This is a genomic window from Seohaeicola nanhaiensis, from assembly GCF_042654245.1.
In the GTDB taxonomy this organism is placed as follows: Bacteria; Pseudomonadota; Alphaproteobacteria; order Rhodobacterales; family Rhodobacteraceae; genus Seohaeicola_A; species Seohaeicola_A nanhaiensis.
In genome coordinates, this window is record NZ_JBHSGI010000024.1 from 161871 (window position 1) to 216381 (window position 54511).

Here is a 54511-nt window from a genome sequence, read left to right on the forward strand (position 1 = left end):
GTCCGCTATCGCCGATCCGCACCGCCTCCGGACGCAGCGAGGCAAAGCGCCGCGTGCCCGTCAGCCGCTCGGTCAGGGCCGGCGGCAAGACATTCGACGATCCGACAAAATCGGCCACGAAGGGCACTTCGGGGCGGTAATAGACCTCCTGCGGCGCGCCCACCTGAACGATCTGGCCCTGGTTGAACACGGCCACGCGGTCGGCCATCGACAGCGCCTCGCCCTGATCGTGGGTCACGAAGACAAAGGTGATCCCCAGCCGCCGCTGCAGCGCCTTCAGCTCTTCCTGCATCGCCTCGCGCAGCTTCAGATCCAGCGCGCCCAGCGGTTCGTCCAGCAACAAGACCTTCGGCCGCATCACCAGTGCCCGCGCCAGCGCGACCCGTTGCCGCTGCCCGCCGCTCAGCTGCGAAGGCTTGCGACCGCCATAGCCGGGCAGGGCGACCATTTCCAGCGCGGCCTCCGCCTCGCGGTGCCGCTCAGCCTTGCCGCGCCCGGCGATCATCAGCCCATAGGCGACGTTATCGACCACGTTCAGATGCGGAAACAGCGCATAGTCCTGAAATACCGTGTTCACCTGCCGCCGGTAGGGTGGCAGTCCCTGCGCGGGCTGGCCGAAGATCTCGACGCTGCCCGCTGTGGGCTGCTCGAACCCCGCGATCAGCCGCAGGCAGGTCGTCTTGCCTGACCCCGACGGCCCCAGCATCGCAAAGAACTCTCCCTCGGCGATGTCGAGGTGCACGTCGTCCACGGCGCGAACGGCCCCGTAATGGCGCGAGACGCCGGAAAAGCGGACAGCAGAGGTCATGAGATATCCATGGATTGCGTCCGCGCCCCGGCCGGGGCGCGGACCCGGAGGCGCCTCAGCGCCCGCCGATCACGCCGATATAGTCCGACACCCAGCGATAATAGGGCACGCATTCGCCCTGGCTCTCGCATTTGGAAACAGGGGTCTGCCAGAACCGGATCTTGTCGAAATCTTCCATGCCGTTCGTCTTGCATCCCGCCTCGTCCAGCATCCCGGACCCGTCCGTGCAGGCTGCCGGCACGCTCGGGTTGGCCCCGAACCAGACCGCCAGGTCCGACTGAAGGTTGGACGACAGCGTATGCTCCATCCACATGTAGGCGCAGTTCGGGTGCTCGGCCTCGGCATGCATCATGGTGGTATCCGCCCAGCCGGTCGCGCCTTCCTCGGGAATGGTCGAGGCCACCTTCACCCCGTCCGCCACAAGCAGGTTCACCTGAAACGGCCAGGACCCCGAGGCCGCCATGCCTTCGTTCTTGAAGTCGTCGATCTGGATGAAGGCATCGTGCCAGTAGCGGCTGACCAGGGTACGCTGCACCCGCAGCAGATCCAGCGCGGCCTTGTACTGGTCCTCGTTCAGCTCGTAGGGCGTCTTGATCCCCAGTTCGGGCTTGTGCGCCATCAGATACATCGCCGCGTCCGCGATGTGGATCGGGCCGTCATAGGCCTGCACCCGCCCCTTGTTGGTCTTGCCGTCGGGCAGGTTCATCTCTTCGAAAACGACATTCCACGAGGTCGGCGCCGTCCCGCCAAAGACCTCGGTGTTGTACATCAGAACGTTCGGCCCCCACATGTAGGGCACGCCGTAATGCACGCCATCCACTGTGTGCCAGGGCGCATCCTTCAGCCGGTCGTCCACCTTGTTCCACGACGGAATCAGATCGGTGTTGATCGGCTGCACCCGCTTGCCCGCCACCATCCGCAGCGAGGCGTCGCCCGAGGCGGTCACCAGGTCGAACCCTCCCTCGTTCATCAGCGCGACCATCTCGTCCGAGGTATTGGCGGTCTTGACGTTGACCTTGCAGCCCGAGGCCTCCTCGAACTTGGTCACCCAGTCAAAGGCCTTGTCGGTCTCGCCCCGCTCGATATAGCCGGGCCAGGCGACGATGTTCACCGCGCCTTCGCCGGCGCCAAGGGCCGTCGGCATCTCGGCAAGAACGGGCTGCGCGGCGATCAGCCCGGCGGCCACCAGAGCGGTGCAGAATTTCAGCGAGGATGTCATGGGTCGTCTCCCTATGTGAGCGATAGCCGGCCCTTTCCGGGCCTTGTTCTTGACGATCACTGTGCAGCCGGCCCGCAGGTTTCACAAATTCTATTGTCAGAAGAGTGATATCGGTTTTTCCGAATTTGCGCTCTGACAGCATCCCTCGGATATGCCGACCCCGATACCCTCGGTAGGATCGACTGCGCCGCGCCGCTCAGGGCGAAAAACGCGGTCCAAAACCGTCACTCTCATTTAGTTCCGGATTATCAATGGGATGCCCCCCCGTCCTAGCTGGGACACTCCAAAACGGTCCCTTTCCCAGCCCCCCGCCGCCGCCTCACGCTGCCCTGAAAGTGATCCACTTGATATTGAATTTGCCCCGCCAAAGACTCAGATTACCCTCAAACCGGTCCCGACCTCCGAAAGGCTCCAGACCATGAAACACATCACCGCTCTGACCGTCGCCTCAGCCCTTGCTCTCGCCCCCGGTTGGGCTGCCGCCTGGCGGGCGATGAACCGGCAAGAGGTGCTGCCCGTCTCCAACTCGGTGTTCGAGGTCGTCGCCCGCGCCGGATCCGGCCCCGCCGACTTCTGGTGTGCCGCCGGCGACTACGCCTACCGCGGCCTCGGCACCCCGGCGGTCCAGCGCGTCTATGTCTGGCGCGGCATCGGCCCCAGCGTGAACCGCCCCGGCTATAAGGCCATGCAGTTCTCCCTGACGCCGCCTCCGGGCGCAGACACAAGCCCTTCGCTCACCCTCTCGTTGCGCCGCATCGGCGACAACCTCAGGGCCGCCAGCGCGCAGCAGTATTGCTATAGCGAACTGGAAGACCGCGACTGGCTGAACTGATCCGGTCCGCCTGAGCCATCCCGGGATGCACACCGATTTCATGATCCCCACCCGCGGCGCGGGCTGCTACGAATTCACCCGCGACGTCGCCCGCTGGCTCACCGACCAGCGCGCCGGGGATGGGCTGCTCACACTCTTCGTGCGCCATACCTCCTGCTCCTTGCTGATCCAGGAAAACGCCGACCCCACCGTTCAGTCCGACCTGCTCGACTACCTCGACCGTCTCGCCCCGCCCGCAACCGACCCTTCGATGACCTGGCTGCGTCACACCAGCGAAGGGCCCGACGACATGCCCGCGCACATCAAGGCGGCACTGCTTCCGGTCTCGCTCTCCATACCGCTGCGCGCCGGCCGGATGGTCCTCGGCACCTGGCAGGGGATCTACCTGATCGAACATCGCGCAGCCCCGCACCGCCGCAACGTCGCGGCGCACGTCTCCTGAGGGCGCACAGCCTGCGCGATGGCGGAACCGCCACAGGATATGGTGGCGGAACAATTGCTCTACACAAAGAAAATCGCACCCCCTATAGTGAATGCGATCAAAGGGGCGAAAGACCCCAACAGACAGATAACACGAGGATCAGGCATGCGCTGTCCGTTTTGTGGCAATATCGATACCCAGGTAAAAGACAGCCGACCCGCCGAAGACCATGTCGCGATCCGGCGGCGGCGCTTCTGCCCGGCCTGCGGCGGACGTTTCACCACCTACGAACGGGTGCAGCTGCGCGATCTCGTTGTCATCAAGAACTCGGGCAAGCGTGAGGATTTCGACCGCGACAAGCTCGAGCGCTCGATCCGCATCTCGATGCAGAAACGCCCGATCGAACCCGAGCGCATCGACCAGATGATCTCTGGCATCGTCCGCCGCCTCGAAAGCATGGGGGAGACGGATATCCCGAGCCACAAGATCGGCGAGATCGTGATGGAAAGCCTGGCCCGCATCGACACCGTGGCCTATGTCCGCTTTGCCAGCGTCTACAAGAACTTCCAGGCCGCCGATGATTTCGAGGACTTCGTGAGCGAGCTGCGTCCACCGGCGCAACCGGAAGAGTGAAACAGACAGACGAACGGTTCATGGCGCTGGCCCTGTCGCTGGGTCGGCGCGGACAAGGCAACTGCTGGCCCAACCCGGCGGTCGGCTGCGTGATCGTCGCGGAGGGCCGGATCGTCGGCCGCGGCTGGACGCAACCGGGTGGCCGACCCCATGCCGAGACGATGGCCTTGGCACAGGCCGGTGCGGCGGCGCGCGGCGCAACGGCTTATGTCACCTTGGAACCCTGCTCTCATCACGGCCAGACGCCGCCCTGTACCGATGCGCTGATCGCGGCCGGCCTCGCGCGCGTGGTGGCCCCGCTCGCGGACAGCGATCCGCGTGTCTCAGGCCAGGGGTTCGCCCGGCTGGAAGCGGCCGGGATCGAGGTGACCACAGGCGTGCGTGCAGCCGAGGCGGCAGCGGATCACGAAGGCTTCTTCCTGAAGACGGAACACGGCCGCCCGCGGATCACGCTCAAGCTCGCGTCCAGTTTCGATGGCCGGATCGCCACCGCTACCAAGCAAAGCCAGTGGATCACCGGCCCTGAGGCCCGTCGCCAGGTCCACGCCCTTCGCGCGCGCCACGATGCGGTGATGGTGGGCGGCGGCACGGCGCGCACCGACGATCCCTCGCTCACCGTGCGCGATCTGGGTGTGACCCGGCAACCGGTGCGCGTTGTCGTCTCGCGACGGCTCGACCTGCCGCTGATCGGACAGCTGGCGCGCAGCGCCCGCAAGGTCCCGCTCTGGCTCTGCCACGGCTCCGACGCGGACGGCGACCGGATGCGGGCCTGGCGCGAAATCGGTGCGACGCTTCTCGCCTGCCGGGTCGAGGCCGGGCAGGTCGATCCGCGCGACATGCTGGGACAGCTCGGGCAGGCGGGCCTCACCCGCGTGTTCTGCGAAGGTGGTGGCGCGCTGGCGGCCTCCTTGCTCTCCGAGGACCTGGTGGATGAACTGGTGGGCTTCACGGCCGGGCTGGCCATCGGGGCCGAAGGACTTCCGTCGGTCGGGGCGCTGGGCCTCGCCCGGCTCGATCAGGCGCAGCGCTTCGTACTGGTGGAGGCCCGCGCCGTCGGTGGCGACGTCATGCATCGCTGGCGGCGCATGGTCGCCTGATCTCAGCGCCAGAGATGGGCGTAGGTCGCGAACATGCCCTGCAGCTTCGATAATGTGCGGTTCGTAAGGCCCGGATGCGCAATGCGGCCGGCGGCCAGATGCTCGGCGACCACCTCGGCGGGGCAGGGCCGCCCGGTGACCGGATCGCGATAGCGCGGGTAGTCGATCAACGCCGCGTGCACCAGCCCTTCCAGCGTGGGCCGCGCACTGCGGCGGTCGGGCTGCGGCGCCAGATCCCGGGTCAGTCCCCAGCCGGAGTAGAAGGGCGTCCCCAGAACGGTGACGGGCAAACCGCGCAACAGTGCCTCGAACCCCAGGAGCGAGGTCATGGTCCAGACCTCGTGCACCGCATCCAGAAGGACAGCCGGATCGGCGCCGAAGGCAACCACATCCGCGAGCCCGTCGTTATTGTCCAGCGCTCCCGCGCGCAGGCCGGCCTCGACATCGGGATGCGGCTTGTAGACGATCACCGCGTTCGGCCGCCCCTCGCGGGCCGCGCGCAGCAACTCGCGGTTGGTGCGAACGCCGCAGGCGCCGCGAAGGACCGAGGCATCGTCTTCTACCTGCCCGGGCACCAGCACCTTGTGGCCGGCGGGCAGGGGCGGAGGATCGCCGCCCATGTTGTATTTGCTCAGCCCCTTGCGGGTCATAAGCTGGATAAGCCGCTCGGCCCGCTGGCGCTGGCTCGCCGTCAGATCCGCCCGCTGGCCGATCAGCGACTCCAGCCGGCTGGGGCCGGTCGGATCGTAGTAGATGCCAAGGTCGTCCGTCACCAGCGACAGCGGCGGAACCAGCTCGGCACCCAGCCCGCGTGAGCGCAGGAAACCGTCCTCGACGCGGGTCCATCCAGCGTGCTCTGCCGTCGCCTTTCCCGCCCAGACCATGCAGGGGCGGCCCGTCGCGCGCGCCTTGGCGGCGTCATCGGTGAACACGACGCGCCGGGTCTGGCCGAAGAAGCCCTGCAATGGTTTGCGCTTCCACAGCCGCATCCCGCTGGCGGCCCAGCCGCGGCGGTCCTGCCGCCAGGCTCGGCTCTGCGCCTCAAGCGTGTCGAGCACACACTCCAGTTCGCACAGCCGGTCGCGGAAAGGATCGTACCACCACGGGTAAAGGATCATCGATGCCGCAAACAGCTGCGCCCGGGTCAGCCGCCGTTCGCGGCGCGGGACCGGGGCGTCGTCCTCGGTCAGGCCCCAGCCGGCATAGAACGGCTGTCCAAAGACGCGCGGGCGATGGCCCGCCAGGATCGCTTCGAACCCCAGCTGCGATGACACGGTATAAACGCCGACCGCACCTTCCAGCAAAGCCCAGGGGCTGACCGGATCGGCCAGCAGGCTGACCCGGTTCGACGTGTCATCGGTCGAGTAATACCCCGGCCGATATCCGGCCACGGTTTCAGGATGCACCTTGATCACGACCCGGGCGCCAGGATGCTCTTCCTGCGCAAAGACCAGCATCTCCCGAAAACGGGCCGCGTCCGCGCCCGAGGCGCGCACGGATGCATCGTCGCGAGTCTGATCCACGACCAGCACATAACCGGGCGCGGGCACCTCGGCGGCCGGATCAAAGCCGCTGTATTTGCTCAGATGGCCTTCCTTCAGCCGGGCGATGGCGTCGCGGGCGCGGTCCAGCAGCGCAGTGTCGTCGAGCGGCGCCTGTGTCAGCAGGCGTTCCAGATCGGAAGGAACCCCCGCATCGAAATGAACGCCGGACCAATCCAGCGACAGCCCGATCGGGGGTTCACCCGCGCGGCCTGGAAACAGCGAGCGCAGGAAGGCATCCTCGACCCGCACCACCGGAGCGCCCCTTTGCGCGGCCATTGCAAGGCCGCGATGGGCGGTCTGGCTTTGCCCCCAGACCGCGACCGCATCCTCCGGGCCGGGCAGGCCAAGCGCCAGGCGGTAGCCGGCGAGCGTCAGAATCCGTCGGACGCGACGCTGGGTCAGGAAGCCGCCGTTAAAGACGAAAAGCCGGAGACCTTCGCCCCCGGCTTGCGCATTCGGCGCCCTCGGCACCATGCTCAGCCGCCGGTCAGGGTCTTGGCACTGGCCACGGGGGTCAGCGAACCGGCAATCAGCGAGATGGTCTTGCTCCACTGCGTATACGGCGCTTCGGTGACATAGATGGTGTCGCTGTCGCGGATCACGAAGTCGCGCGCCTGGAACAGCCCGTTCGGCTGTTTCAGGTTCAGCACATAGACCATCCGCTGCGCGCCCTGCAGGTCGTTTCGGCCCAGAACCGCATTGGCGATCTCGGCCGGCTCGTTGCGGAAGATGAACACCCCGGTCGGGTCCGAGCTGTTGGCGACAAGGCCGCCCACCTGGGCCAAAGCCTCAAGCGCCGACAGGTTCTGCGAGGTGAACGGCACCCGAGCCTGCTGGCTGGTCGCGCCAAGCGCGGTGAACGAACGGCTGTCCTCCTCGACCAGAATGCGGTCGCCAGCCCGCAGCGCAATGTCGAGGCGGGGGTTGTTGTAGAGGTCCTGGAACCAGATCTTGCCGCGCTGGTCGCCGCGGATCACGGTGATCTGGGCGATATCCGGTTCGATGGTCACCCCGCCGGCCTTGGCCAGCATCGTCGAAAGCGTCCGCGTCGGACGCTCGATCGGATAGACGCCCTGACCGCCGACCTTGCCTGCCAGCGACACGGTCGATCCGTCGCCTGCAACCCGGCGCACCTCCACCTGAGGATCCGGCGTCTGGTCGCGCAGCTTTTCTGTGATCAGATCGCGCAACTGGTTGGGCGTATTGCCCGAGGCGCGCAGCCGTCCGGCGTAGGGAACAAAGATATACCCGTCGCTGTCGACCTGAACCTCCTGCAACGGCGTGGCATTGACGCCGGTGCTGGCCAGCAGTCCGTCATCGACGTTTTCCCAGATCGTCAGCCCCAGCACGTCGCCCGGGCGGATGATGTCCGAGATCAGCAGACCGGCCGAGATGAAATTGGAGGAAAACCCCAGCGCCGGCGCAACGGCGGTCGCGCGGGTCACCCGGTCGTTGACCTCCACCACAAAGGCATCGCCCTCACGCTGGACCGACCCGGCGAAGATCTGCTTCTTGTTCGGACCCAGCTGCGGCAGGCCGCAAGCGGCCAGGGCGCCCGCCAACGCCAAGGCCGCGATGGGCTTCGCCCATCGTTTCTGTAGGGGATTCACTGCCCGGTCTCCTCGACCTGTTCTTGTTCTGCCTCGGGTTTTTTCTTTATCCGTAACGGAATCCGGAACAAAAAACCAGCGACCGAACCCGCCGGCTCTATTGAACCAGACGCAACTGTTGCCGAGGCGCCGCGGTCCCGGATTTTAATGCGTCGTACGGATCGTCGGGCGACAGGATCATGTCCACCACCAGCCGCAGCAACTGCCGGCGCCCGCCGGACGAATAGAAGCCCCCCGGAACCTGACTGGTTTCCAGCAGGAAGCGGCGGTAATCCTTGTAGGCGCGGGCATCCGGCCGGGCGGCGGCGGCGAAGAATTCAACCAGCGGCTGCTCGGAGACGAACTCGGGCTTGTCATAGACCGCCCGCCCGAACACCTTGAGCGGTATGCCCCGCCACAGCACCTGCTGCCCGGCGGTCGAATTCACCGTCACCGCGCTGCGCGCCTCGTTCAGCAACTCGGCCAGCTTGCCCCCCCGCACGTAGTGGACCCGCCCGGTCAGGCCATGGGCGGCCGCCAGTCGGGCGACCTCGCGGCGCAGCGGCACTTGCCCGGATTCCAGCGGATGGGCCTTGATCACCAGATGATGATGCCCCGGCGCGCCTGCGGCGAACCCCTCGATGATCTCCGCCAGGAATTCGGTCATCGTCGAAAACGGCGAATGCGCCTGGAAGGCGCTGTCCTGCTCCAGTTGCAACAGCGCCAGATGATAGGGAAATCCCCCGGACCGGATTCGCCATGTGGCAATGCGCCGGTCGATGGTATGGACCGGCATCAGCAGCAGGCGCTTGAGATAGAGCTGGAATTCGCGGGCGACGGGCAGGGTGCGATGCGGCCGAAAGTGGCGATAGCCGCGATTGGCGAACATCACGAACCAGTGGTAGAGCGCGCCGTAGAACACATGCTGGCGCATGTCGCCCCAATGCGCAGGCGGCAGCGGCGCTTCCAGATCCGACCGGTCCAGCGCCTCCTGCATCTCGGCCACGCTCATGTCCATGAGGCGCGAATGCCCGTTGGATCCGCCGCGTTCGTAGGTGACCCAATAGGGCCGCATGTAGCCTTCTTCGAAGACATGCACCCGCAGGCCCAGCGCGCGGGCACGCTCGATTGCCGCCTGATGCACGGGCCGGGTGTCGCCATAGAGAAGGATATCCGTGACGCCACGCTCGGCGACGATCTGCGCGAATTGGTCCGACCAGTCCTCGATCCTTCCGCGATACGGCAGGTAACTCGCCTTCTCGCGCCAGAACACCGCGTCGCCCGCGTTGAAGCCAACCCGCCATGTGACACATCCCGCCGCGCGCAGCATCCGGCCCAGGGACCCGAAGAAGGGGCCATGCGGGCCTTGCAGGAACAGAAAGACCCTTGGCTCGGGCCGGGCGGAACGCATCGCAAAACCTTGCTGCTGACTTGACCGGGAAGAAATGCAGGCCGTTCAGGCAAATTTATGGCCCGGATATGATATCCGCGCAATATATTGCGGCCCGGTTTAAACTTGGCTTGCCCAGGTCGGGCGCCGGGTCTAGGTCGAAGGCAACTGGAAAGGAAAGGTCCTATGTTCACGGGCATCATCACCGACATCGGTAGCATCAGGGACATCCGGCAGGCCGGCGACATGACCGCGCGCATCGCCACCGCCTATGACACGGCGCGGATCGACATCGGTGCGTCGATCGCCTCGGATGGCGTCTGCCTGACGGTGACGGCGCTGGGCGAAGATTGGTACGAGGTGCAGATCAGCGCCGAAACCCTGTCCAAGACCAACCTTGGCGCCTGGACACCCGGCCGCCGCGTGAACCTGGAACGCGCCCTGAGGGTGGGAGACGAACTTGGCGGCCACATCGTCTCGGGCCATGTCGACGGCGTGGCCGAAGTGGTGGCGATGACCCGCGAAGGCGACAGCACCCGAGTCACGCTGCGCGCGCCCAAGGCTTTGTCGCGCTTCGTCGCGCCCAAGGGCTCGGTGGCGCTGAATGGCACGTCGCTGACCGTGAACGAGGTGGATGGCGATACCTTCGGGATCAACCTCATCCCCCATACGCAAGAGGTGACCACCTGGGGCGAGGTCAAACCGGGTGATCGGGTGAACATCGAGATTGACACTCTGGCGCGCTATGTCGCGCGCCTGGCGGAGACTGTGTGATGGCAGGAATCGGACACAACAACGGCCCGACGATGGAAAAGGGCCAGGCCATGCGCGCCTACCAGTGGCGCAAGGCGCAAGAGGCGCTGATGCCCAAGGCGCTGCCCCTGATGGTGGTCAAGATGCGAGTCAAGCGCGCCGCCGAACTCGGCATGGATTACAAGACCTACGCCAGCATCCGGCAGTATTCGGGCAGCGACATCCTTGGACTGCTCTTCTCGTCCAACGCTCTGCGCATCATCGGCAACGGCGCCCGGATGCCCGAGGCCGAACACCGCGTGCTGGCTCAGGTCAAGTCTGCCCGCAAGCTGTCGCTGGTCCATCTGCCCAACCGTCCCGAGGCGGTCGCGCTGATGAACCCGGTGCTCGACGCCACCGCCGCGGCCCCGCGCTTTACCGACAGCTGGAGCCAGACGCGCGACCGGCTGGAAGGCTTCATCCGTGCGCAGGCCCTCCCGGGAGGGCGCGTGGTCATCATCGGCGACGCCCCGCTCGAGGCCGAATGGGTCGCCGCCGCCCGCGCCGCCGGCTATCTGCCGTCCGAACGCTACTTCACCCACCAGTCCGCCTGAGCCCCCGGGGCGGCGAGGGGGCTCTGCCCCCGCCGCGCCTGCGGCGCGCCTCCCCGAGATATTTGAAAACCAGAGAAGCACAGACAGCGCGACGCGAGGTTGCCGGCGCTGCCCTCTGGCCTTTGGCGCGCGGCTGGTCTATCTGCCCGGAAGCCCGAGACAGAACACATAGGCCACCCCATGAGCTTTGAGACCCCCGGACCCGTCGAGGCCGGCTTGCGCGGCGCGATCAGCCCGATCGAGGAGATCATCGCCGAGGCGCGCAAGGGCCGGATGTATATTCTGGTCGATCACGAGGACCGCGAGAACGAGGGCGATCTCTGCATCGCTGCCGAATTCGCCGACGCTGCAGCGATCAATTTCATGGCCACCCACGGGCGCGGCCTGATCTGCCTGCCGATGACCGCCGAACGGATCGATCGGCTGGGTCTGCCGATGATGGCGGTCAACAACTCGTCCCGCCACGAAACCGCCTTCACCGTCTCGATCGAGGCGCGCGAGGGCGTGTCCACCGGCATTTCCGCCGCCGACCGCGCGCTGACCGTCAAGACCGCGATCAACGAGCAGAACACCATGGCCTCGCTCGCCACTCCCGGCCACGTCTTCCCGCTGCGGGCGAAGCGTGGTGGCGTGCTGGTCCGCGCCGGCCATACCGAGGCGGTGGTCGACATCTCGCGTCTGGCAGGTCTCAACCCCGCCGGTGTGATCTGCGAGATCATGAAGGACGACGGCACCATGGCCCGGCTCCCCGACCTGGTGGAGTTCGCGCAGGTGCACGGCCTCAAGATCGGCACCATCTCCGACCTGATCGCCTACCGCTCGCGCAATGACAACCTGGTCGACGAGACCGGACGCAGCATGGTCGAATCCGAATTCGGCGGCTCCTGGGAGATGCGAATCTTCACCGACCAGACCCACGGGATCGAACACGTCGTGCTGATCAAGGGCGACATCACCACGCCCGAACCCGTTCTGACCCGTACCCATGCGCTGCACGAAGCCTCGGACGTGCTGGGCCTCGGGCCGAAGTCGGCCCGCCAGCTGCCGCGCGCTATGGAGATCGTCGCGGCCGAGGGGCGCGGCATCGTCTGCCTGTTCCGCCAGCCGCGCAACGCGCTTTACGCGAGCGAGGATGAGGGGCCGCGCACCATCAAGCAGACGGGACTTGGCGCTCAGATCCTCTCGGGTCTCGGTCTGCGCGAACTGATCCTGCTGACCGACGCGCCGCAGGTGCGCTATCTTGGACTTGAGGCTTATGGGCTGACCATCGTCGGGACCCGGCCGATCCTGGGGGAGGGCTGATCATGGCCGCGAACGAAACCCACACCATCCTGGCCCGCCCGGTCTTCGATGCGCCGGTCAAGCTGCTGATCGTGGTTGCACCCTATTACAAGGATATCGCCGACCAGCTGGTCGCCGGAGCCAAGGCCGAGATCGAGGCTGCGGGCGGCACCTGGGATCTGGTCGAAGTACCCGGCGCACTCGAAGTGCCCACCGCCATCGCCATTTCGGACCGCCTGTCGAACTTCGACGGCTACGTCGCGCTCGGCTGCGTGATCCGGGGCGAGACCACGCATTACGACACCGTCTGCAACGACTCGAGCCGCGCGCTTCAACTGATGGGCCTTCAGGGCCTTTGCATCGGCAACGGCATCCTGACCGTCGAAAACCGCGATCAGGCCGTGGTGCGCGCCGATCACACCGGCCAGAACAAGGGCGGCGGCGCTGCGGCGGCCGCGCTGCACCTGATCGCGCTGACCCGCAAGTGGGGCGGCAAGCCGCGTGACATGGGCTTCCGTCCGTCGGAGGACTACCGCATCGCCGACGGAGGTCTGGCATGAGTGCGGCCGAACCTTCGGGCAACCAGAAGCGCAAGATGAAATCAGCGGCCCGGCTCTATGCCGTTCAGGCGCTGTTCCAGATGGAGCAGTCTGGCCAGTCCTCACGTCAGATCGTCGCCGAATTCCTGGATCACCGCTTCGGTGCGACTTACGATGGTGACGAGATGATCGAGGGCGACCCCGATCTGTTCAAGACTCTGATCGAGGATGCGGTCAACTATCAGGCCAAGATCGACCAGATGACCGACCGCGCGCTGGTCGCGAAATGGCCGATCGCCCGGATCGACCCCACCCTGCGCGGCCTTTTCCGCGCTGCCGGCGCCGAACTGGTGGGTAAGGAAACCCCGCCCAAGGTGGTGATCAACGAATATGTCGATGTGGCCCGCGCGTTTTTTCCCGAAGGCAACGAGGTTCGGTTCGTGAACGCCGTGCTCGACCACATGGCCCGGGAGGCCCGGCCGGCGTCATTCTGACACTTTCAGCACCACCATATGGCGACTTGTGTGTGACTTTTATACCCTTTAGGTTGTATTTCATCCTTGGATTTAAAAGATAAAGCCAGTAGTCATGCTGAAATCGGTAAATATATCGGAACCCCATATTTTGCGGGCACTGGACGCGGCTGACCCTGGCCTGGCGCAGGCTCGGCTTGATGCCATAGAGGAGCTGAACCCGCGCCGGCGTGCGGTGTTGCAGGCCCTCATTCTCGAACTGCAGGGAAAATCCGACGAGGCGGAAGCCCTGACAAGGCCACACGCCAAGGTCATGAAGACAAGTTTCTGGCACAACGCCCTTGCGCGGGTTCGTCTGGCAACCGGCGATCCTGACGCGGCCTTGGCCGAACTGGACAAGGCCGCCGACGAAGAGCCCAGGCCAGCTGATCTGCGCACCAGGATCTCTGCACATTCGGCAAAGGGTGATGTCGCGGCAACGCTTGCGGCGCTGGACAGGGCCAAGGCCGCCTTTCCGGACAAGGTGCCGCTTTCCTTTGGGGTTAACGTGCTGACGCGCGCAGGTGCGCTGGATCGGGCCGCCGCCCTCATAGAGACTGAAGCCACCGCCGGGGGCCGGCCATCAAAGGCTGTTCTAGAGACCTTTGTCCGGGCCTGCCTCCTTCAGGGTGAAGCAGAAATTCTGGCCAGGCATATCCCCATGCTGACGCGCGTGTTCGAGCGGGATTTCGTGCTGACGCCAACGGCGTTGCAGAGCGATACGCCGCAGGAATGGACAACAATCGTGACGACGCTATTGGTGGTCGTCGATCGCCGGAGGGATGGCTTGATGGCCTATCGCCTGGCAAACCACCTGCTGAAGCTGGGCGACGAAGAGGCCGGTGGGCGCATGATCGAGCGCTACCGCGCCTTCGAAGCGGAAAGGCCGGTACTCGACGGTCCGGCGCACGCAGAGCTGACGCCGGATCGGTCGTGCCTCGAGAAGATTGCCGCCTGGATCGGGATTCCTGACGCCGAACGCTCCGCCTGGATCGACCACGCGGGACGTATTGCGCCGTCTCTGGCGCTGCAGGATTATCTGACCCTGGCCGATCCCGCCGGTTTGGACAACCTGCAGGCTATGATGCAACCGGCCGAACTCGACCCGTTGCGCAATCTTGTCCAGGCGGGAAAGCCCGCGATTGTCGCGATGACACACGCCGGTCTGCTGACAGCCACGATTGGCTATTACGAGCGCGAAGGGATTCCAGTCTGGTTGCTGGGCGGCGTTCCGGTGATGCGCCATCTGATTCCTGGCGGCTACAATCTGAACCTGATTTCCGTTCGGGAGCCGCCGACGCGCTCCCTTCGGCGACTCCTGCAACAACTGAACGACGGTCGTCTCGTGGGCACGACAGCCGACGGGACGCGCGGTCGGATGTCGGCTCCCATCCACCATCACGGCGCTGTCTTCCAGTTGGCGAACGGCATTCCGCATATGGTCCACAGCCGCGACCTGCCGGTCTTCTGGATGGCCGCCCACTGGCGTGACGGTAAGGTGTTCTGCGATTTCAAACCCGCTCCGAGGCCAGAGACGGATGAAAGCCTGGCTTCGTACAGCGAACGATGGTTCGTCTTCGTGCTCGATCAGATCCGCGAACTGTGCCGAGCCGATCTGCGCAACATTCCGTTTAGCGGTTCCCTGTTTCGCCAAGCCTTCGGCTGAGCCGCGCCGCTCAGAGCGCCACGGCTTCGCCCAGGGCCAATACCTTGCCGGTCGGCGCGCCGGTCGTCGAGCCGCCTGGCGGCTCTTCGCTGATGGCCAGGATCAGGCCTGCCGGATCGCGGAACGCCTCGGGCAGGGGCACGGCGGTGGTTTCTGCGTCAGACAGAACGCCCAGTGAGGCCGGTGCCGCATCCCCACGGATCGCCCAAAGCTCCAGCACGCGGCCGGACGGCGCGCCACCGGCGGTCCGCGTCAGCTTGAGCTCCCCTCGGGTTGGATCATAGGCTGCGAGCAGGCGCAGGTTCTGGGTCTCGGAAACGATTTCAGACACATAGACCGCACTGCCGGGCGGTGCCGCGGGACCGGTCAGCGACTGCACCCCAAGCACGGCGGCCAGCGTGAGGGCCGCCAGGCTGATGCCCTGCCACAGCCAGACGCGCCGCCAGATGGGTTCCGTCACCCGCGGCGTATCGAACAGGCGTTCCATCAGCCGAGTCTTGACTGATCGGCGAACCGACTCCTCGGGAAACTCGACATTCAGCGCCTCGAAGTGCCGCAGCCATGCGGCAACCTCGGCCTCCAGCGCGCGATCGCTCCGCATGGCGGTCTCGAAGGCGGCCTCATCCTCGGGGTCGAGCAGGCGCAGCACATATTCAGCGGCGGGCGGCAGGTCGCGGGGATCCATGGTCATCGGTCCATGCACTCCTGCAAGCTTTGCAAAGAGCGCCGCAGCCAGGTGCGGATCGTGTTCAGCGGCACGTCAAGCTTCTTCGACAGCTCGCTATAGCTCAGCCCGTCCAGATAGGCCCAGCGGACAGCGGCCGAGCGCTGCGGATCCAGCTCGCCCAGGCAGCGCGCAATGCGCCCGGCTTCGGAGCGCGCGACCGCGGTCTGCTCGGGCGTCGGGCCCTTCGCCGACAGCCGGTCCGCCAGGGCGTCGACATCCTCCGTCTCCCGGTTGCGGCGCAGCCGGTCGATGGTGGTGTTGCGCGCGATTGTGATCAGCCAGGTCATCGGACTCATACCGTTTGCCGCGTAACGATCAGCGTAGCGCCAGACCTTCATGTAGGTCTCCTGAAGCACATCCTCAGCGCCGGCGCGGTCATTCAAGATACGCAAGGCCACACCGAAAAGTTTCGCCGAAGTCGCGTCATACAAGGCGGAAAACGCTCTTCGGTCGCCCAAAGCCACCTTGCCGATCAATGCTTCCAAAGTCTCCGCCACGCCTGCTCCCGGTTTCACAGCTCTGGTAAACCGGCGCCCCCGCAGGTTTGAAGGCGACGTTACCCGAAGCCTTCGGCGCGTCCAATGCATTCGTCGGCCCTGCCCAAACCGGCGTGGCGCGCGTGACCCGGCTGCACCGGGCGTGCAGCTTTGTCGCGCTGCAACTTGATGGGAAAGCTGTTATATTGGGTCGGGAACGCGCGCCATACATCGGGAGAGTGATCATGCCCAAACTGGTCGGGCTGTATATTCGTCAATGCGCCATCGGTTTCGCCCTGTCCGCCATCTTTGTCGGGGCGATGCTGTGGCTGGATATCGGCGGATTGGCCCATCTGATCCTGGCCTCCGACGCTGCAGTCCTTGCTGTCGTGATGCTCTGGGTGATGAACGGTATTGTCTTCGCGGGCGTTCAGTTCGCCTGGGCGATCATGTCGATGGCCGAGCGGGACGAGACTCCGCGCGGGGGCAAGCGACTCGTTCTGGAACCGGTTCCGGTCAGGGCAGAGAAGCGGCGGGACCACCAGACAACCGTGGGGTACTGATTCCCGAGGACCTGTATGTACAGGTGGGCGCCAGGTAACCAGGCCAGGGCCAGATCAGAGCCAGCTCCCTCGGATATGTTTAAGGCCACCGGAATGCAACCTTGCACGAGAAGGGCAGAACCCGCCGCCTCTCTAGATAGGCGTGGCGGGTCCGTCCGGCAAGGGGGCAGGGGACTTCTCTCCGCTGCAAACCCCACTTGAAAAGTGTTCACGGATTGTTCATGTTTGCCCCATGAACCTCGTCATGCAGACACAACCCAGACCCGGACAGCTGTTGGCCCGCGGCGTCAGTCGTCTGTTGTTCAGTTATGGCTTTGTTGCCGTCGAGGAATTCGTGCCCGACCGGGGCCTGCGCGTCGATGTGGTCGGCCTCGGCCCCAAGAGCGAAATCTGGGTGATCGAATGCAAGTCAAGCCGCGCCGATTTTCAGTCCGACGCCAAGTGGCACGGCTACCTCGACTGGTGTGATCGGTACTTCTGGGCGGTGGACATCGACTTTCCCACCGATCTCCTGCCTGAAGGCACCGGCCTGATCGTCGGCGATGCCTATGACGCCGAAATTCTCAGGATGCCCGAAGAAACCAGGCTGTCGCCCGCGCGCCGCAAGGTTCTGGTGCAAAAGTTCGCCATGCACGCCGCGCGCCGCCTGCATGCCATGCGCGATCCCGGATTTATCGCCTGACCGACCGTGCCGCCGCTGCGGCGGCGCGAATTTCCTCGGCGATTTCCTCGGCTTCCTCGGGATCGAAGTCCATCGGAATCTCGACGCCCTGCGCCTCGATGTAAAGACGGACCATGCCCTTGTCGGTCGGCCCGATCTGGAGATTGGCCTCGACATCCTTTTCCGTGTTGATACCCATGGGCTCTCTCCGTCGCGATCGGCTCCTGCTAGACCGTGGCCGCTTGAGAATCAAGCGGACTTGGGGCTTTGATCGCGCATGACCGAGATCATGCTGCGCCCCTTCCGCCCCGAAGATACCAACTGGGTCGTGCACGAGCATGGCGTCAACTACGCCCGCGATGAAGGCTTCGACGACACCTTCGGCCCTCTGGTCGCCGGCATCCTCGCCGATTTCAACGCCAGCCACGATCCCACCCGCGAAATGGGCTGGATCGCCGAACGCGATGGCGAGCGGCTCGGCTGCATCTTCTGCGTCGCCGCCACTGAGACCACAGCCAAGCTGCGCATGTTCCTGCTCACCCCGCAGTCGCGCGGGCAGGGGCTGGGCAAGCGGCTCCTGCGCACCTGCATGAAGTTCGCGCGCGACAAGGGCTATGCGGACATGACCCTGTGGACCCACGAAAGCCACAAGGCGGCCTGCGCGCTCTACGCCGCCAACGGCTGGCAGTTGGTCAGCAGCAAGCCCGTGCATTCCTTCGGTATGGATCTGGTCGAACAGATGTGGACCATCACTTTGTGAGCCGCGCGGCCGGCCTTGCCGCCGCGGCCCAGGCCGACCTTCCACTCGGTCGGTCCTCGGACGCCGGATACTTGTTCAGGCTCTTGGCCCTGAAATACGCTCGGCCGTTCGCGGCGACGATCCTCGTGGGTGTGCCGCCCGTCACTGCCGTTCTGGCCGGGCACGCCTTTCTGGACGAACCACTTACTGCAGGCTTTGCGCTGGGCCTCTCCCTGGTCTTCCTGGGCGTCACTCTGGCGGTCCTCGCGCGCCATTAGCCCCTTGCAATCAGGGGAACGCTTGGCTAAATGCCCCTCGAGTGCCGCCTTAGCTCAGTTGGTTAGAGCGCTGGATTGTGGATCCAGAGGTCTCCCGTTCAAGCCGGGAAGGCGGTACCATTCTCCCCGTTCGGCTCCCGTATTGACACGCCTTGACCGGAGAGGTTCTTCCGCAACTGCGCAAGTCGCGTCAGTTGCTGCCTAAAGAACACGCTCCAAGCTCTGGATTCCAAAAGACTTCCCCAAGCGAATCACCTCTGTTACCGTGACGGCAACAAAAAGACGTCACGGCAGGAACACAGGCAGATGAAAACGGGCTTTCGCGGCACGTTTGTCATGTCATGGTCGCAGACCGAAGTCGAAGGCCAGCGCAATGCGCCGGTCGAGGCGCTCATGGTCGGCGCGGCATGGGCATGGCAGGGCGAGGCGGTCCAGGTGGACGGCCCCAACGATATCCTGCGGCTCGACCGGGCCGAGGATCAGGTCGCATTGCGCCGGCGCGCCGCCCGCAAGGTGCGGCGCATGGTCGGGCAGGTGCTCGGCGGGCAGGATATAGCCGCGCCGGCCGATCGCGACGAACCGCTGATGGACGCGCGCTTTGTCGTCACCGACGGCCATCGCGGCTATACCGCCACCCTGATCCCTGTGGCGCCGGGCCAGCCGCCGCTGCTGATGTTCGTCGACGAACTGCCGCCGCGCGGTGTGGACCTCTACGTGGTGCACTGCGCACTCGGCCGGTTCGCCAGCCCGCAAGTGCCCCGGGACGCAGGCGTGATCTGCTTCACCCCTGGAACGCTCATCTCCACCCCTGAGGGCCCGCGCCCCGTGCAGACGCTGCGTGCCGGCGACAGGGTGCTGACGCTCGACAACGGCCCCCAAGAGATCCGCTGGATCGGTGCCCGCCGCCTGACCGGCGCCCGCCTTCACGTCGAGCCCCACCTGCGCCCGATCCGCATCGGCGCCGGCGCGCTGGGCATCGACCGTCCCGAACAGGCGCTGCTGGTCTCGCCCGAACACCGGATGCTCGTGCGCGGCCCGGTCGCGCAGGCCCTGTTCAACACCCGCGAGGTGCTGGTGGCCGCGCGCGATCTGGTCAATGTCGGAACGATCAGCGTCGACACCCAGGCGCGCGAGGTCACCTACATCCACCTGCTGCTGCCGTCTCATCAGGTGCTCTGGGCCAATGGCGTGGAATGCGAAAGCTTCCACCCCGCCAGCGCCTCGCTCGCAGCACTCGACGAATTCGACCGCCTGCGCCTGCTGGCGCTCGACCCGGAACTCGAGCGGGACCCGCATCGCTACGGCACCTACGCGCGCCGCAACCTGACCACCTCCGAGGCGGCCATCCTGCGCTACGAAGCCGCCTGAAGCGCCGCGCGCCCGATACCGCTCCAAGGACGGTTGACTCCGCTGCCGCGCCGGATATAAGCGCGGCTTCATTGGTGTTGGGGGCCCTCGCAAGAGGCTGCCTGTCGTCCGGAAACGGAAGAGGACAACGCCCTTCATCGCCGCCCTCATGGCGGCCAAACCGAAGGAGATCAGACGGTGACCAAACGCACCTCTGCCAAGTATAAGATCGACCGCCGCATGGGCGAAAACATCTGGGGACGTCCCAAATCCCCGGTCAACCGCCGCGAATACGGCCCGGGCCAGCACGGCCAGCGCCGCAAGGGCAAGCTGTCCGACTTCGGCACCCAGCTGCGCGCCAAGCAGAAGCTGAAAGGCTACTACGGCGACCTGACCGAAAAGCAGTTCCGCCGCATCTATTCCGACGCCGAGCGCGTCAAGGGCGACACCGGTGAAAACCTCATCGGCCTCCTCGAGCGCCGCCTCGACGCCGTCGTCTACCGCGCCAAGTTCGTCCCCACCGTTTTTGCCGCACGCCAGTTCGTGAACCACGGCCATGTCACTGTGAACGGCCAGCGCGTCAACATCCCCTCGTATCGCGTCAAGGAAGGCGACGTGATCGAGGTCCGCGCCAAGTCCAAGCAACTCGCCATCGTGCTCGAAGCTGTCGGTCTGGCCGAGCGTGATGTGCCCGACTACATGGAAGTCGATCACTCCAAGATGACCGCCACTTTCGTGCGCACCCCCGGCCTGGGCGATGTGCCCTATCCGGTCGTCATGGAGCCGAACCTGGTCGTGGAATACTACGCCAAGAACTGATCTCCGAATCGGATCTCGGGTCTTTCAGGCCGCGCAGCCCCCGCTGCGCGGCCTTCTCGATTTCAGGCCATGGCGACCGCGTCGCCGTCGCCCTCCAGATCGCGCGCCGCAGTGCGGGCGGTGGCCACGACACAGATCGCGGCAACATCGGCGCCCCGGTCCTGCCGGGCCACGCAATCCTCCAGCTGCACCGCGCCAAACCCGGCATCCGCCAGCAAGGACCGCAGATAATCCGGCGAATGGGCGAACCGCCGGGTCTCGCGCAACTCGACCTCGCCGTCGCCCCGCTCGACGGTAAAGGCCAGCCGTCCGCCCGGCTCCAGGCTGCCGGCGCACCAGGCGATGATCCGTTCCAGCGCGCCGACATAGTTGAACACATCCGCTGCCACGATCAGGTCAAACCGGTCCGGTCCGAGGACAATCTCGGTGATGTCGCGCTTTTCCAGCGCGTCGTAGATCCCCTTGCCGCGTGCTTCGGCCAGCATCCCCGCCGATATGTCCCAGCCTTCCAGCCAGTCCGCCCGGTCGCGCAGCGCCAGACCCATCAGACCCGTACCGCAGCCCAGATCCAGCACGCGCCGGGCTCGCACGAAACCGGACCGGCTCAGGCTGTCGGCCAGCAGCCCCGGCCCGCGATAGTTCAGCCGCCCGACCAGCGCGGAGTCGAAGTTGGCGGCATATTGATCGAACAGCAGTTCCACAAAGGACGAGGGCATCGATTCCAGCGTCCCGACCCCGCGCGCCAACGCCCAACGCAGACGTGCGCCCAGGCGATCAGCCGGATCGGCCGCGACAGCCCGTTGCCAGGCGTCGGCGGCGGCCTCGCGCTGCCCGGCCTGTTCCAGCCATTCGCCCAGGCGGTACCATCCTGCCGCCCACCCCGGAACCAGCTCCAGCGCGCCGGTCATCACTTCCGCTGCGGCCTCGGGGGCGCCATGAGCGGCCATCGTTTCGGCATAGGCGGCGCGCCGGTCCGCGACCGGGTCGCCCGAAGGGAATGGCATTGAAACCATTTGTCAGACACTCGAAAATTCGCCGTTCTTGTGCCGGATGGCCATGCGACGGGTGACATGCGACGGGGCGCCAATTCCCCGGCGAGCGGGCATAAATACCTCTTCCATCGCCCTGTCAATCGGGCTTCTTCCGCCTCTCGCGAACCGAAGCAAGGACGTCTGGCCAACCGGTTGAAAGACCCTGGGTTCTACCCGTCAGAGAAGAGTCTTGACGTAATCCCATTCTGCGGCATCAATGGACATATTGTGTGTTCGAGAACGAGAATTAATCAGTGGCCTATTCCATTTCCGCCGCCGTCGGCGACAGCAAATCGAAATCCCCGAAACCCGCCAACAAGAAGAAGGACGTCGAACTGGTGCAGCTCATGCTGCTTGCCAACGGATATCCGCTTCCGATTACCGGGAGCGTCGACAGCGCCACGCTGAACTGCATCACTGCGTTCCAAAGGAAGGGCGGCAAGATCAAACAGCCCGATGGCGTGATCCAGCCGGGCGACGCCACGTGGAAGGCCGGGCTGCCCAAGCTCACCCGCCGCGCGAAGGAACTCGAAAGTTTCGAGGCCTACGAGGTGGTCGAGAACGGGAAGAAAAAGCTCATCACCGTCCAGGAATTCATCCGCATCGAGGAAGAGACCAAGTCGCGCATCCTGCGCCGGGCGCGGTCCATGTCCTGCGATGCCGAGAACATCTACGACCTGATCCGCGAGATGCACAGCGCCGCGGACGGCAGCCAGGGCTACGTCAACGCCTTCGTCAGCCTGGGTATCCGGATGGCGAAGAACATTGAGATCCCCTCGGACTCCGCCGCGCTCGACGCCAAGGCGGCCGCCGACCTGATTATTGCTTACGCCGACCGTTCCAAGCCGGACTGGGCCAAGGTCAACGCCCAGCACAAGAAGGCGGTCGAGCTTCTGAACAAGGCCAAGAAGGAATGGGCGGCCTACGAGAAGAAATTCGTCAGCGGGGCCGAGGCCGGGCTGATGGGCGCCACGATCACCCGCGATGTCAGCTTCGCGGTGCTGGAGGTGCTGGCCACCGGCTATCTGGTGACGACGCGCGGGATGCCTCTGACGCAGGCCAATGCCTTGGCGGCAGCAGGCTGTGAGGGGCTCAAGACCGGGGCAGGGGAGGTCGGCGAATATGCGGCTAACGACACCTTCGACCCCAAAGGCTCGGCCCGGCGCATCATCGGCAATACAGCCATCGCCGGGGCCGCCGCGCTGGTCGGGGGCAAGCTGACCGGGCCGGTGATGAAGAAGATCGCCGGCAAGCTTGGCGAACAATTCGCCCGCCGCGTGTCGGCGCGCGCCGCCAACTATGCCTGGCCCTTCGTGGAGAAAGTCATCGACAGCCAGGTCGGTCAGGCTCTGATCGAGAACGCGACCAAAGAAACCATCAAGCTGTTCCAGAAGCCGATCTCGGAAGGAAAGATGCCCTCCGAGCAAGACATCGTGAACGGGGCGATCAATGTCCTCACCGGCAGCTTCTTCAAATGCGCGCCGGTCAAGGCCTTCGCCGATTTCGACGCGAACTGGCCCAAGAAGGCACTGTTCGAGCTGTCCGACAGCTACGCGCGCCCCGCCGTCAAGGCGATCAAGCTCCAGATGGTCAAGCACTATCCGACCGACGCGGTGAACGCGCTGATTTCCAAGGGCGGCAAGGACATCATCAACGAGGTGTCGACCAAGCTTCTGGAAAGCGCGACCACCATCGGGATGCAGGCCGCCTATGGCGGCGCGACCGGCACCGAGACGAAAGAGGCCGACTTCCGCAAACGCGCTGCCGCCGCCGTCCAGACCGACGCGCGCCTTGGCCGTGAATTCGAGGCCGCGGTTCTGGCCGAGGCCGAGCGTCGCCTGAAGAAGATGGAAAAGGCGCGCTGATCTCACTGCCGCCTGAGGCCGCAGCGCCAGTCAGGCGATGCGGCCTCGGCCCTTCATTTGCGCCTCCTCGCATTGCCTCTGCTCCAGCGATCACGCAGGATGGCCCGGTCTCGGTCGCGCTGACGGCCATCCCGGAACGCCCTGCACGAGGAGCAAAGCTTGTCCCATCCCGTATACGGCCGCATCGACGGCCCCATCGTCATCATTGGTTTCGGCTCGATCGGGCGCGGCACTTTGCCCCTGATCGAGCGCCATTTCGACTATGACGCCGATCAGCTGGTCGTCATCGAACCCAACGACGACGTCGCCAACTTCCTGCACCAGCGTCGGATCCGGCACATCCAGACCGCCATCACCCGCGAGAACCACCGCGCGATCCTGGGCGATTTGTTCAAGGATGGCAAAGGCTTTTGCGTCAATCTGAGTGTGGATACATCCTCGCTCGACATCATGCGCCTCTGCCGCAAACTCGGAGTGCTCTACATCGACACCGTGGTCGAACCCTGGGCCGGCTTCTACTTCGAGACCACCGACAACGCGCAGCGCACCAACTACGCCCTGCGCCAGAGGGTACGCGACGAAAAGGCCGCCAATCCCGGCGGTCCCACGGCGGTCAGCTGCTGTGGCGCCAACCCCGGCATGGTCAGCTGGTTCGTGAAAGAGGCGCTGATGACGCTGTCTCGCGATCTCGGCCGGGATGACGCGATGCCCGCCAGCCGCGAAGGCTGGGCCGCGCTGATGCAATCCCTCGGCGTGAAGGGTGTCCACATCGCCGAACGCGATACCCAGGCTCGCCGAACCCCGCGCCCGCGCGGCACCTTCGTCAATACCTGGTCGGTCGAAGGCTTCATTTCCGAAGGCTTCCAGCCCGCCGAGCTCGGCTGGGGCACGCACGAAACCTGGTTCCCCGACAACGGCCACAGCCATTCCACCGGCTGCCGCGCCGGCATCTGGCTCGAACGTCCCGGCGCCATCACCCGCATCCACACCTGGTGCCCGACGCCTGGCCCCCAGTTCGGGTTCCTCGTCACCCATAACGAGGCGATCTCGATCGCGGACTACTACACCGTCGGCGCGCCCGAGGCCCCCGATTTCCGCCCGACCTGCCACTATGCCTACCACCCCTGCGACGATGCCGTGCTCTCGCTGCACGAAATGTTCGGCTCGGGCCGCCAGCAGACCGAACACCACATCCTAGCGCCGGACGAGATCGTCGAGGGCATCGACGAACTCGGCGTCCTGCTCTTCGGCCACGAGAAGAACGCGCTCTGGTACGGCTCGCGCCTCTCCAACGCCGAGGCCATGCGCCTCGCGCCCTACCAAAACGCCACCGGCCTGCAGGTCACCTCGGCAGTGATCGCCGGAATGGTCTGGGCGCTCGAAAATCCCAGCGCGGGCATTATCGAAACCGACGAGATGGACCACAGCCGCTGTCTCGAGGTGCAGCGCCCCTACCTCGGCCCGGTCGAGGCGCATTACACCGACTGGACGCCGCTGCAGGACCGCTGGGAACTGTTCCCCGAAGACATCGACGAATCCGACCCCTGGCTGTTCCGCAACGTGCTGGCCAGCTAGGCCACAGCCCCCTGCCGCCACGGCGGCGGGGGCTATTCGTCCACGTCGTCCATGTCCGACTGGCCCGAGATCATCCGGCGCACGTGGCTCCAGCCCATCCCTATGCCCAGCACCAGCGACAACGCCAGGATGCCGAGCCATATGTTCAGGCTGCGGTCCTCCAGCGTCAGCATCCCGAAATCGTAGAGCACCCAGAGTATCGCCGCCACCACCGCAAGGATCAGCAGCACTCCGAACGGTCCGATCGAGCGCAGGGTCGCCCGCAGATAGATGATATAGCCGATCAGCAACACCAGCCCCGACAGCACCACGACCGACCATTGCCGATCCGATCCGGCCATCGCCCAGCTGACGAAATTATAGTCCGTCGGGTTGTATGTCGCCGCCAGAAGCAGGAAGGCGAACAGCCAGCGCAGCAAGAAACCCATATGTCGCCTCCTTGGTTTGCGCGCAGACTCGCGCGAAGCCGCGCCCCTGTCCAGAGCTTCGCGCAGGTGCGGCGAAATTACGGTTTCGCTGCCGGTCTCACACCGCTATACGGGCGCGGGTTTGGCAAAAGGATTCCAGCTATGGCCAACGTGGTGGTTGTCGGCGCCCAGTGGGGCGACGAGGGCAAGGGCAAGATCGTCGACTGGCTGAGCGAACGCGCCGATGTGATCGCGCGCTTTCAGGGCGGCCATAACGCCGGCCACACGCTGGTCATCGACGGCAAGGTGTTCAAGCTCTCGCTCCTTCCGTCGGGCATCGTGCGCGAAGGCAAGCTCTCGGTCATCGGCAATGGCGTCGTGCTCGATCCCTGGCACCTTGTGAAAGAGATCGAGGGCCTGCGCGGTCAGGGGATCACCATTACGCCCGAGACGCTGATGATCGCCGAGAACACGCCGCTGATCCTGCCGATTCATGGAGAGCTCGACCGCGCGCGGGAGTCGCAGAACTCGGTCGCCAAGATCGGTACCACCGGCCGCGGCATCGGTCCGGCCTATGAAGACAAGGTGGGCCGCCGCGCCGTCCGCGTGGCCGACCTCGCCGACGACGCCACGCTGGAAGTACGCGTCGACCGCGCGCTGGTGCACCACAATGCGCTGCGCGCCGGGCTGGGACTGGAGCCGGTCGACCGCGAGCGTCTGCTCGCCGACCTGCGCGCCATTGCGCCCGCCGTGCTCGAATACGCCGCACCCGTCTGGAAGGTGCTGAACGAAAAGCGCAAGGCCGGCAAACGCATCCTCTTCGAAGGCGCGCAAGGAAGCCTGCTTGACATCGACTTCGGCACCTATCCCTTCGTGACCTCCTCGAACGTGATCGCCGGTCAGGCCGCCACCGGCACCGGCATCGGCCCGGGCGCAATCGACTTCGTCCTGGGGATCGTCAAGGCCTATACCACCCGCGTCGGCGAAGGCCCGTTCCCCGCGGAACTGAAAGACGCCGATGGCGAACGCCTTGGCCAGCGCGGCCACGAATTCGGCACCGTGACGGGGCGCAAGCGCCGCTGCGGCTGGTTCGACGCGGTTCTGGTGCGCCAGACCTGCGCGACCTCGGGCGTCAACGGCATCGCCCTGACCAAGCTCGATGTGCTCGACGGCTTCGACACGCTGAAAATCTGCGTCGCCTACGATCTGGATGGCGAACGGCTCGACCATCTGCCAATCGCCGCGGATCAGCAGGCCCGCTGCAAACCGATCTACGAAGAACTTCCCGGCTGGTCAGAATCGACCGAGGGCGCGCGTAGCTGGGCCGACCTGCCCGCCGAGGCGATCAAATACGTCCGCCGCGTCGAAGAGCTGATCGACTGCCCTGTCGCGCTGCTCTCGACCTCGCCGGAGCGCGAGGACACCATCCTCGTCACCGACCCCTTCGCCGACTGATGGCGCTGTCCTACAAGGCCCGCCGGCGCTGGTCGCTGGTCATCCTGCTGGTGGGCCTGCCGCTCTACATCGGCGTGGCGCTCTACGTCATCTCGCTCTTCGACCGCCCGCCTTTCTGGGCGGAGCTGGTCGTCTATATCGTGCTGGGTGTCCTCTGGGCGCTGCCCTTCCGGGCCGTCTTCCGCGGCGTCGGCAAGGAAGACCCAGATAAGAAATAGGCTACCCGGGAAAGGCGCGTCGCGCGCGCCGAAAACGGGTCACTTTCATTTTTTTGAGAAGAATCAATAATTTGACCCCCCGTCCTAGCTGGGACACTTGAATCCAGGCTTCCAAAACGCGAGCGGCGGCCCTCTGAGGGGCCGCCGCAGTGTTCCGAAATTCGGGCTGTTCAGCCGGCTGCGCGGCGGTCCGGACGATACCCGATATCATGCGCGGCGGTGAACCGCCCACCGCCTGTCTTCTCGATCTTGCCATCCCGCAGCAGCTGGCCAAAGGTGCGCAGCCCGTCCTCGCGGTTGAAATCCTGATTTTCCAGCTGCCGCACCTTGCGCATCAGCTGCGGGCGCGAGAACTGCTCCTGTCCCTCGACAAACGAAAGATAGGCCGCCGCCGCTTCCAGAAGCTGCGGCAACTCGGTCACGCCCTGTTCGCGGGCGAACTCGACGAACCCCTTGTCGTCGTCCTCTTCCTCGAGGTCGATCTCATGCGACAGGCGGCGCGGCTGCACCGGCGCCCGCTGGGTGCTCTCCAGATCCACGCGCTGTTCGGCCACCAGTTTCAGAGGGGCAGGGCGGCTGCCATCCGCCGGCCAGTCGGGGCGCTGGCCGGCCGCCGTGCCAGGCCGGCGCGGCCGCACCACGTTGGCAAGGTCGTCGCGATAGGCATCGTCGGTCGTCTGGGTATCCAGGGTCCGGCCGACCGACTTCTCGGCCTTGGCCACGGCCACGGCAGCACGCAGATGGCTGTAGGCCTCACGGCTCGACGAGCTTTCCGGCGTGTCCATCCGCTTCTGCGCATCCGCCATCAAGCGGGTAATGTCGCCGCCGGTCCCGGCCTCGCTGAAGCCGCGGGTGAACCGGTCGACAGAGCGGTCGTCGTCCTCCTCATCTTCGTCTTCATCGGTCTCGGTCAGTACGCCCGCCAGCTCACGCTCCAGCTCTGCCTCCTGTTCGGGGCTCAGCGCGGTGGTGCGCGACGGCGCCTCTTCCTCGTCGTCGTCAACCTCTTCCAGATCGCCTGCGGCGATCGCGGCGTCCAGTTCCGAGCGGCGGATTTTCAGCAGCCGGGGCGCGCCGCTGTCCTCCCCGTCGTCCATGATGTTGACGATTTCATCGTCAGCGGCGTCTTCCTGATGTCCATCCGTTTCCTTGTCATCGAACAGGGCCGCCGGCGCGCTGGCCTCGGGGTCCTCCTCGCCCTCATCCGCCAGGAAACGCGACAGGCGCAGCACGTCGCTTTCCGCAGTCTCCTGTACTTCGGTCGGGAAGGGCGTTTCCTCTGCCTCATCCACTGGAACCTCTGCGGGGTCATCCTCGAGCACGAACTCTTCCGACGCGCGCGCCACCGCGGTGACCGAGACCGGGCTCGCGAGCTCCTCGTCGTAAACCTCGTCCTCCGGACCATCCTCGGATGCCGCTTCCAGCATGGCGAGGGCGGCGCTGATCTCGGCGCTGGCGGCGATGTCGTCTGCGGTCTCCTCCGCTTCCATCGCGGCGTCATCCACGTCCATCGCGGCCGAGATTTCGATGATGTCGTCCCGCAGACCGCGCGGCGAAAGCGGCGCCTCGGCGTCCGGATCCTCGACAAAGCCGCCGCCCGGCGCAGCATCCGCCTGAGAGACCACGGCGCGGATGCGTTGCAGCTTGGCCGCAATGCTGTCGGCCATCGGCGGCTCGCCAACAGGAGCAGTCGGTCGCGCTGCCTGTTTCTCCGCCACGGGCTGCGCCGGAGCAGTCTCGGCCGGTTTCAGATCATCCGCGCGAAGGACGATTCGGTTGGAGTCCTGCCGGGCGCGCACCTGCCGGGTTATTTCCTTCTCAGCGATCCGGGCCAGCATATCGGCATCGGGCTGGGGCGGCTCCGCGCCGAAATACCGATCGTCGGCGGCCAGATCACGGAAATACTCCGCAATGGCCTTCATCGTGCCGAACGAATCCTCGAAGCCTTCCAGCGTGCAAGAGAACGTCCCGTAGGAAACGGTCAGGATCTTGTTGCTGTTCACCATGTCTCGCGCGTCCTTTGCCTGGAGTCTTGCCGGCATTAACCACACTCACGGGGTCAAAAGCGGCCCGAAACTGTGCCCTTCGACGTATGATTTTGTGGCCATATTGTGGTGACTCCCTGAAAATGCAATTAACTCGTACATGAGCGACACGATAGTAAAGTCCGACGCGCCGGTCACTCTCGTCGGCGGCGGAAACGTCGGGCCGGGCGATCTCTCGTCAGCCCTGCGTCTCGCCCCGACGTTGGTCGCAGCCGATTCCGGCGCCGGTGCGGCACTGCGCGAAGGCCATGTGCCGCAGGTGGTGATCGGCGATTTCGATTCCCTGACGTCCGAGGACAAGGAGCGTATTCCACCCGGCAGACTGTTTCCCATCGACGATCAGGATACCACGGATTTCGACAAGGCGCTCGAACGAATATCCGCGCCGCTCGTGCTGGGCGTCGGTTTTCTGGGCGCTAGGGTTGATCATCAACTCGCTGCCTTCAGTTCTCTGATGCGCTATCGCCAACAGTCCTGCATTCTCATCGGGCCAGAGGAGATCGTCATTCACATGCCGCCGCGCATCGCCTTTCCGGTCGACGCGGGCGAGGTTGTCTCGCTGTTTCCGCTGGCGCGCGTCACCGGCCGCTCGTCCGGACTGCAATGGCCCATCGACGGTCTGGTGCTCGAACCGGGCCGGCGCGTCGGCACGTCGAACCGGGCGCTGGGCGGCCCCGTGACGATTGACACCGACGGGCCCGGCCTGTTGGGCATCTTCCCGCGTCACAGGCTCGAGGCGGTGGCGCAGGCCCTCAGATCTCCGCGGGATGTGGCTCCGCGCTGAGATGCGCCTGCTGCGCACGGCGTGATTTTTCCTCGCGTGCAAGCCGCCCCTCGCGCAGGACAATATACAGCCCCGCGCCAATGGTGACACAGATCCCAAGCGCCGCAAGCCGGTTTGGCAGATCGCTGAAGATCAGCCACCCGATCAGCGTCGCGACCGGAATTTCGAGGTATTGCATCGGCGCCAGTGTGGCGGAGGGCGCAAAACGCAGCGACCATGTCATCAGCAGGTGGGCACCGCTGCCCAGCACGCCGATAATCATCAGCAGCAACCACTCCCGTCCATCCGGCGCAATCATTTCCAGCGGTGCCCAGCCCAGAACGTCGCCCAGCAGCATGAGCGGCGCCAGGATGGCGACGGCCAGCGCACCGCTGACCGTCTGCAATCCGACAGGGTCGGTTTCCTTGGCGATCTGGCGTGTGACCAGCATGAACACCGAGAAATTCACCGCCACCGCGACCGGCCAGAGCGCCGGCCATCCGACCGTGGCGAAACTTGGCTGGATCACCATCAGCGTGCCGCCGAAGCCCACGGCGCAGGCGATCAGCCGCCGCGCGCCAACCTCTTCGCCCAGCACGTATTTCCCAAGCAGCAACATGATGAAGGGCATCACGAAGGCGATCGCGACAGCATCCGCCAGCGGCAGGTATTTCAGTGCCGTGAACATCGCGCCAATCCCAAGGATGTGAAGCACCGTCCGCAGCGCCGTCAGAGCCAGCACCCGGCCCCGCATCCGCCAGGCCCGACGGCCCAGCCAGACCAGCGGGATCAGAATCACGACCTGAACGGCGAACCGGATCAGCAGCAATTGGCCGAGTGGCACGCTCTGCCCGATCAGCTTGGCCACCGCATCGCCCATCGGCGCGACGACGCAAAAGCCCAGCATCAGCAGGATTCCAAGGATCGGTCGGTCTACATTCATATTCCGAACGCTAGATGCAGCTCCCGCACCGCGCAACAATTGTGTGACTGATTTGACGTTTGCCGGTTCGGCGGTCGCATCTGGTAAGCCGCGCCGAGCGATGGTTAAGGTGTGAAGGTGAGGAAATACGCCTGGCCGGATCGGTCGGGGACAAGGGGAGGACGAAATGGAAAAGATCGGATTCATCGGCCTGGGCCGCATGGGGCTGCCGATGGCGTCGAACATGGTGAAGAAGGGGTTCTCCCTGATCGTGCACGACATCAACGGCGCGGCGGTGGACAGCCTCGTCGACCTCGGCGCCGACCGGGGCGCCAGCGTGGCCGATGTGGCGGCGCAGGCCGACATCATCATCACCATGTTGCCGAACTCCGCCATCGTCACCCAGGTGATCGAAGGCCCGGACGGCATCCTCTCGGCCGCGCGGCCAGGTGCACTGGTCATGGACATGAGTACGGTTTCGCCCGATACCACGGACTCTGCCGCCCGCGCCTGCAAAGCGAAAGGGCTGGGCTTTGTCGACGCTCCGGTCGGGCGGCTTGCCAGCCACGCCGACGAGGGAAAGTCGCTTTTCATGGTCGGGGCCTCCGACGCCGACTTCCAGCGCGTGAAACCGGCGATGGAGGCTTTGGGGACAACCATCTATCACTGCGGCGATTGCGGCACGGGCACGCGGACCAAGATCGTCAACAACTTCCTCGCCGTCTCGCTCTGCCAGCTGAACGCCGAGGCGCTGACACTGGCGCAGGGCCTGGGGCTGGACCTCGAGAACACGCTGGACGTCCTGCACGGCACCACCGCGACCAACGGCCAACTCAAGGTCAACTGGGCCTCGAAGTGCCTGATCGGCGACACCAAGCCGGGCTTCACCATCGACCTCGCCCACAAGGATCTGACGCTGGTGGTGGAGTCCGCCAACGCCGCCAGGGTGCCGATGCCGATGGCGGCGGCGGCGCGCGAGGCCTTCTCGCAGGCCCGCGCCCGCGGCTTCGGCGCCACCGACTTTTCGGGTATGCTCGACGCCGCCTGCGACGCCAATGGCCTGACCCCGCCGCGCCTGCCGCACAACTCGCGCCACCGGGTCTGAGCGATGGCCGATACCACATGGAAGGACGATATTTACAGCGTCCTGAAAAGCCACGACGTGCGCCACATCGCCTATGTCCCCGACGCCGGCCATGCGGCGGCGATCAAGTTGGCCGAGGCCGACACCGACATGACTGCGGTGGTCCTGACCACCGAAGAAGAGGGCATCGGCTATCTCGCCGGTGTCCACCTGGGCGGCCAGCGCGGCGCGCTGCTGATCCAGTCGTCCGGTGTCGGCAACTGCATCAACACGCTGGCCCTGAACCAGATGGCCCGCATCCCGCTCCTGATGGTCGTCACGATGCGCGGCGACTGGGCCGAGTTCAATCCCTGGCAGAACCCGATGGGGCAGGCGACCGAATCCGTCCTGCGCAGCATGGGCGTGCTGACCTGGCGCGCGGACAGCGCCCAGGACGTGGTGCCGCTGCTGAACGGCGCCGCGGGCATGGCCTTCAACGGCGACCAGGCCTGCGCGCTGCTCTTGGGCCAGCGACTGATCGGAGAGAAGAAATGGGTGAAGTGACTGCTCTGGACCGCCGCGCGGCGGTGGCGGCCCTGCTGGAGGGGCGCAAGGACCTGCTGGTGGTGACCGGTCTCGGCTCTGCCTCCTACGACGTGATGGCGGCAGGGGATCACGCGATGAACTACTATCTCTGGGCCGCGATGGGCTCGGCCATGACCGTCGGCCTCGGGCTGGCGATGACCCAGACCGACAAGTCCGTTCTGGTCATCACCGGCGATGGCGAGGCGCTGATGGGCTTTGGCGCGCTGGCGACCATCGCTGTCAAGGCCCCGCGCAACTTGACCATCGCGGTGCTCGACAACGGCCATTTCGGCGAGACGGGCATGCAGGAAAGCCACTCCGCCCGCGGCATCGAACTCGACCGCGTGGCCGAGGCCTGCACCTTTCCCCGCACCCTGCGCGTCACCACGATGGATCAGGTTGAAACCCTGCGCACCCATGTCGCCGCCCGCGACGCGCTGACGCTCGCCACCATCAAGATTCGCGCCGACAACCCGCCCCGCGTGCTGCCGCCCCGCGACGGCCCCTACATCAAGAACCGTTTCCGCGAGGCGCTGGGGTTCAGCCCGATCTGACCCTCAGCAATTCGGCACGTTGACCGCCAGACCGCCCAGCGAGGTTTCCTTGTATTTCTCGCTCATGTCCGCCCCGGTCTGGCGCATCGTCTCGATACAGGCGTCCAGCGGGACCAGATGCGTGCCGTCGCCCCGCAGCGCCAGCGAGGCCGCGCTCACCGCCTTGATCGCGCCCAGTCCGTTGCGTTCGATACAGGGCACCTGCACCAGGCCTTTCACCGGGTCGCAGGTCATGCCCAGGTGATGCTCCAGCGCAATCTCGGCGGCATTCTCCACCTGCGCCGGTGTGCCACCCATCACGGCGCACAGCCCGGCGGCCGCCATTGCGCTGGCGCTGCCGACCTCCGCCTGGCATCCGGCCTCGGCCCCGCTGATGGAGGCGTTGTATTTCACCAGTCCGCCAATTGCGGCTGCGGTCAGCAGGAAGTCTTCCACATGCGCGCTCGACGCTCCGGGCACGTGATCGAGGTAATATCGCAGCACTGCCGGCACCACCCCCGCGGCCCCGTTGGTCGGCGCGGTGACCACCTGACCGCCGGCGGCGTTCTCTTCGTTCACTGCCATTGCATAAGCGCTCATCCAGTCGTTGATCACATGCGGCGGTGTGAGATTCAGTCCGCGCTCCGCCACCAGAGCGTCGTGGATCGCCTTCGCCCGCCGCTTGACGTACAGGCCGCCGGGCAGGGTGCCCTCGGTCGACAGGCCCCGGTCGATGCAATCGCTCATCACCTGCCAGATCCGCGCCGTCCCCGCCCGCAGGTTTGCCTCGCCATTGCGGGCAATCTCGTTCGCACGTTTCATCGCTCCGATCGACTTGCCCGAGCGGCGAGCCATGTCCAGCATTTCAGAGGCGCTCTTGAACGGGTAGGGCACGGGCGCGCCCTCATCGGTCGCCTTGCCGGCCGCCAGTTCCTCCTCTGTCATCACGAAGCCACCGCCGATGGAGTAATAGACCTGGCTGAGGATAACGTCGCCCTGTGCGTCGGTCGCCATCAGGATCATGCCATTGGCATGGCCGGGCAGGGTGCGGTCATAGTCAAAGACCAGATCCCGGGACGGGTCGAAGCGCAGTTCCGGCAGGCCCTCCGGTGTGACCCTCTTCCTCGCGGCGATGTCTTCCAGCGCGGCAGCAGCCTTGTCGGCGTCATAGCTCGCCGGCTCGAAACCGGCGAGGCCCAGTATTGTCGCCCGGTCGGTGGCATGGCCTACCCCGGTGAAGGCCAGCGAGCCGTGCAGGCTGGCCCTGACTCCGGCAAAGGTGAAGGGCGCGGCGCGCATCTGCTGGAGAAACCGCGCGGCGGCCACCATCGGCCCCATCGTGTGGCTCGACGAGGGACCGATGCCGACCTTGAACATATCGAAGACAGAGAGAAACATCAGGTGGCCGATCCTTCCGGAGGAGAAGCAAGTTGCGGGGCAGTAAAGGGCCGCGGCCCGAGCCCTTCGGCAGCAGCTGCGGCCCGCGTGGCCGGGCGGCCTTCCAGCCCGCCCAGGAGAGCCGAAAGGTTCCGCGTATCCTCCAGTTGGAACCAGCTGCGGTCAAAGGTGCGCGGGTAGAGCGCCATCCAGCGCATCAGACAGGCGATGTACCAGCACAGTCCCGAAGGCGACGCTGCGTCAAACCAGGCAGGTCGGGCACCCGCCACTGCGTCGAGAGTCGCCAGATGCCGCGCCAGGCGATTCTGCATCTGCGATACCAGCAGAGCCTGCGCGCCCGGATCCTCGCCGATATAGCTGGCTGGATAGAAGGTGACGCGCAAATCGGCATGCAGGGTGTTGGACGCAAAGAACAGCCATTTGAGATAGTCGCCCCTTGCGGCATCGGCGGGTTCTGGGGCGAAGCCATGCCGATCGTGCAGCCACAGCAGGATTGCCGCCGTCTCGAAGATTGCGCCTTCGGGCGTTTCAAGGACCGGGATCAACCCGTTCGGGTTAAGCCGCAGATAGTCCGGCGCCTTGTGACCCGTCCGGGTCCGGTCGACCAGCGCCGTTTCATAGGACAGTTGACGGTCCTCCAAAAACAGGCGGATGACCAGCGAGGCGTTGTCGGGGGCATAGTGCAGGCGGTAGAACGGGCGCATGGACGCTTGGATAGCGCATAACTTAGTCCTCGCGAGGCCAAAACCGACATTCGGCGGAGATTTGCGCTTCCGCGCGCCAGCGGGCACCCAGCGTCTGCGTCGCGCCGCCGATTGTGCCGACCAAGACGACAAAGACCGGGGAGCGCGTCCAATTCTCGCTCGCCCCGTCGCGCCATCTCTCTTATAAGCCCGCCAAACAAACCGGAGTCGGCCCGATGCGCGGAACGCTTTCACCCATCGACAAGGCAAAGTACGCGGCCGCCCGTCGCGCGGCCGAACTGGTCGAGGACGGAATGCGCGTCGGTCTCGGCACCGGCTCCACCGCTGCCTGGCTGGTGCGGTGCCTTGGCGAGAAGGTACGCGACGAGGGCCTGCGGATCCGCGGCGTCCCGACCTCTACCCGCACCGCCGCCCTGGCGCGCGATGTCGGTCTCAACGTCATCGGTCTGGACGAAGCGCGCTGGCTCGACATCACCATCGACGGCGCCGATGAATTCGATGGCGATCTGAACCTGATCAAGGGCGGCGGCGGCGCCCTTTTGCAGGAAAAGATCGTCGCCGCAGCCTCGGACATGATGGTGGTGATCGCCGACGCCGGCAAGGAGGTCGAGACGCTGGGCGCCTTCCCCCTGCCGATCGAAGTTATCCCCTTCGGCTGGCAGACGACGCAGGCGCTGGTTGAAGAAACACTGATTTCGCTGGATGTGCTCGGCCGCAACACCTCGCTGCGCATGAACGGCGCAAGTCCCTTCGTGACGGATGAGGGCAACTATATCCTCGATCTGCACCTCAACCGCATCGGCAATCCGCGCCAGCTGGCCCTGGTGATCAACCAGATGCCCGGCGTGGTGGAAAACGGGCTGTTCATCGATATCTGCGACATGGTCTGCATCGGTTTCGGGGATGGCCGCGTCGAGATGCGCGATATCAACAAGGGCACCATCGCGCACGAACGCCTCGATTTCACCGAGACGGACAACCTGTTCAGCGATCTCGCCGACTGAACCTCTGCCTGGCGCTGCAACCGTGGCGGCCGCGATGGTCGCGCCTTCGGCGCGAGGCCTCCGGCGGAGGTATTTTTGAACCAGAGAAGGCGGGGGCGCCGGCGCTACGGGACAAGGGCGGCGCACAGCGACCCAAAGGCGCATGCGACCTGACCCAAATGTGATCCATCCCCCTTGGAAGGAAGCGCCGCAATGCCCAAGTTCTATGGTCATGAACCGGCGCTTGTGAAATAAACCGGCGGAGCGGATGTCTGGGACAGGCGACGGATGACTTTCGACTATGATCTTTTCGTGATTGGCGGCGGCTCGGGCGGGGTCCGGGCCGCGCGGGTGGCTGCGGGGGAAACCGGCGCAAAAGTCGCACTGGCAGAGGAAGACCGCTATGGCGGGACCTGCGTCATTCGCGGGTGTGTGCCCAAAAAGTTGATGGTCTTTGCCTCTGAGTTCTCGCACCTCTCGGCCAACGCGGCAGGATACGGCTGGAACATTCCGCAAGGCACCTTCGACTGGACCGCGTTCCGCACCCGGCTTGATGCAGAGCTGGACCGGCTTGAAGGCATCTACCGACGTCTTCTGAACACTGCCGGGGTCGAGACCTTCGACACCCGCGCCACACTGGTCGACGCGCATACAGTGCGATTTGCGAATGGCGACACCAGGACGGCCAAGCATATTCTTGTCGCAACTGGCGGCCATCCGACCCTGCCCGACATCGACGGCAAGGAACTGGCGATCACCTCGAACGACATCTTCCATTTGGACAGCCTGCCCGAGACGATGCTGATTGTCGGCGGTGGCTTCATCGCCTGCGAGTTCGCCTGCATTCTCGCCGGGATGGGCGTGAAGGTGACGCAGTTCTACCGCGGCGATCAGATTCTGCGTGGCTTTGATGACGAGGCACGCAACCTTCTGGCGCACGAGATGCGCCGCAAAGGCGTCGATCTGCAGGTGAACATCAACGTCACCGGGATCGAGCAGGATGGCGACGCAGTCAGGGTCACGGATACCAACGGCGATACCCGGACTTTTGGCAAGGTGCTGTTCGCGACCGGACGCGCGCCCAATACTGCGGGTCTGGGGCTCGTCGAACTGGGTGTCGAGTTGAAACCGGGCGGCGCCATCGCGGTCGACGACTACAGCCAGACCGCCGTTCCGTCCATCTATGCGATCGGCGATGTGACGGATCGCGTCAACCTGACCCCGGTGGCGATCCGCGAAGGTATGGCCTTTGTCGACACCGTGTTCCGTGGCAGGCCGACGCCGGTCGATCACGACCTGATCCCCAGCGCGGTCTATACCCAGCCCGAACTGGGCACCATCGGTATCACCGAGGAACAGTTGAGCGAACCGGCGGAAATCTATTCGACCACCTTTCGACCGATGCAGACCGCGTTTATCGGTTCGGAGGATCGGGTGCTGATGAAACTTATCGTCAGCAAGGAAACGCGCCGCGTTCTTGGCTGTCATATCGTCGCACCCAACGCGGGCGAGTTGATCCAGATGGCCGGCATCGCGATCAAGATGGGCGCGACAAAGGAAGATTTCGATCGCACCGTTGCGGTGCATCCCACGATATCGGAGGAAATCGTGACGATGCGAACGGCGGTGCGCAGCGTCTGATTGGACGCGACAACCAATCCGGGTATAAGTGATTGCCGCGGCGCGCCGCGGCTGCAAGAGGAGAAACACACGGCATGGCGGGCAACAGTGGCGGCCCCTGGGGGGGCGGAGGCTCTTCCGGCGGCGGAGGCAACCGGGGCAACGGCGGCGGGGACGATCGCAACAACGGGGGCGGGCGCCGCCCGGAAGGGCAGGGAATTCCCGAAATCGACGATCTCGTCCGCAAGGGCCAGGAGCAGCTGCGCGTCCTGATGGGCGGACGCGGCGGCAACGGTGGCGGCGCCAACGGCCCGCGCCGGCCGGGCGGGCCGATGTTCACCCGTGGCACCGTCGGTCTTGGTGTGATCGCCGCCGTGGTGGTCTGGGGGCTCGCCAGCTTCTATACGGTCAAGCCCGAAGAGAAATCGGTCGAACTGTTCCTGGGCAAGTTCTCGGGCATCGGCGAGCCGGGTCTGAACTTCGCGCCCTGGCCGCTGGTCACCGCCGAGGTGATCCCGGTCACGCGCGAACAGACCGAACAGATCGGAGTCGGCCGTTCCGGGGGCCGCGATGATGACGGGTTGATGCTGACCACCGACGAGAACATCGTCGACATCGACTTCCAGGTGGTCTGGAACATCACCGATCCCGCCAAATACCTGTTCAATCTCGCCGAGGCCAAGGAAACCATCCGCTCCGTCAGCGAGTCGGCCATGCGCGAGGTCATCGCCAAGTCCGAACTGGCGCCCATCCTGAACCGCGACCGCAAAAGCATTGCAGACGACGTTCAGATGCTGATCCAGACCACGCTCGACAGCTATAACTCGGGCGTGAACGTGGTGCGTGTCAACCTCGACAAGGCTGACCCGCCCGGTTCGGTGATCGACGCCTTCCGCGATGTGCAGGCGGCCGAGCAGGAGCGCGACCGCCTCGAACGGCAGGCCGACGCCTATGCGAACCGCGTTCTTGCCGGTGCCCGCGGTGAAGCCGCGCAGGTGCTGGAAGAGGCCGAAGGATATCGCGCCCAGGTCGTCAACGAGGCCGAAGGCGAGGCAAGCCGCTTCTCTGCCGTGCTCGAAGAATACCTCAAGGCGCCTGACGTGACACGCAAGCGTCTCTATATCGAGACGATGGAGGAAGTTTTCGGAAATCTTGACAAGATCATTCTCGATGAAGGCGCCGGCAACGGTCAGGGCGTAGTGCCCTATCTGCCGCTGAACGAGCTGCGTCGATCCGCACCCGAGAAGGAAAACCAGTGATGCGCAAATCGACATTCATTCTTCCCGTCATCGTTGTCCTTGTCATCGCCGCGCTGTCTTCGGTCTTCATTGTGGACGAGCGTGAAAAGGCGCTGGTCCTGCAATTCGGCCAGATCAAGAGCGTCAAGGAAGACCCGGGCCTGGCCTTCAAGATTCCGCTGATCCAGGAAGTTGTCCGCTACGACGACCGCATCCTGTCGCTCGACACCCAGCCCACCGAGGTTACGCCCTCGGACGACCGCCGCCTCGTCGTTGACGCCTTCGCGCGTTATCGCATCGCCGATGTGGTGCGCTTTCGGCAGGCTGTGGGCACGGGCGGGCTGGTGGTGGCCGAGGATCGGCTTCAGGACATCCTGAACGCGCAGGTGCGCGCCGTTCTGGGTTCCGAAGGGGTGACGTCCAACACCATACTTTCGTCCGACCGCTCTGCGTTGATGGCGCGGATCACCGCCTCGACCCAAGTGCTGGCCGCGCCGCTGGGTCTCGAAGTGGTGGATGTCCGACTCAAGCAGACGGCCCTGCCCGAGCAAAACCTTGCCGCAACTTTCGACCGGATGCGCGCCGAGCGCGAGCGCGAGGCGACTGACGAACGCGCCCGCGGCGAGGAAGCCGCGCAGCGCGTCCGCGCGCAGGCCGACCGCACCGTGGTGGAGCTTGTGTCCGAGGCGCGCAAGCAGGCCGAGATCACCCGTGGCGAGGCCGACGCACAGCGCAACGCCGTCTTTGCCGAGGCTTTCGGAAAGGATCCGGAGTTCTTCGAATTCTACCGCTCTCTGAATGCCTATGTGAAGGCGTTGAAGGGCAGCAATTCGTCGATGGTCATCTCGCCGAACTCCGAATTCTTCAACTACCTGAAATCGCCCAGCGGCGCCGAAGCCGATGCCGCAGCCGGCGTCAACCGGTAAGGCGCGCGCTTGGGCAAGGTTCTTGTCGCATTCGGTCTTGTGCTGATCGTGGAAGGCGCGATCTGGGCGCTTGCACCGTCGAGCGTCGAGAAGATGCTTCAGGCCCTGCGCGACCTGCCCGAACCAGCGCGCCGCCAACTTGGCGCGCTGGCCGTCGTGACGGGACTGATCCTGCTTTGGCTCGCCCGCTCCATCGGCGGCTGAAGTCAGGGCACGGTCGGTCACATAAGCTTGAAGCTCCGTAACGGACTTTCCGGGGCCGGGCAAAGGGACTACATTGTTGCCAATGCGGCGGCGCCGCGCCCCGTGCCATGCGGTGTCGCCTCCCATCGAGTGAGGAGATTACACGTGCAGCCAAAGGCCATTTCGCGAACCCGCACCCTCAGACCCGCAAGCGACGCGCCAGTGCGAGTCTTCTGGTTCGGCATTCTTGCGCTGCTTGTCCTGTTCCTGCAGGCCACGCTGGCCCAGGCCCGCCCCGACAGTCTCGCCCCGCTGGCCGAACAGATCAGCCCCTCGGTCGTCAACATAACCACCTCGACCGTCGTCGAAGGCCGCACCGGGCCCCAGGGGATCGTGCCCGAAGGATCGCCCTTCGAGGATTTCTTCCGCGACTTCCAGAACCGCAACAACCCCAACGGCGAAGCACCGCGCCCTCGCCGATCGTCCGCGCTGGGCTCGGGGTTCGTGATCTCCGAAGACGGCTTTGTGGTCACCAACAATCACGTCATCGACGGCGCGGACGAGATCGAGGTCGAGTTCTTCTCTGGCAAGAAATTCCCCGCCAAGGTCGTGGGCACCGACAAGAACACCGATATCGCTCTTCTCAAGGTCGAGGCCGATGCCCCGCTGCCCTTCGTCAGCTTCGGTGACAGCGATGCCGCCCGGGTCGGCGATTGGGTCATGGCGATGGGCAACCCGCTGGGCCAGGGTTTCTCGGTCAGCGTCGGTATCGTTTCGGCCCGCAATCGTGCGCTCTCGGGCACCTATGACGACTTCATCCAGACCGATGCCGCCATCAACCGGGGCAACTCGGGCGGGCCGCTGTTCAACATGGATGGCCAGGTCATCGGCGTGAACACCGCGATCCTGTCGCCCAACGGCGGCTCCATTGGCATTGGTTTCTCCATGGCGTCCAACGTGGTGTCCAAGGTTGTGGGCCAGCTCAAGGAATTCGGCGAAACCCGGCGCGGGTGGCTCGGTGTGCGCATTCAGGACGTGACTGATGACGTGGCCGAGGCGATGGGTCTTGAAAAGGCCACGGGCGCGCTGATCACCGATGTTCCCGATGGGCCTGCCAAGGAAGCCGGTATGCTTTCGGGCGACGTCATTACCAGCTTTGACGGCGTCGAGGTTGCGGATACCCGTGCCTTGGTCCGGCAGGTTGGCAACACACAGGTCGGCAAGGCCGTGCGCGTCGTTGTCTGGCGCGATGGCAAGACCCAGACGCTCAGTGTGACACTGGGCCGCCGCGAGGATGCCGAACGCGATACAAGCGCCGAAAGCGAAGGCTCGGAGGACAAACCGGACGTGACCGAAAAGTCGGTTTTGGGGCTCACTCTCAGCCCGCTGACCGACGACAAGCGCGGCGAACTGAACCTCAGCGATGACGCCGAGGGACTGCTGGTCACCGCTGTCGATGAGACCTCGGAAGCCTTCGAGAAGGGCTTGCGCGCGGGCGATCTGATCACCGAAGCCGGTCAGCAGAAGGTAACCAAACTGTCCGATCTCGATGCCCGCATCGCCGAGGCCTCCGAAGCCGGGCGCAAGTCGCTCCTGCTTCTGATCCGTCGTGCCGGCGAACCGCGCTTCGTCGCGCTTTCGCTCGAATAAAAGTAACGGGAGCCAGCCGCAAACGAATGAGGCCATGTGCTCTCGCACATGGCCTTTTTCGTTTTGAAATGCTTGCTGAAACGGCCTTCTGAAAACCAAGGCACTCCTTCGGCCGCTACAGGCCGGTCCCGGCAAATGGCCGGAGAACTCTTTACAGAACCAAGACACTCATTACGTCACACGCCTTGTTACTCTTCACTCTACCGCCGGTTTCCCGGTCTGTTCCTGTCGGCGCGGGTGGCCAGGGACGGGGAAAGGGCCAGCCCGCGCCGATCAGGGTGTGTCAGAACCGCGCCGCATGAACGTGGGGAGGAGCGATGCGTCACTTGCGGTTCCTTCTTTCGTTGAGGCCGCTCTGGTTGGGATGGGACGGGGCGACCTCATGCGTTCACAATCGCATCGGGGGACGCCAGCGTATGTGACCTGGTTCACAGAGGTCAAAAAACACCGGGATTGGATTTAAATATTTGATTTTGATGGATAAAAAATGTGACAACTATCGTTTTCCGCGCGGACGCTGGGCCCGCTTGCCAAACGTACTTCAGACTCGAGAGGTATTGACGGTCAGAACTGATCCGGATCTGCAAGGGCGTGCAGGGCCGGCCGGTCCACGACCATCAGCGCCCCGCGCGCGGAATCGACAACGCCCAGTTTCTTCCAGCCCGAGAGTGTCTTGGACACTGCCTCCCGGGTGGCGCCGACGAACTCCGCCAGTTCCGACTGACTGAGCGCCAGCGTGCTTGCCCCGCCTTCGGGGCGCTCGGTCAGATACAGGATCTTGCGCGCCAGACGGGTCGGCATCGGCAGGAAGACCTGTTCGTTCAGCTGCCGGTCCATCCAGCGCATCCGCTGGCCGGCCAGGTGAATCAGGTCGATCGCCAGTTCGGGTTCTTCCCGCACCTGATCCAGCACGTCGTCATATCGCACCCGCCGCAACACCGAAGGCTCCAGCGCCGTCACCGTCGCGGTGCGCTCGCCCGGATCGAACAGCGCGATCTCTCCGAACAGCGCGCCCGGCCGCAGCATGTTCAGCGCCAGCTTGCGTCCGTCCATCGAGAGCACGCTGACTTCCAGCAGCCCGTCGATCAGCGCATAGATTTCACGCGCCTCATCGCCCTGTTCGAACAGGACGTCACCTTGGTTCAGCTTCACCTCGTTGGCCAGCGAGGTCAGCATGTCGAGCAGCGTTTCGGAAGCCTGGCTCAGAAAACCGGACTTGGGCAGTTTATCGGTGAGCATGGGCGCGTCTCCTGAGGCTCGGCCAGACTAGCAAAGACGTCCCGTGGCACAAGGATTTTGCGCAGGCGATCAGGCGTTGTCCGGTTGCGGCAGCAGCCCCAGCTTGCGCGCGGCCTCCACCGAGAGGGCAGAAGACCAGATGCCCAGCGTGGCCTGATAGGACCGCACCGCCTCGTCCGTGGCTTCGCTTTGACTGCCGGTGATCGGCCCATGATACAGCCCGCGCGCAGCCAGCGCGCGCTGCACCGATGCGATGAACTCCGGCGTCAGAACCTCGGGGCAGGGCACCTGATAGCGCCGGGGCGTGCCGTCCGGCAGGCGCTCATCCTTCCAGCAGGCGCCGTCCGGCGCGACCAGATCCAGTTGGGACACGGTTTCCGGCTCCCGCGCCGCGCAGGCGCTCAGGAATAAGGCCGCCAGAAGGGCGGGCCGAAGGACAGGATTCATGCTCGATGGCCTCTGACGGGCGGTTTGCGCCAGTCTACCCCACCGGACCCTCCTGCGCCAAGTCCTGCTTTCCGGCCACCAGAAGCAGGTCCAGCATGGCCGAAATATCCTCGACCTCTTCCGCGATCACATGCACCACCCCATATGCGCGCTGCACCCGTCCGATCACGCGCAGCATCCGCCCGGCAATCACCGCGCGGCGAAAGCGCTCGTACATCTTGCGCCAGACGATCACGTTGACCACGCCCGTCTCGTCTTCCAGCGTGATGAAGATGACCCCCTTTGCGGTCCCCGGCCGCTGACGCAGGATCACCAGCCCCGCCACCGCGATGCGTGCGCCCTCGGGCGGGTCCGCAAGCCGGCTGGCGGGGAGGGCGGCCGGCGGGCGCGGCCAAGGTGGCTGGAGGCGACTGGCTGTCATGAGAACAAAATTAGAACAATCTATGCATCTGTCCAGCGGTACAATGGGATGACAGATTTGGGTGGCGTCAGGCGGAACGCTTGGCTAGGAAGTTACCGCAGGAATCGGAAGGAGTCCGCCGCATGGCCAAGATCACATATATCGAGCATAACGGCACCCGGCACGAAGTCGAGGTTGCCAATGGCATGACGGTGATGGAAGGCGCGCGCGACAACAACATTCCCGGCATCGAAGCCGATTGCGGCGGCGCCTGCGCCTGCTCGACCTGCCACGTCTATGTCGATCCTGCCTGGGCCGGTAAACTGCCGCCCAAGGAAGACATGGAAGAAGACATGCTCGATTTCGCGTGGCAGCCCGATCCAGCACGCTCGCGCCTGACCTGCCAGTTGCGCGTCACCGATGCACTCGACGGACTTGTCGTGCAGATGCCCGAAAAGCAGATCTGATGGCGGGGCGGGGCCCGGCGCACCGCCACATCCTCGTTGCCATTACACTCGCCTGGGCGGCAATCGCTTCCGGCACTTCTGCCTGCGAGGCCCGCTTCCCGCCTGGCGGGTTTCCGGGCCGCACGGCGCAGGCCGAATTCTACAACCCGCGCTCGGACGGCCCGCACGAGAATTGGGCGCCTGAAAAGACCCGGCTCGAGTTTCACGCGGGCTTCGCGCAGGAAAGCGTGGAATACGATCACCACATCCTCGGCAGCCTCGGCGATATGAAACTGCTGACGATCCACGTCCGCCTACCTGACTCCAACCGCATCACCTGTCCCGCCGAAGCGCTGCTCGGTCCCGGCGAGGTCTTCGAGGATATTGCCCCGCGCATCGTCGATATCGACAACGACGGTATGCCTGAGGTCATCGTGGTGCAGACCGATATCCGCCGCGGCGCCCGCCTGGCGATCTACGACCGCCGTGCGCATCTGGTCGCGGCGACGCCCTATATCGGCCAGACCCATCGCTGGCTCGCGCCGCTTGGTGCTGATGATCTCGACGGCGACGGCAACGTCGAAATCGCCTACGTCGACCGCCCGCATCTTGCCCGCATCCTGCGGGTCTGGCGGTTTAGGAACGGCACGTTGACCGAACTGGCGCAGGCACCGGGGCACACCAACCACGCCATCGGCGAGGAAACGATTTCGGGGGGCCTTCGCTTCTGCGATCTGCGCAACGAGATCGTGACCCTAAGCCCCGATCGCAGGCGCATTCTGGTCACGACGCTCGCTGAAGACCGCCTGACAACCCGCGACCACGCCGCCTTTACCGGACCCGGGAGCCTGACAAGCGCACTGCTCTGCCGCTAGGCCACCGCCTGCGCGCGCAGCAGGGCAAAGCGCCCTGCCAGCGCCAGAATTCCGAGGGCTGACAGCGCGATAACGGGCCAGTTGTCCTGTGGTAGATTCGCCGCAATCACGCCTGTCAGTGCCCAGATTACCGCCAGCGGATAAGCCCACTCGCGCGGCCGCAGGCCCTGCACGAACAGCGCCACGATCAACACGGCGACCAGCATCACCAGTGCCGAGACCTGCGGCGAGAGGATGCCATAGCCGCCCAACACCACGCCAGTACCGACTCCGGTCGCAGCGGTCAGCCACCCGGCATAGAGCGCAACGGGACGAACCTGCCAGAGGGTGGCCGAAGTGCCGGCGCGGTGCATCGCGAGAACCGCCAGCACCGCCATGACGACGATCATCGCCGTCGCCCAGACGGGCGAGACATTGGCAACCGCGACCCAGAACGTGCCGATGGCCAGACTGCCAATCAAGGGCGCCCGCATGGCGCGCCAATCCGGATCGTCCGCCGCCTTCAGCAGCCCCCAGAGGGCGCCCGCTATCAGCCAGAGATAGATCAGTCCCCAGATGCCAAAAGCCCACCCCGCCGGCTGCACCGGCGGAGAGGTCACCATGACCGGAAATTGCTCGGGGCTATACCCCGCAAAACCCGGCGTCAGAAGTGGCGACAGGGCAAAGGCGATCGAAGCGATCACGACGCCGACGGCTAGTCCGCGATTTGTCATTCTGACGCCCTCCCCTCGCTATCGGCCGGCCGCATCGTTGCCACCAGTTCGGCGACCTTCACGCCGAATTTGCGCATTTCCGACTTGTTCATGATAACGCCGTTGTCCATCAGATACAGCCAGTCGATCACGTCCAGCCTGTGCCCGCCGGCATCCTCTGGCAGGACAATGGTATACTCCAGCCTCAGGGTCGCCCCGGACAGGACACCGCGCGCTTCGCCCACGAGATCGTCGGCGATTGCAGTCAACGTCGTTTCGCCGGTGCGGGTCATGACCCACTTCCGGCTCTGTGTCCGGCCGGTCGCATAGGTGAATTCCTCGGTCAAGGTGCCGCTGTCACCGCTCCACTCGCCGCGCATCCGCGCCACGAAACGGCTGGCGAGTTTGCCGTCGGGGCCAAAGATCACTCCTTCTGACAGGATATCGCCTGAAAGATGGTTGCCAGGATCGAAGGTGGGCCCGGTAGAACGGTAATCCGCCGGGAGCTGCGCCCGAAAGCTGAAGAACATGCTTTTCGCGAGAACCGCGATCAGGGCCAGCGCAAGCAGAACGACAACGAGTTTCATTGCAACCAGTCCTCCGATGCCATCGCCGGGTCAGCATTGTAAATTCCGGGTGCGGGCGTCACGATACAGCTCTCAGCTGCAGCGTGTCCTCATCCCCCAGCGCGCCCCAGCCTTCGATACGTGCAGGGTCGTTGATCATTCCGACGATGCGCTTCGCACTATCGATTCCGTCCTCGTGAAACCCGTGGCGGTTCCAGGCGCCGGCAAACCAGGTCCGGTTGCGGCCCTGCAGCGCAGCGACGTCTCCCTGCGCCTTCAGCGCGTCGCGGTCGAACACCGGATGAGCAAATTCGACTGTATCGTAGATCGTGTCGGGGGCGATTTCCGACGAAGGGTTCAGAGTGACGAACAGCGGATCGGTTTCGGGAATGTTCTGCAGCCGGTTCATCCAGTACGTGATCCCGATGCCGCCATCCTGCGCACGATAGCTCCAGCTCGACCAGCAGGCCCGGCGGATCGGCATCTGGCGGGCGTCGCAGTGAAGCACGGCCGTATTGGGCTGATAACGGATCCGCCCCAGCGCCGTGGCCTCTCGGGTCGAGGTATCCTTGCCCAGGATCGCCAAAGCCTGATCGGAATGACATGCCAGGATCAGTTCGTCAAAGCTCTCCTCCAGTCCGCCGTCGCAGGACAGGCGCACGGAATACGCATCACGCTGCACTTTTCGCACAGGCGTCGCCTTGCGGATCGTGCATGCTCGCGCCAGCAGCGCGGCTTCCAGCCGCCGGACATATTCGATGCTGCCGCCGTCGACCGTCCACCACTGGTGTTGCCCGGATGTCTTGAGCAGCGCGTGATTGCGAAAGAACTGCACCAGCGTGCGGGCCGGAAAGCGATCCACCTCGGTCACCGGCGTCGACCAGATCGCGCCACACATGGGCATAAGATAATGATCGCGGAACGACTGTCCCAGCCTCAGCTGGTCCACGAGTTCTCCGATGGTCTTGTCGTCATCCTGCGCCGCGGCTTCGGCCAGGTTGCCGAACCGTATGATGTCTCCGATCATCCCGTAGTGGCTCGGGCGCAGCAGATTGCGCTTCTGCGCAAACAGTGCCTGAAGATTTTTGACCCCATATTCCAGCCGGCCATTGTCTATGCTCGCCCCAAAACTCATTTCGCTTTTGGCGACCGGTACGTCCAGTTCCGCGAACAACCGCGTGAGATGCGGATAGGTGGCATAATTGAAGACGATGAACCCTGTGTCGACCGGCCGGTCGCCCCGATGGCCGGCCATTACGGTGCGCGCATGGCCCCCCAGTCGGTGGGCTGCTTCGAACAGCGTGACGTCATGATCGGGCGACAGGTAATAAGCTGCCGAAAGCCCGGAAATGCCGCCTCCGACGATGGCGATCTTCTTGCGAGTCTGAAACTTGTCGAACATGCGGGGACCATTTCCTGAATTTCCTCAAGGAGATACGCCGCCCTTGTCGCAGTGGATCAAAATACGCCGGAGATGGGTGTTGCCGGCACCCTTTTACCAGGAAAAATGATCCGCACGCCCCGCACACCCGTAACCGAGTCACCATGCTGGACCACATACAAGCAAAGACCCGACACGCCCGCCGCGGAGCGGTCAAGAACGCCTTTACCTATGGTGTCGATTTCGTGCTTACCGACATGGGGGCGACCCGACCCTGGCCAATCTCGCGCAACCGCTTCAACCTCTGGTCGCTCAACGACATTCACCACGGCGGCGCACGCGGCGCGGGCAGGGGCCTCATGTGGTTTAAGCAGGTTCTGGCTGCGCAAGGTGTTCCAGTAGAAGGCTCACAACTCCTGCTCCTGACGCAACCGAGTTTCCTGTGGTTCCACTTCAATCCGGTCAGCTTCTGGTTCGCCCTCGTCGAGGGCGAGTTGATCGCCTTCGTGGCCGAGGTCGACAATACCTTCGGCGACCGCCACTGCTATTTCTGCGCTCATGAGGATTTCCGCCCCATCCTGAAGGGCGATACCCTGACCGCGGAGAAGCTCATGCATGTCTCGCCCTTCCAGACGGTCGAGGGGTGCTACCGTTTCAACGTGGCGCTGACGGATGACCGAGTGGCAATCCGCATATTCTACGAGAACGCCGATCAGGGCGTCACCGCCACGCTCTGGGGCGACCGACGCACGGCGACCAGCGGCTCCCTCCTCTGGGCGGCACTACGACGACCGCTCGGGGCCGCGCGTGTGGTGACGCTTATCTTCTGGCAGGCGGCGATCCTTCGGCTGAAGGGCGCGCCTTACCTGAGCCGGCCACAGCCGCCCGAAACGCTGGTCTCCAGCGGAAAACCGGCTGAGTCCAGCGCCCCATGACGGAAATTTCAGGCAAGACATACTGGCTGGTGGGTGCGAGCGAAGGCCTGGGTCGAGCGCTCGCCGGTCGACTGGCTGCTGAAGGCGCCGAACTGATCCTCTCCGCGCGCACGTCCGACCGCCTGAACGCACTGGCATCCGAGATCGGTTCTGCGCGGGTTCTGCCGCTCGACGTGACCGATATTGCCTCGGTGCGCTCCGCAGCGTCCAATACGGGCGAGATCGACGGCCTGATATACAACGTCGGCACTTATGATCCGATGGCCGCCACCGAATGGAACACCGACGCGGCGCTGCGAATGCTGGACGTGAATTTCACCGGCGCGCTGCGCGTTCTGGGGGAGGTCGTCCCAAAATTCATTCAGCGGGGCAGGGGCGACATCACTCTTGTGGGCTCGCTTGCCGGATATCGCGGCCTGCCCGGGGCCATCGGCTATTCTGCAAGCAAATCGGCACTGATCAGCCTCGCCGAGACCATGCGCTTTGATCTCAAGGACACTGGCGTCATCGTCCGTGTCGTGAACCCCGGGTTCATCCGGACCCGACTCACGGACAAGAACGATTTCAAGATGCCCATGCTCATGGAGCCGGAGCAGGCCGCCGCCAGAGTCCTGAAGGCCATGCGCAGCCGGCACTTCCGTACCGACTTTCCCGCGCCCTTCTCTTGGGCGATACGCGCCCTCGAGCTTCTCCCCGACTGGCTCGTCTATCGCGGCCGGTGAAGCGCCCGCTCATATCCGGAAGATCGGCTGCAGCAGGCGCGGCACCAGCGAGCGGAAGCGCAGCGGCGCGTCGGTGGCCGCCAGACAGATGCAGGCGTCGCCCTCATCGGCGACCGGGGTATGCTCAAGCGTACTGTCCGCGATTTCCAGATCTCCCACACCAAAGGCGCCGGTCTCGTCGCGGAACCGCCCCTGCAGGACCAGCGTCAGTTCCAGTCCGTTATGGCTGTGATCCGGCACCGCCTGTCCCGGCGGGATATAAAGAAGACGGACAGATCCCTCCGCATCATGCATCAGGATATCCTGACGCACCCCCATGCCAAGCGCCTTCCACCGCGGGGGGCGCCCCTTCAGCGCGGCCACGACGGGCCCCGGAAAGACACCCGCGCGCCTGAACTCACGTGCTGGCTCTTCCTGGGTATCAAGCCGCAACAGCAAATCGCGCTTGAGCGACGCCGAAACCGGCACGGTCTCGGTCTCTTCGAGGATCACGCCGCCAACAGCCTGGTGCGCTTCCAGCGCAGTCCGGCATTCTTCGCACAGCGACACATGGCTCGCCACGACGACCGAAAAGGCGTGGGGCAGGCTGCCCGCCGCATAGGCCGCCAACATCGCGTCGGGGACATGGTGGGTAATGGCGGTCATCACTTGAGGTCCTTCAATTCGTGTCTCAATCGCTCTAGGCCAAGCCGGATTCGCGATTTGATGGTTCCCAAAGGCAGCCCGGTCTGGGCGCTGATCTCCTGATGCGACAACTCGCCCAGATAGGCCCGCTCGACGATATCCCGCTGTTCGGGCGACAATCGCGTCAGCGCGAGCTTTAACCGAGAGGCTTCCTGCTCCAGGCCGAGTATCTGGTTTGCATCGGCCTCAGTCCCGGCCTCTTCCTTCAACTCCTCCGGCACCGGACGCCGTTCCTTGCGCGCGATGTCGATTTGCCGGTTCCGGGCGATCTGATAAATCCAGGCAGAGACCTGCGCCCGGTGCGGGTCGAACGTCGCCGCCTTCCGCCAGATCGCCAGCATCACGTCCTGAACGATCTCTTCTGCCTGTTCCGGCTTGGCGCCCGACCGAATGAGGAAGCCTTTCAGACGCGGCGCGAAATGATCGAACAGCGCGGAGAAGGCCCCGCGATCTCGCTTCTCCCGGACTGCCATCATCCAGGCGGTCTGCTGCGATAGCTCAGAGCTTTTGGTTGTCTTCGGCGACACGGGCTTGCCTTCGTCCTGACGCGGCACGGGACCACGGAGGTTTCGTTGCGGGATATCCAGGGCGAGTGTCAACATAGCCCGGATACGCACCGAAGTCGCAACCGGATTAGTTTTTCTCGAGACACGCTCCCGGCCGAACCGGGAGCGCTATCGGTCTGGAACTCCGCTCAGGCGGAAACCGATTCAGGGGCTTTCGCACCAGCCTGCTGCTTCACCCGCTTCCGGTTGAAGATGCGCGCGACAACCACGAAGAACAGCGGCACAAAGATCACACCAAGCACGGTCCCCGTGATCGTTCCTCCAAGCACCGCATAACCGACTGCCGTCCGCCCACCTGCGCCTGCGCCGGTAGAGAGAACCAGCGGCAGCACGCCCAGAGAAAACGCCAGCGACGTCATGATGATCGGCCGGAAGCGCTGCCGCGCCGCAAACTTGACGGCGGTGAACAGATCCTCACCCGCCTCGAACCGCTCTCGCGCGAATTCGACGATCAGGATCGCGTTCTTGCCGGTCAGACCGATGACGGTCAGCAGCCCGACCTGAAAGAACACGCCATTCTCGAAGCCGAACCAATAGGCAGTGCCCATAGTCCCCAGCACGCCGATCGGCATCGCCAGCATCACCGAGAAGGGGATTGCCCAGCTTTCGTAGAGCGCCGCAAGGCAGAGGAAGATCGCGGCCAGCGACAATGCATAGAGCATCGGCGCCGATCCGCCCGAGTCGAGTTCTTCCAGCGACAACCCGGTCCAAGCAACGCTGTAACCCGGCGGCAACTGCTGGACCAGGCGTTCGATCTCGGCGATGGCCTCCCCCGTGCTCACACCAGGGGCAGGCGAGCCCTGAATCTGCATCGACGGGATCCCGTTATAACGCGTCAGGCCCTGCGGACCGTATTCCCAGCTTTCGCTGGTGAAGTTGGCGAAGGGCACCAAATCGCCGGTCGCGTTGCGCACCCGCCATTTCTGCAGGTCGGACGGCGTCGCCCGGCTGTCCGGTTCGCCTTGGACGTACACCCGCTTGATGCGTCCATTGTCATTGAAATCGTTCACGTAGGATCCGGCCCAGGCGATGTTCAGGGTGGTACCCACATTCGCTGGTGTCACCCCCACGGCGCCCGCGGCGCGCCAATCGATGTCCAGCTTGAATTGCGCCGCGTCCTCCAGTCCCGAAGGCCTGGCCGAGCCGATGAGCGAGCTTTGCGCCGCCATTCCCAGCAACTGGTTGCGCGCGTCCAGAAGCTGTTCGTGGGTCTGTCCTGCCTGCGCCTGCAGGAAGAAGTCAAACCCCGACACGTTGCCCAGTTCAATCACCGAAGGCGGCACGATCGGAAAGACCATCGCGTCGCGGATGCCCATGAAAGCCGGGAAGGCGCGGCCCGCGACAGCCTGCACGGATTGACCGGGCGAGGGGCGCTCGCTCCAGTCCTTCATGCGCACAAAGGCCAGACCCATGTTCTGTCCCTGTCCGGCAAAACTGAAGCCGACCACACCGAAGGTCGATTCGACGCTGTCGGCCTCGCCCTGGCGGAAGTGGGTCTCGACCTGCTTGACCACGTCCAGTGTCCGCTCGGCGGTCGCACCGGTCGGCCCCTGGATCAGCGTCATCAGGATCCCCTGATCCTCCGACGGCAGGAAGCCGGTCGGTGTGTTGTTGAACAGGAAGACCATGCCATAGGCCATCGCGGCATAGACGATCAGCACCCGAACCGGCCGCCGGATCAGATAGCCGACCGTGCCGCCATAACCTCCGGTTACTTTGTCAAAGCCGATGTTGAACCATCCCAGCGGGCCGCGCCGGCTGTGATGGCCATGTCGGGACTTCAGGATACTGGCGCACAGCGCGGGTGTCAGCGTTAGCGCCACCAGCACCGAAAGCCCCATTGCCGAGACAATGGTGATCGAGAACTGGCGATAGATCACCCCTGTCGAGCCGCCGAAAAACGCCATCGGCACAAACACCGCCGACAGCACCAGCGCGATACCGATCAGGGCGCCGGTGATCTGACCCATCGATTTGCGCGTGGCCTCGCGGGGCGACAGGCCCTCTTCTTCCATGATCCGTTCGACGTTCTCGACCACGACGATTGCGTCATCCACCAGCAGGCCGATGGCCAGCACCATCGCCAGCATGGTCAGCGTATTGATCGTGAAACCCGCCATCGCGAGGATCCCGAAGGTCCCCAGGATGACAACCGGCACCGCCAGGGTAGGGATCAACGTGGCGCGGATGTTCTGCAGGAACAGCAGCATCACCAGAAAGACCAGCCCGATCGCTTCGAACAGGGTCTTTTGTACCTCGTGGATCGAGATCTCGACAAAGGGCGTGGTGTCATAAGGGATCACATAATTCACGCCCTCCGGAAAGAAGGCGGAATATTCCGCGATCCGCGCCTTCACCCTCTCGGCCGTGTCAAGCGCGTTGGCGCCGGATGCCAGGTTCAGCGCCATCCCTGACGCCGGCTGACCGTTGAACCGGGCGATCGTCGAATAATTCTCGGCGCCGATCTCGACCCGTGCCACATCCTTGAGCAAAACAAGCCCGCCATCGGTCTCGGCCCGCAGCACGATGTTGCGGAAATCCTCGGGCGTCGACAGCAGCGACTGTGCGGTGATCGTCGCATTCAGTTGCTGACCCTCGGGCGAGGGGAGAGAGCCGAACGACCCAGCCGAAATCTGGGCGTTCTGCGCCGAAACGGCCGCCACCACGTCCGACGGGGTCATCTCGAAGGCCGCCAGCTTGTTCGGATCCAGCCAAATCCGCATCGCGTATTGCGCCCCGAACACCTGCGCGCCCCCCACGCCCTCGATCCGGCTGAATTCGTCCACCAGGTTCGAATTCAGGTAATCGGACAGGTCGGCCTGATCCAGCCGCCCGTCTTCGGAAATCAGCGCGATCACCATGAAGAACGAGGACGAAGCCTTGCGCACGCGTACGCCCAGCCGCTGCACCGTCGCGGGCAGCAGCGGCGTCGCCTGTGCCAGCTTGTTCTGAACCTGCACCTGCGCCACGTCCGGGTCGATTCCGGTCTCGAAGGTCAAGGTGATGCTGGTCGTCCCGGCCGAGGTCGAGGAGGACGACATATAGCGCATCCCGTCCAGCCCGGTCATCTGCTGCTCGATGATCTGGGTCACCGTATTGGCCACCGTCTCGGCCGAGGCACCCGGATACTGCGCGCTGATCTGCACCGAAGGCGGCGCGATCTGGGGATATTGCGCCACCGGCAGCGTATAGATCGACAGCAGGCCGACACCCATGATCAGGATCGAGATGACCCAGGCAAACACGGGCCGGTCGATAAAGAAGCGGGCCATTTCGGTCTCCGTTGGAGAGAGTTCAGTTCGAGGCTTCGGAGGTTTTCGCCGGGCGCTCCTCAGGGACGACGGTCATCCCGGCCGCAACCTTCTGAAGCCCTCCGACGATGACCCGATCGCCGGCTTGCAGACCGTCTGTCACCACCCATTGGTTGCCCTGGTCGCGCTGCACCGTCAGCTCCCGCGTCTCGACCTGGTTTTGTGCGTTTACGACCATCGCCATTGGCCGGCCGCGCCGGTCGCGTGTAACCCCTTCCTGCGGCGCCAGAATGGCGTTCTCGATCACGGCCTGGGGCATTTCAACCTGCACATACATGCCGGGCAGCAGAAACTGGTCTGGGTTGGGGAATTCCACCCGCAGAACGACGACGCCGGTCTGCTCGTTCACATGCGGTTCCGCCGCGGCTAGGAATCCCTGATGCTCATAGGCCGTTCCATCGGCCAGGCGCAGCGTGACCACGGTGCTTTTCTCTGCCGCCAGCTGCTGGCCCGATCGGCGCCACTTCAGGAGGTCGGCGGCGGATTGCGTCACATCGACATAAACCGGGTCCAGCTTCCGGATCACGGTCAGTGCCGAGGCCTGGCCCGCGGTCACCAGCGCGCCCTGCGTGGTCTGGCTCAGCCCCACAACGCCC

At 64.7% G+C, this 54511-nt stretch carries 58 protein-coding genes and 1 tRNA gene (2 of these 59 only partly in view); 35 read left to right on the plus strand and 24 right to left on the minus strand.

The features are described from left to right. Together ACFO5X_RS15230 and ACFO5X_RS15235 are read right to left on the minus strand one after the other, a co-directional pair. Nucleotides 1-808 carry the 5' portion of an ABC transporter ATP-binding protein gene (locus ACFO5X_RS15230; protein WP_380718373.1) on the minus strand. The gene continues 179 nt to the left of window position 1, outside the view, so the window shows 808 of its 987 coding nt (coding positions 1-808); its start codon is at nucleotides 806-808; its stop codon lies beyond the left edge, outside the window. A gap of 55 nt (nucleotides 809-863) precedes the next feature. Then, nucleotides 864-2027 carry an ABC transporter substrate-binding protein gene (locus ACFO5X_RS15235; protein ID WP_380718376.1) on the minus strand — a complete coding sequence of 388 codons (1164 nt, stop codon included), beginning with the start codon at nucleotides 2025-2027 and terminating at the stop codon, nucleotides 864-866. Between the two features lie 418 nt (nucleotides 2028-2445). Here ACFO5X_RS15235 and ACFO5X_RS15240 point away from each other — a divergent pair, with 418 nt between their 5' ends. The 4 genes from ACFO5X_RS15240 to ribD all read left to right on the plus strand — a co-directional run bounded on the left by ACFO5X_RS15240 (nucleotide 2446) and on the right by ribD (nucleotide 5010). Further along, entirely contained in the window at nucleotides 2446-2859 is a 414-nt protein-coding gene (locus tag ACFO5X_RS15240; RefSeq protein WP_380718379.1) for a hypothetical protein, read from the plus strand. 25 nt (nucleotides 2860-2884) lie between these two features. Then, a complete protein-coding gene (locus ACFO5X_RS15245; protein WP_380718381.1) occupies nucleotides 2885-3301 on the plus strand; it encodes a secondary thiamine-phosphate synthase enzyme YjbQ in 417 nt (138 codons plus the stop codon). A 144-nt stretch (nucleotides 3302-3445) separates the two neighbouring features. After that, nucleotides 3446-3913, plus strand: a complete 468-nt coding sequence (nrdR, locus tag ACFO5X_RS15250) for a transcriptional regulator NrdR (protein WP_380718384.1) — start codon at nucleotides 3446-3448, stop codon at nucleotides 3911-3913. Continuing rightward, the gene (ribD, locus tag ACFO5X_RS15255) at nucleotides 3910-5010 is read left to right on the plus strand and encodes a bifunctional diaminohydroxyphosphoribosylaminopyrimidine deaminase/5-amino-6-(5-phosphoribosylamino)uracil reductase RibD (RefSeq protein ID WP_380718386.1); all 1101 of its coding nucleotides are present in this window, start codon (nucleotides 3910-3912) and stop codon (nucleotides 5008-5010) included. The genes nrdR and ribD overlap by 4 nt, the downstream gene beginning before the upstream one ends. Nucleotides 5011-5012: 2 nt before the next feature. On the opposite strand, the gene ACFO5X_RS15260 is transcribed toward ribD, so the two are convergent. The 3 genes from ACFO5X_RS15260 to ACFO5X_RS15270 all read right to left on the minus strand — a co-directional run bounded on the left by ACFO5X_RS15260 (nucleotide 5013) and on the right by ACFO5X_RS15270 (nucleotide 9554). Continuing rightward, entirely contained in the window at nucleotides 5013-7028 is a 2016-nt protein-coding gene (locus ACFO5X_RS15260) for a capsular polysaccharide biosynthesis protein (RefSeq protein ID WP_380718388.1), read from the minus strand. 2 nt (nucleotides 7029-7030) lie between these two features. Further along, nucleotides 7031-8164 carry a polysaccharide biosynthesis/export family protein gene (locus ACFO5X_RS15265; RefSeq protein ID WP_380718390.1) on the minus strand — a complete coding sequence of 378 codons (1134 nt, stop codon included), beginning with the start codon at nucleotides 8162-8164 and terminating at the stop codon, nucleotides 7031-7033. Between the two features lie 97 nt (nucleotides 8165-8261). Next, entirely contained in the window at nucleotides 8262-9554 is a 1293-nt protein-coding gene (locus ACFO5X_RS15270; protein ID WP_380718392.1) for a capsule biosynthesis protein, read from the minus strand. Between the two features lie 165 nt (nucleotides 9555-9719). On the opposite strand from ACFO5X_RS15270, the gene ACFO5X_RS15275 reads away from it, so the two are divergent. From ACFO5X_RS15275 to ACFO5X_RS15300, 6 genes are all read left to right on the plus strand, one after another. Further along, a complete protein-coding gene (locus ACFO5X_RS15275) occupies nucleotides 9720-10307 on the plus strand; it encodes a riboflavin synthase (RefSeq protein WP_380718394.1) in 588 nt (195 codons plus the stop codon). After that, nucleotides 10307-10879: a hypothetical protein gene (locus ACFO5X_RS15280; protein WP_380718396.1), complete on the plus strand. Its 573-nt coding sequence runs from the start codon at nucleotides 10307-10309 to the stop codon at nucleotides 10877-10879. Before ACFO5X_RS15275 ends, ACFO5X_RS15280 begins: the two co-directional genes overlap by 1 nt. 180 nt (nucleotides 10880-11059) lie before the next feature. Continuing rightward, the gene (gene ribB, locus ACFO5X_RS15285; protein WP_380718398.1) at nucleotides 11060-12181 is read left to right on the plus strand and encodes a 3,4-dihydroxy-2-butanone-4-phosphate synthase; all 1122 of its coding nucleotides are present in this window, start codon (nucleotides 11060-11062) and stop codon (nucleotides 12179-12181) included. Between the two features lie 2 nt (nucleotides 12182-12183). Next, a complete protein-coding gene (locus ACFO5X_RS15290; protein WP_380718400.1) occupies nucleotides 12184-12720 on the plus strand; it encodes a 6,7-dimethyl-8-ribityllumazine synthase in 537 nt (178 codons plus the stop codon). Next, nucleotides 12717-13193, plus strand: a complete 477-nt coding sequence (nusB, locus tag ACFO5X_RS15295) for a transcription antitermination factor NusB (RefSeq protein ID WP_380718402.1) — start codon at nucleotides 12717-12719, stop codon at nucleotides 13191-13193. Before ACFO5X_RS15290 ends, nusB begins: the two co-directional genes overlap by 4 nt. A 94-nt stretch (nucleotides 13194-13287) precedes the next feature. After that, the gene (locus ACFO5X_RS15300) at nucleotides 13288-14877 is read left to right on the plus strand and encodes a hypothetical protein (RefSeq protein ID WP_380718404.1); all 1590 of its coding nucleotides are present in this window, start codon (nucleotides 13288-13290) and stop codon (nucleotides 14875-14877) included. Between the two features lie 10 nt (nucleotides 14878-14887). Here the strand turns inward: ACFO5X_RS15300 and ACFO5X_RS15305 are convergent, their stop codons facing one another. Together ACFO5X_RS15305 and ACFO5X_RS15310 are read right to left on the minus strand one after the other, a co-directional pair. After that, on the minus strand, nucleotides 14888-15568 hold the full coding sequence (locus ACFO5X_RS15305) for an anti-sigma factor (protein WP_380718406.1): 681 nt from the start codon (nucleotides 15566-15568) through the stop codon (nucleotides 14888-14890). Beyond that, a complete protein-coding gene (locus ACFO5X_RS15310) occupies nucleotides 15565-16101 on the minus strand; it encodes a sigma-70 family RNA polymerase sigma factor (protein ID WP_380718408.1) in 537 nt (178 codons plus the stop codon). Before ACFO5X_RS15310 ends, ACFO5X_RS15305 begins: the two co-directional genes overlap by 4 nt. A gap of 224 nt (nucleotides 16102-16325) precedes the next feature. Here ACFO5X_RS15310 and ACFO5X_RS15315 point away from each other — a divergent pair, with 224 nt between their 5' ends. Together ACFO5X_RS15315 and ACFO5X_RS15320 are read left to right on the plus strand one after the other, a co-directional pair. Further along, the gene (locus tag ACFO5X_RS15315; protein WP_380718410.1) at nucleotides 16326-16643 is read left to right on the plus strand and encodes a hypothetical protein; all 318 of its coding nucleotides are present in this window, start codon (nucleotides 16326-16328) and stop codon (nucleotides 16641-16643) included. 244 nt (nucleotides 16644-16887) lie between these two features. Further along, nucleotides 16888-17325 carry an MmcB family DNA repair protein gene (locus ACFO5X_RS15320; RefSeq protein ID WP_380718412.1) on the plus strand — a complete coding sequence of 146 codons (438 nt, stop codon included), beginning with the start codon at nucleotides 16888-16890 and terminating at the stop codon, nucleotides 17323-17325. On the opposite strand, the gene ACFO5X_RS15325 is transcribed toward ACFO5X_RS15320, so the two are convergent. Beyond that, nucleotides 17315-17503, minus strand: a complete 189-nt coding sequence (locus ACFO5X_RS15325; RefSeq protein WP_380718414.1) for a DUF6324 family protein — start codon at nucleotides 17501-17503, stop codon at nucleotides 17315-17317. The two genes, ACFO5X_RS15320 and ACFO5X_RS15325, sit on opposite strands and share 11 nt — an antisense overlap. Nucleotides 17504-17581: 78 nt before the next feature. On the opposite strand from ACFO5X_RS15325, the gene ACFO5X_RS15330 reads away from it, so the two are divergent. The 5 genes from ACFO5X_RS15330 (at nucleotide 17582) to rpsD (ending at nucleotide 20487) form a co-directional block, all read left to right on the plus strand. After that, on the plus strand, nucleotides 17582-18064 hold the full coding sequence (locus tag ACFO5X_RS15330) for a GNAT family N-acetyltransferase (protein ID WP_380718416.1): 483 nt from the start codon (nucleotides 17582-17584) through the stop codon (nucleotides 18062-18064). A 71-nt stretch (nucleotides 18065-18135) separates the two neighbouring features. Continuing rightward, entirely contained in the window at nucleotides 18136-18321 is a 186-nt protein-coding gene (locus ACFO5X_RS15335) for an EamA family transporter (protein WP_380718418.1), read from the plus strand. 43 nt (nucleotides 18322-18364) lie between these two features. Beyond that, a tRNA-His gene (locus tag ACFO5X_RS15340) sits at nucleotides 18365-18441 on the plus strand. A 186-nt stretch (nucleotides 18442-18627) separates the two neighbouring features. Beyond that, nucleotides 18628-19689: a Hint domain-containing protein gene (locus tag ACFO5X_RS15345; RefSeq protein ID WP_380718420.1), complete on the plus strand. Its 1062-nt coding sequence runs from the start codon at nucleotides 18628-18630 to the stop codon at nucleotides 19687-19689. Nucleotides 19690-19866: 177 nt separating this feature from the next. Next, entirely contained in the window at nucleotides 19867-20487 is a 621-nt protein-coding gene (gene rpsD / locus ACFO5X_RS15350; protein ID WP_380718423.1) for a 30S ribosomal protein S4, read from the plus strand. 62 nt (nucleotides 20488-20549) lie between these two features. Here the strand turns inward: rpsD and ACFO5X_RS15355 are convergent, their stop codons facing one another. Further along, nucleotides 20550-21491, minus strand: a complete 942-nt coding sequence (locus ACFO5X_RS15355; protein ID WP_380718425.1) for a methyltransferase domain-containing protein — start codon at nucleotides 21489-21491, stop codon at nucleotides 20550-20552. Between the two features lie 281 nt (nucleotides 21492-21772). On the opposite strand from ACFO5X_RS15355, the gene ACFO5X_RS15360 reads away from it, so the two are divergent. Next, nucleotides 21773-23383, plus strand: a complete 1611-nt coding sequence (locus ACFO5X_RS15360; protein WP_380718427.1) for a peptidoglycan-binding domain-containing protein — start codon at nucleotides 21773-21775, stop codon at nucleotides 23381-23383. A gap of 159 nt (nucleotides 23384-23542) precedes the next feature. After that, the gene (locus tag ACFO5X_RS15365) at nucleotides 23543-24958 is read left to right on the plus strand and encodes a homospermidine synthase (protein WP_380718430.1); all 1416 of its coding nucleotides are present in this window, start codon (nucleotides 23543-23545) and stop codon (nucleotides 24956-24958) included. A 32-nt stretch (nucleotides 24959-24990) separates the two neighbouring features. On the opposite strand, the gene ACFO5X_RS15370 is transcribed toward ACFO5X_RS15365, so the two are convergent. Further along, the gene (locus ACFO5X_RS15370) at nucleotides 24991-25386 is read right to left on the minus strand and encodes a DUF6524 family protein (RefSeq protein WP_380718432.1); all 396 of its coding nucleotides are present in this window, start codon (nucleotides 25384-25386) and stop codon (nucleotides 24991-24993) included. Nucleotides 25387-25527: 141 nt separating this feature from the next. Between ACFO5X_RS15370 and ACFO5X_RS15375 the strand changes: the two genes are divergently transcribed. After that, nucleotides 25528-26820, plus strand: coding sequence for an adenylosuccinate synthase (locus ACFO5X_RS15375; protein ID WP_380718434.1), 1293 nt, complete (start codon nucleotides 25528-25530; stop codon nucleotides 26818-26820). After that, nucleotides 26820-27038 carry a DUF2842 domain-containing protein gene (locus tag ACFO5X_RS15380; RefSeq protein WP_380718436.1) on the plus strand — a complete coding sequence of 73 codons (219 nt, stop codon included), beginning with the start codon at nucleotides 26820-26822 and terminating at the stop codon, nucleotides 27036-27038. The genes ACFO5X_RS15375 and ACFO5X_RS15380 overlap by 1 nt, the downstream gene beginning before the upstream one ends. Before the next feature lie 170 nt (nucleotides 27039-27208). Here the strand turns inward: ACFO5X_RS15380 and ACFO5X_RS15385 are convergent, their stop codons facing one another. Continuing rightward, a complete protein-coding gene (locus tag ACFO5X_RS15385) occupies nucleotides 27209-29044 on the minus strand; it encodes a hypothetical protein (RefSeq protein WP_380718438.1) in 1836 nt (611 codons plus the stop codon). A gap of 139 nt (nucleotides 29045-29183) precedes the next feature. Between ACFO5X_RS15385 and ACFO5X_RS15390 the strand changes: the two genes are divergently transcribed. Further along, complete coding sequence (locus ACFO5X_RS15390; protein ID WP_380718440.1) at nucleotides 29184-29867, plus strand: thiamine diphosphokinase; 684 nt, start codon at nucleotides 29184-29186, stop codon at nucleotides 29865-29867. Here ACFO5X_RS15390 and ACFO5X_RS15395 read toward each other — a convergent pair. Next, nucleotides 29836-30789, minus strand: a complete 954-nt coding sequence (locus ACFO5X_RS15395; protein WP_380718442.1) for a DMT family transporter — start codon at nucleotides 30787-30789, stop codon at nucleotides 29836-29838. The two genes, ACFO5X_RS15390 and ACFO5X_RS15395, sit on opposite strands and share 32 nt — an antisense overlap. Nucleotides 30790-30955: 166 nt before the next feature. Between ACFO5X_RS15395 and ACFO5X_RS15400 the strand changes: the two genes are divergently transcribed. Genes ACFO5X_RS15400 through ACFO5X_RS15410 form a run of 3 tightly spaced genes read left to right on the plus strand, consistent with a single transcriptional unit; the run spans nucleotide 30956 to nucleotide 32970 of the window. Next, complete coding sequence (locus ACFO5X_RS15400) at nucleotides 30956-31873, plus strand: NAD(P)-dependent oxidoreductase (RefSeq protein ID WP_380718444.1); 918 nt, start codon at nucleotides 30956-30958, stop codon at nucleotides 31871-31873. A 3-nt stretch (nucleotides 31874-31876) separates the two neighbouring features. Next, entirely contained in the window at nucleotides 31877-32395 is a 519-nt protein-coding gene (locus ACFO5X_RS15405) for a thiamine pyrophosphate-binding protein (RefSeq protein ID WP_380718446.1), read from the plus strand. Continuing rightward, on the plus strand, nucleotides 32383-32970 hold the full coding sequence (locus ACFO5X_RS15410; RefSeq protein WP_380718448.1) for a thiamine pyrophosphate-dependent enzyme: 588 nt from the start codon (nucleotides 32383-32385) through the stop codon (nucleotides 32968-32970). The genes ACFO5X_RS15405 and ACFO5X_RS15410 overlap by 13 nt, the downstream gene beginning before the upstream one ends. A gap of 3 nt (nucleotides 32971-32973) precedes the next feature. On the opposite strand, the gene ACFO5X_RS15415 is transcribed toward ACFO5X_RS15410, so the two are convergent. Then, the gene (locus tag ACFO5X_RS15415) at nucleotides 32974-34347 is read right to left on the minus strand and encodes an L-serine ammonia-lyase (RefSeq protein WP_380718449.1); all 1374 of its coding nucleotides are present in this window, start codon (nucleotides 34345-34347) and stop codon (nucleotides 32974-32976) included. Next, nucleotides 34347-35051 (minus strand): glutathione S-transferase family protein, encoded by a 705-nt coding sequence (locus ACFO5X_RS15420; RefSeq protein ID WP_380718451.1) that lies wholly within the window; start codon nucleotides 35049-35051, stop codon nucleotides 34347-34349. The genes ACFO5X_RS15415 and ACFO5X_RS15420 overlap by 1 nt, the downstream gene beginning before the upstream one ends. Before the next feature lie 215 nt (nucleotides 35052-35266). Between ACFO5X_RS15420 and rpiA the strand changes: the two genes are divergently transcribed. From rpiA to ACFO5X_RS15450, 6 genes are all read left to right on the plus strand, one after another. Continuing rightward, nucleotides 35267-36055: a ribose-5-phosphate isomerase RpiA gene (rpiA, locus tag ACFO5X_RS15425; protein WP_380718453.1), complete on the plus strand. Its 789-nt coding sequence runs from the start codon at nucleotides 35267-35269 to the stop codon at nucleotides 36053-36055. Nucleotides 36056-36322: 267 nt separating this feature from the next. Further along, nucleotides 36323-37675, plus strand: a complete 1353-nt coding sequence (gor, locus tag ACFO5X_RS15430) for a glutathione-disulfide reductase (protein WP_380718455.1) — start codon at nucleotides 36323-36325, stop codon at nucleotides 37673-37675. Nucleotides 37676-37749: 74 nt separating this feature from the next. Beyond that, nucleotides 37750-38913, plus strand: a complete 1164-nt coding sequence (hflK, locus tag ACFO5X_RS15435) for an FtsH protease activity modulator HflK (protein WP_380718457.1) — start codon at nucleotides 37750-37752, stop codon at nucleotides 38911-38913. After that, complete coding sequence (gene hflC / locus ACFO5X_RS15440; RefSeq protein ID WP_380718459.1) at nucleotides 38913-39818, plus strand: protease modulator HflC; 906 nt, start codon at nucleotides 38913-38915, stop codon at nucleotides 39816-39818. The genes hflK and hflC overlap by 1 nt, the downstream gene beginning before the upstream one ends. Before the next feature lie 9 nt (nucleotides 39819-39827). After that, nucleotides 39828-40022, plus strand: coding sequence for a DUF2065 domain-containing protein (locus ACFO5X_RS15445; protein WP_380718461.1), 195 nt, complete (start codon nucleotides 39828-39830; stop codon nucleotides 40020-40022). Between the two features lie 144 nt (nucleotides 40023-40166). Beyond that, complete coding sequence (locus ACFO5X_RS15450; RefSeq protein ID WP_380718463.1) at nucleotides 40167-41651, plus strand: DegQ family serine endoprotease; 1485 nt, start codon at nucleotides 40167-40169, stop codon at nucleotides 41649-41651. 564 nt (nucleotides 41652-42215) lie between these two features. Here ACFO5X_RS15450 and ACFO5X_RS15455 read toward each other — a convergent pair. The 3 genes from ACFO5X_RS15455 to ACFO5X_RS15465 form a co-directional block, all read right to left on the minus strand. Next, nucleotides 42216-42890: a Crp/Fnr family transcriptional regulator gene (locus tag ACFO5X_RS15455; RefSeq protein ID WP_380718465.1), complete on the minus strand. Its 675-nt coding sequence runs from the start codon at nucleotides 42888-42890 to the stop codon at nucleotides 42216-42218. A 69-nt stretch (nucleotides 42891-42959) separates the two neighbouring features. Then, entirely contained in the window at nucleotides 42960-43262 is a 303-nt protein-coding gene (locus tag ACFO5X_RS15460) for a peptidoglycan-binding protein (protein ID WP_380718467.1), read from the minus strand. Between the two features lie 109 nt (nucleotides 43263-43371). After that, nucleotides 43372-43758: an OB-fold nucleic acid binding domain-containing protein gene (locus tag ACFO5X_RS15465; protein WP_380718469.1), complete on the minus strand. Its 387-nt coding sequence runs from the start codon at nucleotides 43756-43758 to the stop codon at nucleotides 43372-43374. Nucleotides 43759-43880: 122 nt separating this feature from the next. Here ACFO5X_RS15465 and ACFO5X_RS15470 point away from each other — a divergent pair, with 122 nt between their 5' ends. Next, the gene (locus tag ACFO5X_RS15470) at nucleotides 43881-44204 is read left to right on the plus strand and encodes a 2Fe-2S iron-sulfur cluster-binding protein (RefSeq protein WP_380718471.1); all 324 of its coding nucleotides are present in this window, start codon (nucleotides 43881-43883) and stop codon (nucleotides 44202-44204) included. Then, a complete protein-coding gene (locus ACFO5X_RS15475) occupies nucleotides 44204-45058 on the plus strand; it encodes an FG-GAP repeat domain-containing protein (RefSeq protein ID WP_380718473.1) in 855 nt (284 codons plus the stop codon). Before ACFO5X_RS15470 ends, ACFO5X_RS15475 begins: the two co-directional genes overlap by 1 nt. On the opposite strand, the gene ACFO5X_RS15480 is transcribed toward ACFO5X_RS15475, so the two are convergent. From ACFO5X_RS15480 to ACFO5X_RS15490, 3 genes are read right to left on the minus strand one after another with little or no spacing between them, the layout of a single operon-like run. Beyond that, nucleotides 45055-45771 carry a hypothetical protein gene (locus ACFO5X_RS15480; protein ID WP_380718475.1) on the minus strand — a complete coding sequence of 239 codons (717 nt, stop codon included), beginning with the start codon at nucleotides 45769-45771 and terminating at the stop codon, nucleotides 45055-45057. The two genes, ACFO5X_RS15475 and ACFO5X_RS15480, sit on opposite strands and share 4 nt — an antisense overlap. Continuing rightward, a complete protein-coding gene (locus ACFO5X_RS15485; protein ID WP_380718477.1) occupies nucleotides 45768-46337 on the minus strand; it encodes a DUF3833 family protein in 570 nt (189 codons plus the stop codon). Before ACFO5X_RS15485 ends, ACFO5X_RS15480 begins: the two co-directional genes overlap by 4 nt. Nucleotides 46338-46395: 58 nt before the next feature. Then, a complete protein-coding gene (locus ACFO5X_RS15490; protein ID WP_380718479.1) occupies nucleotides 46396-47718 on the minus strand; it encodes an NAD(P)/FAD-dependent oxidoreductase in 1323 nt (440 codons plus the stop codon). A gap of 143 nt (nucleotides 47719-47861) precedes the next feature. Between ACFO5X_RS15490 and ACFO5X_RS15495 the strand changes: the two genes are divergently transcribed. Together ACFO5X_RS15495 and ACFO5X_RS15500 are read left to right on the plus strand one after the other, a co-directional pair. Next, nucleotides 47862-48632 carry a DUF1365 domain-containing protein gene (locus ACFO5X_RS15495; RefSeq protein ID WP_380718481.1) on the plus strand — a complete coding sequence of 257 codons (771 nt, stop codon included), beginning with the start codon at nucleotides 47862-47864 and terminating at the stop codon, nucleotides 48630-48632. Continuing rightward, nucleotides 48629-49354 (plus strand): SDR family NAD(P)-dependent oxidoreductase, encoded by a 726-nt coding sequence (locus ACFO5X_RS15500; RefSeq protein WP_380718484.1) that lies wholly within the window; start codon nucleotides 48629-48631, stop codon nucleotides 49352-49354. Before ACFO5X_RS15495 ends, ACFO5X_RS15500 begins: the two co-directional genes overlap by 4 nt. A gap of 9 nt (nucleotides 49355-49363) precedes the next feature. Here ACFO5X_RS15500 and ACFO5X_RS15505 read toward each other — a convergent pair whose 3' ends face one another. The 4 genes from ACFO5X_RS15505 to ACFO5X_RS15520 form a co-directional block, all read right to left on the minus strand. Then, complete coding sequence (locus tag ACFO5X_RS15505; RefSeq protein WP_380718486.1) at nucleotides 49364-49999, minus strand: ChrR family anti-sigma-E factor; 636 nt, start codon at nucleotides 49997-49999, stop codon at nucleotides 49364-49366. Further along, complete coding sequence (locus tag ACFO5X_RS15510; protein ID WP_380718488.1) at nucleotides 49999-50640, minus strand: sigma-70 family RNA polymerase sigma factor; 642 nt, start codon at nucleotides 50638-50640, stop codon at nucleotides 49999-50001. The genes ACFO5X_RS15505 and ACFO5X_RS15510 overlap by 1 nt, the downstream gene beginning before the upstream one ends. A gap of 92 nt (nucleotides 50641-50732) precedes the next feature. Further along, the gene (locus ACFO5X_RS15515) at nucleotides 50733-53876 is read right to left on the minus strand and encodes an efflux RND transporter permease subunit (protein WP_380718491.1); all 3144 of its coding nucleotides are present in this window, start codon (nucleotides 53874-53876) and stop codon (nucleotides 50733-50735) included. 22 nt (nucleotides 53877-53898) lie between these two features. Beyond that, on the minus strand, nucleotides 53899-54511 hold the 3' portion of the coding sequence (locus ACFO5X_RS15520) for an efflux RND transporter periplasmic adaptor subunit (RefSeq protein WP_380718493.1). Its footprint extends 527 nt past the window's final position; the window shows 613 of its 1140 coding nt (coding positions 528-1140); the start codon falls outside the window, past its right edge — the gene reads right to left on this strand; its stop codon occupies nucleotides 53899-53901.

What these genes read in the sequence shown, in the direction of transcription:
- ACFO5X_RS15465 (WP_380718469.1), bottom strand. Translation starts at nt 43,758, where the DNA reads ATGACAGCCAGTCGCCTCCAGCCACCTTGGCCGCGCCCGCCGGCCGCC.
- ACFO5X_RS15275 (WP_380718394.1), top strand. Translation starts at nt 9,720, where the DNA reads ATGTTCACGGGCATCATCACCGACATCGGTAGCATCAGGGACATCCGG.
- ACFO5X_RS15490 (WP_380718479.1), bottom strand. Translation starts at nt 47,718, where the DNA reads ATGTTCGACAAGTTTCAGACTCGCAAGAAGATCGCCATCGTCGGAGGC.
- ribB (WP_380718398.1), top strand. Translation starts at nt 11,060, where the DNA reads ATGAGCTTTGAGACCCCCGGACCCGTCGAGGCCGGCTTGCGCGGCGCG.
- ACFO5X_RS15380 (WP_380718436.1), top strand. Translation starts at nt 26,820, where the DNA reads ATGGCGCTGTCCTACAAGGCCCGCCGGCGCTGGTCGCTGGTCATCCTG.
- ACFO5X_RS15270 (WP_380718392.1), bottom strand. Translation starts at nt 9,554, where the DNA reads ATGCGTTCCGCCCGGCCCGAGCCAAGGGTCTTTCTGTTCCTGCAAGGC.
- ACFO5X_RS15325 (WP_380718414.1), bottom strand. Translation starts at nt 17,503, where the DNA reads ATGGGTATCAACACGGAAAAGGATGTCGAGGCCAATCTCCAGATCGGG.
- ACFO5X_RS15235 (WP_380718376.1), bottom strand. Translation starts at nt 2,027, where the DNA reads ATGACATCCTCGCTGAAATTCTGCACCGCTCTGGTGGCCGCCGGGCTG.
- ACFO5X_RS15355 (WP_380718425.1), bottom strand. Translation starts at nt 21,491, where the DNA reads ATGCCATTCCCTTCGGGCGACCCGGTCGCGGACCGGCGCGCCGCCTAT.
- ACFO5X_RS15400 (WP_380718444.1), top strand. Translation starts at nt 30,956, where the DNA reads ATGGAAAAGATCGGATTCATCGGCCTGGGCCGCATGGGGCTGCCGATG.
- ACFO5X_RS15370 (WP_380718432.1), bottom strand. Translation starts at nt 25,386, where the DNA reads ATGGGTTTCTTGCTGCGCTGGCTGTTCGCCTTCCTGCTTCTGGCGGCG.
- ACFO5X_RS15305 (WP_380718406.1), bottom strand. Translation starts at nt 15,568, where the DNA reads ATGACCATGGATCCCCGCGACCTGCCGCCCGCCGCTGAATATGTGCTG.
- ACFO5X_RS15300 (WP_380718404.1), top strand. Translation starts at nt 13,288, where the DNA reads ATGCTGAAATCGGTAAATATATCGGAACCCCATATTTTGCGGGCACTG.
- ACFO5X_RS15320 (WP_380718412.1), top strand. Translation starts at nt 16,888, where the DNA reads ATGCAGACACAACCCAGACCCGGACAGCTGTTGGCCCGCGGCGTCAGT.
- ACFO5X_RS15470 (WP_380718471.1), top strand. Translation starts at nt 43,881, where the DNA reads ATGGCCAAGATCACATATATCGAGCATAACGGCACCCGGCACGAAGTC.
- ACFO5X_RS15485 (WP_380718477.1), bottom strand. Translation starts at nt 46,337, where the DNA reads ATGAAACTCGTTGTCGTTCTGCTTGCGCTGGCCCTGATCGCGGTTCTC.
- ACFO5X_RS15260 (WP_380718388.1), bottom strand. Translation starts at nt 7,028, where the DNA reads ATGGTGCCGAGGGCGCCGAATGCGCAAGCCGGGGGCGAAGGTCTCCGG.
- nrdR (WP_380718384.1), top strand. Translation starts at nt 3,446, where the DNA reads ATGCGCTGTCCGTTTTGTGGCAATATCGATACCCAGGTAAAAGACAGC.
- ACFO5X_RS15405 (WP_380718446.1), top strand. Translation starts at nt 31,877, where the DNA reads ATGGCCGATACCACATGGAAGGACGATATTTACAGCGTCCTGAAAAGC.
- ACFO5X_RS15420 (WP_380718451.1), bottom strand. Translation starts at nt 35,051, where the DNA reads ATGCGCCCGTTCTACCGCCTGCACTATGCCCCCGACAACGCCTCGCTG.
- ACFO5X_RS15500 (WP_380718484.1), top strand. Translation starts at nt 48,629, where the DNA reads ATGACGGAAATTTCAGGCAAGACATACTGGCTGGTGGGTGCGAGCGAA.
- gor (WP_380718455.1), top strand. Translation starts at nt 36,323, where the DNA reads ATGACTTTCGACTATGATCTTTTCGTGATTGGCGGCGGCTCGGGCGGG.
- ACFO5X_RS15415 (WP_380718449.1), bottom strand. Translation starts at nt 34,347, where the DNA reads ATGTTTCTCTCTGTCTTCGATATGTTCAAGGTCGGCATCGGTCCCTCG.
- ACFO5X_RS15330 (WP_380718416.1), top strand. Translation starts at nt 17,582, where the DNA reads ATGACCGAGATCATGCTGCGCCCCTTCCGCCCCGAAGATACCAACTGG.
- ACFO5X_RS15505 (WP_380718486.1), bottom strand. Translation starts at nt 49,999, where the DNA reads ATGACCGCCATTACCCACCATGTCCCCGACGCGATGTTGGCGGCCTAT.
- ACFO5X_RS15510 (WP_380718488.1), bottom strand. Translation starts at nt 50,640, where the DNA reads ATGTTGACACTCGCCCTGGATATCCCGCAACGAAACCTCCGTGGTCCC.
- ACFO5X_RS15410 (WP_380718448.1), top strand. Translation starts at nt 32,383, where the DNA reads ATGGGTGAAGTGACTGCTCTGGACCGCCGCGCGGCGGTGGCGGCCCTG.
- ACFO5X_RS15455 (WP_380718465.1), bottom strand. Translation starts at nt 42,890, where the DNA reads ATGCTCACCGATAAACTGCCCAAGTCCGGTTTTCTGAGCCAGGCTTCC.
- ACFO5X_RS15290 (WP_380718400.1), top strand. Translation starts at nt 12,184, where the DNA reads ATGGCCGCGAACGAAACCCACACCATCCTGGCCCGCCCGGTCTTCGAT.
- ACFO5X_RS15475 (WP_380718473.1), top strand. Translation starts at nt 44,204, where the DNA reads ATGGCGGGGCGGGGCCCGGCGCACCGCCACATCCTCGTTGCCATTACA.
- ACFO5X_RS15385 (WP_380718438.1), bottom strand. Translation starts at nt 29,044, where the DNA reads ATGGTGAACAGCAACAAGATCCTGACCGTTTCCTACGGGACGTTCTCT.
- ACFO5X_RS15280 (WP_380718396.1), top strand. Translation starts at nt 10,307, where the DNA reads ATGGCAGGAATCGGACACAACAACGGCCCGACGATGGAAAAGGGCCAG.
- ACFO5X_RS15390 (WP_380718440.1), top strand. Translation starts at nt 29,184, where the DNA reads ATGAGCGACACGATAGTAAAGTCCGACGCGCCGGTCACTCTCGTCGGC.
- ACFO5X_RS15480 (WP_380718475.1), bottom strand. Translation starts at nt 45,771, where the DNA reads ATGACAAATCGCGGACTAGCCGTCGGCGTCGTGATCGCTTCGATCGCC.
- ACFO5X_RS15375 (WP_380718434.1), top strand. Translation starts at nt 25,528, where the DNA reads ATGGCCAACGTGGTGGTTGTCGGCGCCCAGTGGGGCGACGAGGGCAAG.
- ACFO5X_RS15495 (WP_380718481.1), top strand. Translation starts at nt 47,862, where the DNA reads ATGCTGGACCACATACAAGCAAAGACCCGACACGCCCGCCGCGGAGCG.
- ACFO5X_RS15245 (WP_380718381.1), top strand. Translation starts at nt 2,885, where the DNA reads ATGCACACCGATTTCATGATCCCCACCCGCGGCGCGGGCTGCTACGAA.
- rpiA (WP_380718453.1), top strand. Translation starts at nt 35,267, where the DNA reads ATGCGCGGAACGCTTTCACCCATCGACAAGGCAAAGTACGCGGCCGCC.
- ACFO5X_RS15315 (WP_380718410.1), top strand. Translation starts at nt 16,326, where the DNA reads ATGCCCAAACTGGTCGGGCTGTATATTCGTCAATGCGCCATCGGTTTC.
- hflK (WP_380718457.1), top strand. Translation starts at nt 37,750, where the DNA reads ATGGCGGGCAACAGTGGCGGCCCCTGGGGGGGCGGAGGCTCTTCCGGC.
- ACFO5X_RS15515 (WP_380718491.1), bottom strand. Translation starts at nt 53,876, where the DNA reads ATGGCCCGCTTCTTTATCGACCGGCCCGTGTTTGCCTGGGTCATCTCG.
- nusB (WP_380718402.1), top strand. Translation starts at nt 12,717, where the DNA reads ATGAGTGCGGCCGAACCTTCGGGCAACCAGAAGCGCAAGATGAAATCA.
- ACFO5X_RS15345 (WP_380718420.1), top strand. Translation starts at nt 18,628, where the DNA reads ATGAAAACGGGCTTTCGCGGCACGTTTGTCATGTCATGGTCGCAGACC.
- hflC (WP_380718459.1), top strand. Translation starts at nt 38,913, where the DNA reads ATGCGCAAATCGACATTCATTCTTCCCGTCATCGTTGTCCTTGTCATC.
- ACFO5X_RS15240 (WP_380718379.1), top strand. Translation starts at nt 2,446, where the DNA reads ATGAAACACATCACCGCTCTGACCGTCGCCTCAGCCCTTGCTCTCGCC.
- ACFO5X_RS15395 (WP_380718442.1), bottom strand. Translation starts at nt 30,789, where the DNA reads ATGAATGTAGACCGACCGATCCTTGGAATCCTGCTGATGCTGGGCTTT.